Genomic DNA, 57,671 nt, shown 5'->3' on the forward strand with positions numbered 1-57,671 from the left:
GTCGCACTCCCCTGCCCATCGTGAATCCTCAATCGTGCATGGTGCATCCGCGAGCGGCCGGCAGAAGCCGGCCGCTCGCAACGCATCACTTCTTGCCGCCTTCCTTCTTCGCAGCGCCAGCGGCCGGCTTGGCCTCTTCCTTCTTGGCATCTGCAGCAGGAGCCGCACCGGCAGCAGGAGCCGCCGCAGCAGCTTCGGTCGCTGCAGGCGTCTCTGCCTCTTCCGCACGCGGGTGATGGATCGACACCACCGGTTCGTCGCGGCCGTGCGCGAGCGCCACGAACTGCACGCCCGCGGGCAGCGGCAGGTCCGACAGACGCTTCATGTCGTTGATGTGCATCTCGGACATGTCGACTTCGACGAACTCAGGCAGATCCTTCGGCAAGCAAAGCACTTCGACCTGGTTCAACAGGTGCGACACGATGCCGCCTTCGGTCTTCACGCCCGGCGAGCCGGCCGCGCCCTTGAAGTGCAGCGGAATGCTCATGCGGATCGCTTCGTTGTCGAAGACGCGCTGCAGATCCATGTGCAGGATCTGGTTCTTGGCGGGATGGCGCTGCACATCCTTCAGGATGGCCGCCTGCTTCTCGCCGCCGATGCTCAGCGAGAGGATCGTCGAGTAGAAGCGTTCGTTGACGAGCAGCGTCAGCAGGTTCTGGTGATCCAGAAGGATCTGACGCGGGGCCTGCGGGCCCCCGTAGAGAATCGCCGGGACCTTACCCGAACGACGCAGGCGGCGGCTCGCACCCTTCCCCTGCGCGTCGCGTGGATCGGCGACGAGATCAAATGAGGTTTTCATGAAAAAGACTCCAGCAGAAAGTGATGAGGTGATCAGGTGATCCCGTGATGACGCCGGAGCGCCTTGCGGGACTTACCCATCCACTTCATCGAAAAGCGACATCCGCTCCGCGACCAGAAAACGAACATCGCGCCAAAACGACGAGGCGATCGCGCGATTCGTGATGCTCTTGCGTCATCACCGGATCACCCGATCACCTCATCACCAATCAATCGATATACAACGAACTGACACTCTCCTCGTCCCGGATACGACGCATCGTTTCCGCGAGGAGGCCCGCAACCGACAGCTGGCGGATCTTCGAACACGCCCGCGCGGAATCACGCAGCGGGATCGTGTCGGTCACGACCAGTTCGTCCAGTTCGGACTTGCCGATGCGATCGATCGCCGGGCCCGAGAGCACGGCGTGGGTGATGTACGCCACCACGCGCTTCGCACCGGCGTCTTTCAACGCCTTCGCCGCATGGCACAGCGTGCCGGCGGTATCGACCAGGTCGTCGATGAGCACGCACGTCTTGCCGCGCACTTCACCGATGATGTTCATGACTTCCGACTCGTTCGCCCGCTGGCGGCGCTTGTCGATGATCGCGAGGTCCGCATCATCCAGCCGCTTCGCCAGCGCTCGTGCGCGCACCACACCGCCGACGTCAGGCGACACGACGATCAGATCGTCGTACTTCTGCTTCCAGGCATCGCCCAGCAACACCGGCGACGCGTACACGTTGTCGACCGGAATGTCGAAGAAGCCCTGGATCTGGTCCGCGTGCAGATCGATCGTCAGCAATCGATCCACACCCGCACCCGCAATCATGTTCGCGACCAGCTTCGCCGTGATCGCCGCGCGCATCGCGCGTGGGCGGCGATCCTGCCGGGCGTAGCCGAAATACGGCACCACAGCGGTGATTCGCGCTGCCGACGCACGACGACAGGCGTCGGCCATCACCAGCAGTTCCATCAGATGATCGTTCGCCGGCGGCGACGTCGGCTGCACGATGAACACATCGCGGCCGCGCACGTTCTCCAGCAACTCCACCGTCGTCTCGCCGTCGCTGAACCGGCTCACCGACGCGCGGCCGAGCGGCACCGTCAGATGACGGGCGATTTCGAGCGCAAGCTGCGGGTTGGCGTTGCCCGAGAACACCGCCATCGTTGAACGATCCATCCACGCTCCCCGAAACGAAAACTGGCTGGGGCGGAAGGATTCGAACCTCCGGATGGCGGGATCAAAACCCGCTGCCTTACCGCTTGGCGACGCCCCAATTCGTACTGCTCGACCGATCCGCGCTTCGCGCGAATCGCACAACTGTTCCTGATCCCCGCGGTCAGGCCGGTTCAGCCGCGAGTCGCGCCAGGAGCGGCGACTCGTTCAGGCTTTTTACGACATACCCTGACCAGCGCATCGGCAAGCGCTCCAGGGCCGCGCGCATGATGGGCGGGGACGAAATGGCAGCGAATACGCAGGCACCGGTTCCGGTCAACCGGGCTGAGCCAAATTCTCCAAGCCAATCAAGCGCTTCGGCGACTTCTGGATAACGCCCGCGCACGGTGGAGGTGCAGTCGTTGCGGCCACCCCCCGCGAGAAAGGCGCGTATTGTCGTGACGGGGGAATTACGTGTCAATTCAGCAGCCTGAAAGATTTCCGCCGTGCTCACCGCGGCTTGAGGTTTGAGAACCAGGTAGCTGTTTTCAGGTGGATCGATGGGCGTCAGCACCTCTCCCACCCCCTCCGCCCAGGCTGCGTGGCCGCGCACGAAGACCGGAACGTCCGCGCCCAGTTGCAGACCGAGTCTCGCGAGCGAATCGACATCGAGTCCCGTCCGCCATAACCGGTTCAGTGCCACCAATGTCGTCGCCGCGTCCGAACTGCCGCCGCCGAGACCGGCCTGCGCGGGAATGTTTTTAACGACTTCGATGGCAACGCCTGTGTCCGTGCTGGTGTGCGTCGCAAGCAGGCGCGCTGCCCGCACGACCAGATCCTTTTCGGCGGGCACGTCGTGCAATCCACCGAGACGATCGATGACGCCCGCGGGACGCTGGAAGAATCGCAGCTCATCCGCGAGATCGATGAACTGGAACGCCGTCTGCAACAGGTGATAACCGTCAGCGCGACGCCCGATGATGTGCAGGCAGAGATTGAGCTTCGCGGGCGCCGGCCACGGGGCGGGCGATCCCAGCGGTTCACCCGAGGAAATCATTGTCCGAGCTGCCAGCGGTCGACGACGATCCGCACACGAGTGTCGCCGCTGCTCGCGCGCATGCGGACCGGAACATGTGCGCCCGGCTCATCCGAGTACTGCTGATAGTCGATGCGCCAGCCGTCCTGCTCGAGGATCTTCGCGTCCTGCTCCGCCGCGCCTTGCCACAGATGGTCGCCGGGTGCGGCAATGCCGAGCATCCAGAAGCGCAGCCGCCCCGCGGGAACCTGCGCGCCCAGGCGTGTTTCGAGTTCGTCCCAGGCTGCCTGGGATTCAAGCTTCACGCCGTCACTCGTTTCGAGCGTGACATGCGGATCCTGCGCGTCGCCCTGAACCTGCAGTCGTACGCTGCCGATTCCTACCGGGCCGCGAATTTCGACATCCGCGCGATCGCCCCGCTGCTGCCACTGAAAGGAACCCGAGCCGCCGCCTGCCGCACTCGACACGCCGATGCGGCCGCGCGCCTGCCATTGTTCGAGCTGATTCAGATCCGACGGAATCGCAACGAGCGGACGCGATGGAGCGTGAGTGCAACCGGAGATGAGAATGACGGTCGCAACGACTGCGAGGACTGCGCGACTCAATACAAACAGGACCTGTGCGGGCAGGACCCGCAACTCCCGGCTTTCCGCCATCGACCCCGCCATATCAGTTCGGCAGGGACTTCAGGCGAGCCTGCAGATCCTCGTTCTCGGGATAACGCTGGCTCGCTTCCTTGAGCAACTCGAGCGCCTCGTCCTTGCGACCGAGCGCAAGCAGCACGTCGTAGAGATGCACATCGACTTCAGGATCGTTGATGCGGCGCTTCGCGTGCTGGAGATACGTCAGTGCTTCCTCGTTGCGCTTCACCCGATGCAGCGCCCAACCCATGCTGTCGAGCACGGCGCCGTTGTCCGGCGTTTGCGCGAGCGCCTGCTCGATGAGCTTCAGGCCTTCGCGCGACTTGCTCGTGCGATCGACCAGCGTGTAGCCGAGCGCGTTGGAAGCGAGAGGATCGCCGGGCCGGTCCGCGACCAGCTGTCTCAGCGCACTCACGGCCTCATCGACTTTGTCGGCATCCTCGAGCTGGAACACGCGTGCAAAGCGCAGCTCCGCCGAGTCGGGATACGTCTTCAGCGCGTTATCGAGAAGCGCAATGGCTCCCGTCGCATCGCCATTCGAGGACAACAGCGCGGCGCGGGCAGTGATGGCATCCAGCGTGTATTGCGGGCGCGTGCTCGCGAATTCTTCGAGATGCTTGAGACCGGCGTCGACGCCTTCCTTGCGGGCCTTCAACCGCGCGACCCTGGATTGAGCAGCCATCGCCAGATCGCCGCCGGTCACGCGGGTGTAGATCTGGATCGCTTCATCGGTTGCATCGCGCGTTTCGGCAATGGCGCCGAGATAGAACAGCGACTCGTACACGAAGCGTCCGTTCGACACGAGATTGCTGTAGCGCGTCGCCGCCACGTCACGATTGCCCAGCTGGAAATCGATATCAGCGAGAGCGCGCTCGGCGATCGCACCGGAGTCGCCCGCGGTCAGCGCCTCAAGGTCCTTGCGGCCTTCTTCGTCGCGGCCCGCCTGCAGCTTCATCAGTGCGTATTCGAGGCGATAGGAGTCCTGGCTGTCGTGATCGACGACGGTTTTCGCCGTGGCCAATGCCGCATCGTTCTCGCCGCGGGCCAGCTGAACCTGCGCGAGCAGTAGTCCGGCGGGTGCCCAGTAAGGCCCGAGCTCACGCGCCTTCTGCGCATGCTCCAGAGCAAGCGCAAAGTTGTCGGACTGCAGCGCTGCGCGACCAAGCGCGTAGTGAGCTTCGGTCAGGTCGGGATACTTCAGGACGAGCTTCTGGAGAACGGCGGTTGCCGCGGCAGCCGAACCCTCATCGCCCAGTTGCGGCAACAGCGCGAGAAATCCGGCGGGCGGATTGATGAACGCGGTATCGAGCAGGAAACCCAGGTGCTCAGCGGCCCGATCGATCTGATAGAGATGAAGAGCCGCGAACGCCGCGAAGCGTCGCGCTTCTTCGTTCGTCTGGTTCAGCTGCAGCCAGCGCTCGGCGCCGGCCAGCACCAGTGACCATTGATGATGTTCGTAAGCGATCTTCGTCGCCTGCTCGGCGAGCGTTTCGTCATTCGCTGCCTGGGCCGCCTTCACGTAGGCCTTCGACGCCTCCAGGTACTGCCCGCGCTGCAGAGCGACTTCAGCGCCGAGCACGAGCGCATTCGGGTCGTCCGGCAACGCATCGGTCGTCTTCTGGGCGGGCGTCCCGGCGCATCCCGCGAGGACGATTGCGGCCGCAATTGCCGCGATCGGGTGCCGCCAGCACGTGAAAAAAGCAGGTTTGGCAGTCGGATACATCGTGCTGGCACTATATCAGGGAACACCCTCAAAACTTGTCATTCCGGACAGGTTCGGCGGACAATCGCGGCCGTTTTGCGACACTTCACATGACATTCGTCGTCATCGGCATCAATCACCGCACGGCTCCCGTCGAAATCCGCGAGAAAGTTGTCTTCGCGGGTACGGAGCTGCCGGACGCACTGCGGGCACTCAACGGCATTCCCGGCGTACGCGAGTCGGTGATTGTCTCAACGTGCAATCGCACCGAACTCTATTGCTTCACCGACGACCCTCTGGGCAACGCGCCCGCGCAGCCCCTGGTTCAATGGCTGGGCGAATGGCATGACCTTGCCGCGCATCAGCTCGACCTGAATGATTCGCTGTACCAGCTGCAAGGCCAGTCGGCCGTGCAGCACGTCTTCAATGTCGCCAGCGGCCTCGATTCGCTGGTGCTGGGTGAGCCGCAGATTCTCGGACAGCTCAAGGACGCTTATCGCGCCGCACTCGATCACGGCGTCACCGGCCCGTTCCTCAACCGGCTGCTGCAAACCGCGTTCTCCGTCGCCAAGCGCGTCCGGACCGAGACGCGCATCGGTGCGAGCGCCGTTTCGGTCGCATCCGCCACGGTCGCGATGGCCCGGACTGTCTTCGAGAGCTTCGAACCGCATACGGCGCTGCTCGTCGGCGCGGGCGAAACCATCGCGCTCGCCGCACGCCACCTGCACACGAATGGACTGCGCCGGATGATCATCGCGAATCGCAGCCTCGACCGCGCCCAGGAACTGGCGAAGGAATTCGACGGCTTCGCCATCGGCCTCGATGCGCTCGCGACGCATCTGTCCGAAGCCGACATCGTGATCAGCTCGACGGCGAGCCCGACTCCCGTCATCACTCACGACGCCGTGCGGACCGCCTTGAGGGCACGCAAGCGCAAGCCGATATTCATGGCCGACATCGCCGTGCCGCGCGATATCGAACCGGAAGTCGCGAAGCTCGAAGACATCTATCTGTTCACGATCGACGACCTGCAGAACGTCGTGAACGAAAACATCGAATCGCGACGCGAAGCGGCGCGGGACGCCGCACAGTTGATCGCCGCGGAAATCGCTCTGTTCGAACAGCAACTCAAGACACTCGATGCGGTACCGACGATCCGGCGATTGCGCGACGACGCCGAGGCCCTCCGCGCCCAGACGACCGAGCAGGCGCGAAAGATGCTCGCCGCCGGACGCGATCCCCGGGAAGTCATGGACTTCCTCGCAGCGACACTCACGAACCGGCTGCTGCATGGCCCCAGTCAACGATTGCGCGAAGCCGCCGAACGCGGCGACGGCGATCTGATCCAGGCTGCGAAGGCGCTGTTCGCGCCGGAGCCGGAACGATCCAGGAGAGAAGCAGATCTCCACGGGGGGCACGGGGAACACGGGGCAGAGAAGGAGAAGTCATCTGCCAGCTGACGGATTCCGATGCCTTCCTCGCGGCCTCTTCTTGTCGATTGAAAACTCTTACCCCGTGCTCCCCGTGTCCCCCGTGGAGATTCTTACTCCGTTCTCATGAAAGACTCGATCAGAAACAAACTGGAAAAACTCGTCGATCGTCACGAGGAAGTGAGCGGCCTGCTCGCCGATCCGCAGATCATCTCGAACAACGACAAGTTCCGCGACCTGTCGATGGAGTACGCGAAGCTCGAGCCGGTCGTCAGCCGCTATCGCGACTATCAGAGCCTGCTCACCGAGCGCGCGCAGGCGCAGGAGATGGCGGACAGCAGCGATCCGGAAATGCGCGAGCTCGGCCAGGAAGAACTGAAGACGCTCGATACGCGCATCGAAAACGAAAGCGGCGAGCTGGCGAAACTGCTGCTGCCGAAGGACGCCCGCGACGAGAGCAACATCTACCTGGAAGTGCGCGCCGGAACCGGCGGCGATGAAGCTGCGATCTTCGCCGGCGATCTGTTCCGCATGTACTCGCGTTACGCGGACGGTCAGGGCTGGCGCGTCGAAGTGCTGTCGGAGAACGCCGGCGAGCACGGCGGTTACAAAGAGGTCATCAGTCGCATCGTCGGACGCGGTGCGTTCTCGCGGCTGAAGTTCGAAGCCGGCACGCATCGGGTGCAGCGCGTGCCTGCCACCGAGGCCCAGGGACGCATTCATACGTCCGCCGTGACGGTCGCGATCCTGCCGGAACTGGCGGAGATCGAAGCGATCGACCTCAACCCCGCCGATCTGCGGATCGACACGTACCGCTCCTCGGGCGCCGGCGGCCAGCACGTGAACAAAACCGACTCGGCGATCCGCATCACGCATCTGCCGACCGGCATCGTCGTCGAGTGCCAGGACGAGCGCTCGCAGCACAAGAACCGGTCCCGGGCCATGTCCTTGCTGAAGGCCAGGTTGATGGCGGCCGAGCAGGAGAAGCGCGACCAGGCCGAAGCCCAGTCGCGCAGATCCCAGGTCGGATCCGGCGATCGCTCGGAACGCATCCGGACGTACAACTTCCCGCAGGGCCGGGTGACCGATCACCGCATCAACCTGACGCTGTACAAGCTCGCCGACGTCATGAACGGCGACATCGAGCCCGTGATCGGGCCGCTCCAGCAGGAGTACCAGGCGGAACAGCTGGCCCGGATCGTCGAGTAATCCCTGCCGGGGCGTCGGCCCCGGGGAGGCGCGGTGCCGCGCTGCCACAACCGCCGCCCGGAGATGCTTTCACCTGGCCGACCGTGCAGAATCGATAACCAATGCCTCGCCAGCGAAGCGGGGCTGAAATCAGAATTGGGTTGCACGGGACAAACAGGGAGCACCAGATGAACGCGTCGACAGAACCGAACAATAATCCGTACGCGCCGCCGACTGCCGAAGTAAGCGACGCCGTAGACACGACCGCAGTTGAACACGCCGACCGGCTGACGCGACTGGGAGCCGCCATCATCGATGGCGTGATCAGCATCCTGGTCGTCGTGCCGATGGTCGTCAGCATCGGTACCGACTTCTGGTCCAACCCAGACGCGGGTTTCGACGATGTCTCCTTCGGCTCGGGCGTTTTCGTGACGCTGGCGCTGGCAATAGCGCTGATCGGCTACACGATCCATCTCGTTCACAAGAACGGCCAGACCGTCGGCAAGAAGCTGCTCACCATCAAGGTCGTCCGTTCGGACGGATCGCGCGCTTCGCTTGCACGCATTTTCTGGTTGCGCAACGTGGTGAACGCGCTGCCGGGCATGATTCCGGTCGTCGGCTACATCTACAACCTGGTCGATCATCTGTGGATCTTCGGCGAGAAGCGTCAGTGCGTGCATGACAAGATCGCCGACACGATCGTCGTCAAAGCCTAAGCCTCCCGCTCGTGGCCGGTGAGGTTCTGGACACCGGCGTCTCGACCGAGACGCCGGAGGGCATTCTGATCGAGTTGCGTCCGGCCGGTCTTACGCCGCGTCTCTATGCATTCCTGATCGATCAGTTCATCCGCCTCTGCATCCTCATGGCCATCGGTACCGTCGCCACCTTCATGGAAGGCGTCGGGATGGGCCTTTATCTCATCATCGCGTTCCTGCTCGAGTGGTTTTACCCGGTGCTGTTCGAGCTCAGCCGCTGGGGCACGACGCCAGGCAAGCGAGCGCTGAAGCTCAAGGTCGTCATGGACACCGGCCTGCCGATCACACCGGCGGCATCCTTCACCCGCAATCTGCTGCGCGTGGTCGACTTCCTGCCCCTGCTGTACGGATTCGCAGCCATCAGCATGCTCACGCGCAGCGACTTCAAGCGCCTGGGCGATATCGCGGCGGCGACGCTCGTCGTCTACCAGCCGCAGCCTTCTTCCAAAATCACCCTCGAAAGCATCGCCCCGCTCGCGCCCGCGATGGCGCTCAGCCCGAGAGACCAGGCCGCAATCATCGCGCTCGCAGCGAGAGCATCGCGACTCACGGCAGACCGGATGGATGAACTCGCTGCGATTGCCGCTCCCGTGAGTGGCGACGCGGGACGCTCGGGCCCCGAGGTCACACGGCGCGTGCTGGCAGTCGCACAGTGGCTGCTCGGGAGACGCTGACGTGACGCCGCTGCAATTCGAACAGCAGTACGAGAGCGACTGGCAGGAGCTCGAACGAGGACTGACGCAGCTGCGCACCGGCGACAGGAAGGAACTTGCAGCCGTCGCAGGCGGGCAGTTCGCCGCGCTCTACCGCCGCGTTTGCGAGCATCTGGCGCTGGCGCGAGCGCGGTCGTACCCGGCGTATCTCACGGAACGACTCGATCGGCTCACCGGCGATGCGCATCAGGTGATCTACCAGCGCAAGGAATTCGGACTCGTCCGGCTCAAGGACCTCGTAGCACGCGAGATCCCGCAGGCAGTTCGCGCACACGCGGTGTACGTGTGGATCGCGACGGCCGTATTCGTTCTGCCCACGATCGTGATCGGTCTGCTCGTCTATTTCCGACCGGAACTCATCCTCTCGGTCGTCGATCCGGCCACCGCCGCGCAATTCGAAGAGATGTATTCGGACGACGCCGACTCCATCGGCCGGCTTCGTACCGCTGATACCGACTGGATGATGTTCGGCTTCTACATCCGCCACAACATCGGCCTGGCTTTCCAATGCTTCGCGGGCGGGCTGCTGTTCGGCGTCGGCAGCCTCTTCTTCCTCGCGTTCAATGGCGCATTCTTCGGCGCACTCGCCGGCTTCCTCACGGAGCGCGGCCTGTCGTCGACGTTCTACTCGTTCGTCGTGACGCACGCAGCCTTCGAGCTGACTGCCATCGTTCTCGCAGGCGCCGCCGGCCTGCGGATCGGTCATTCGTTGCTGGCACCTGGGCGGGCAACACGAATGCAGTCGCTGGTCGCGGCCGCGCGCGAAGCGATCGTCATCGTGTACGGCGCCACCGGCATGCTCCTGATCGCCGCGGCGGTCGAGGCGTTCTGGTCGTCCGCCCAGTGGATACCGCACGTCGTCAAATACAGCGTCGCGGCCGTGTGCTGGATCGCCGTCATCGGTTACCTCTCGCTGCAGGGCCGTCGTGCGCGTTGACGCATTCGTAATCCGCTTGCGACGCCGCACGAACATGGAAGCGGCGGACCTGGGCGTGCGGCTCTGCCAGTATTCGGCTCGCAGCGTCTTCTCGTGCTACCTGATCGTGCTGTTGCCGGTGACGATCTTCTCCCTGGCCCTGATCGAGATCGTCGATTGGCTGCCTGCCCTCGTCTTGTGGTGGGCGAAGCCTTGGCTGGATCGCACGATCCTTTTCGTCCTGTCGCGCGCCGCCTTCGGACAGAAGACGAGCATCCGCGATCTCTGGGAAGCGCAACGACAGGTCTGGTGGGGACAGATCATCCGCACGTGGACGACGCGGCGGCTGTCGCCGTGGCGTTCATATACGCAGCCCGCATATCAGCTCGAAGGACAGCGTGGCAGCAAGCTGCGTAAGCGCATCGCACAGCTTCGGCGCGGGCACACGAGTTCGCCGCTGCTGATGACGAGCGCGTTCAGCTTGGCCGAGCTCGCGCTGACGTTCGCGCTGCTGTCGCTGATCTACTGGTTCGCGCCGCAGGGATATGAGCCGGATCTCACCGGCCTGCTGGACGGCACCGGCTCGACGCACCTGCAGTTCGCATATGCGCTGGCCTACGCGTTCGTGATCGCGTTCCTCGAACCCTTCTACGTCGCCAGCGGTTTCGCGATGTATCTCAACCGGCGCGTCGAACTGGAAGCGTGGGATATCGAACAGGAGTTCCGGCGTGCGTTCGCGCAGTGACCCGTCGCGCAAGCGAGTCGCGCTGTCGCTGCTGGCGTCGGCAGCACTGTTCCTGGTCACGAATCCGGCAATCGCCGCGGAAGGCGATCCGCCCACCGAAGAGGCTGTGACCACCGCCGTCGAGAAGCTGAAGGCCGATCCGAACCTCGCGAGCGAACGGACGACGCGAATCCTGCGCTGGGTGGACAGCGACGATCCCAAGCCCAAGGAAGAACCCAGCTCGTGGCTCGAGTGGCTCGCGGACCTGATGCGATGGATCGCCGACAGCAGCCGCATCATCGTCTGGTTGATCGTCGCGACACTCGCGGCCCTGCTCGTGCTCTTCATCGTTCGCTTCCTGCGCCAGATGGGACCGAACGCAGCCGCACGTCGCTTCGAGGCGCCGACGCACGTGCACGATCTGGACATCCGACCCGAGAGCCTGCCCGACGACATCGGTGCCGAAGCGCTCGCCCTATGGCAACGCGGTGAGCATCGAGCGGCACTTTCCCTGCTCTATCGCGGCCTGCTCTCGCGTCTTGCCCACGGTCACGGATTGGAGATCCGCCACTCGACGACCGAGAACGACTGCATCGATCTCGCGACGCGGCATCTCACTGCGGATAGCGGCGCGTATGTCTCGCGACTGGTGCGCATGTGGCAGCTCGCCGTCTATGGCGGCCACGAGCCCGCGACGGACGATGTGCAGAGTGTGTGCTCGCACTTCGCACAGGCCCTGGCACCTCCTGTAACTCAGGAGACTCAGGCGCGATGAACCGCAACTGGATCATCAGCGCGATCGTACTGGCGGGCGTCGCACTCCTGGCGACCTGGATCGCCCACAACACGTACTGGGACACCATCCGGATTCCGACGAGCCTGAAGGGCGAAGCCGCGAGCAACCCGTTTTACTCGCGACAGCGGCTCGCTGAAGCGCTCGGCGCTACGACGGAACATCGCCACGCACTCGGCACGTTGCCCGAGGGAGGAATCGTCGTTCTCTCGCACTGGCACTGGAGTGTGATCGACAATCGGCGAAGACAGCTCGAGGAATGGGTTGAAGCAGGTGGGCGCCTGATTCTCGATCACACCCTGGTCGGCGGAGAGAAGGAGCTCCAGCGCTGGTCCGGCATCGCCCGGAAGATGGCCACCGAGCAGGAGCAGGAACAGGACGAACCAGAGAAGAACGAAACCCAGGAAGAGTCTCCCGACGAAGAGAGCGAGCCCTCCGATCCTCTGCCCGAGCTGCTGTGGGCGAACGATGGCGTTTGTGGCGTCCTGCTTGCCCAACCCATCAGCCTGCGCGACGAGTACCACGTGTGCGGTATCGCCAACGACGCATGGCTCACTGCCGATCGGAAGACTGCCTGGGAGCTGCGGGACAAAGAACATCTGCAGGCTGCCCGCGTGAACGTCGGCAAAGGCAGCGTCACCGTTCTCAATGCAACTCCGTTCGGAAACCGCGAACTGCTGGAGATCGACCACGCACTCCTGTTTGCGGATGTCACCCAGCTGACGGCCGGCGATGAGATCGTCTTCCTGTCCGAGGAGAAGCGCGCCTCGCTGCTCGCGTTGATGTGGCGATACGGTGCTCCCGTCGTCACGCTCTCGCTCGTGCTGCTCGCGCTGGCATTGTGGCGTGGCGCCGTGCGCCTCGGCCCTCTCGCGGCGGCGCCGGCTGCGGCACGCCGCTCCATCGGCGAGCAAATTCGCGGCACGGGTCAGTTCGCCCTACGCTTCGGTGGCGGCGTAGAACTGCATGCTGCCTGCGTGCGCGCCCTGCATGAGACGGCGCAGCGACGCATTCCCGGTTATTCGCAGCTCGACGCCGCCGAGCGCGTGGCGCGAATCGCGCAGATCGCGGACGTGGACGCCGATACCTTGTCCGCAACAGTGAACCATACGGGCTCGCGCCGCCGCGCTGAGCTGCGAAATGCCGTCATGGTGATCGAATACACCCGACGACGCCTGTCGAACGCCACCCGCGCCAGAGAGACCTCCTGATGCAAGCTGAAACCAATACCCTCACGCGAGCCGCCGAAGTACTGAACCGACTGCGCGAAGCCATCGGCACCGCGCTGGTCGGTCAATCCGCGGTCGTCGACCAGATCATCATCACACTCGTCGCGTCCGGGCACGCGCTGATTGAAGGTGTGCCGGGGCTAGGCAAGACGTTGCTCGTTCGAGCGCTCTCGCAAGCGCTGTCGCTCAATCACGCGCGTGTGCAGTTCACGCCGGACATGATGCCCTCCGATATCACGGGGCACGCCATCCTCGACCCGAACACACGCGAGCTGCGCGTCGTGCGCGGACCGGTATTCACTCAAGTGCTGCTCGCGGACGAGATCAATCGCGCACCAGCGAAAACACAGAGTGCGCTGCTCGAAGTCATGCAGGAATACCAGGTGACGCTCGAAGGCCAGACGCTGCCGCTGCCCCAGCCGTTCTTCGTGCTGGCCACGCAGAATCCCGTCGAGACCGAGGGCACCTATCCGCTGCCCGAGGCCCAGCTCGATCGCTTCCTCTTCAAGATCGAGATCAACTATCCCAGCGCGGAAGATGAGGCCCGCGTCGTGGTCAGGGCGACGAGCAATCAGGCGGGCGACCGGCTGCCGCTCGACGACGTCAAACCCGTGCTGAACGAACGCTCGGTTCTGACTCTGCAGCAGATCGCTGCCCGCCAGCGGGTCGACGACAGCGTCGTGGACTACGCCGTACGTATCGTGAGGGCGACGCGCGAATGGCCGGGGCTCGCCATCGGCGCGGGTAGTCGCGGCGCGATTTCGCTCGTCCGCGCGGCACGCGTCACTGCGATGCTGGACGGACGCGACTTCGTCACTCCCGACGACATCCGCAAGTTCGCTCTGCCGGCGCTGCGCCATCGCATCGCGCTGGCACCCGACGCGCTCCTCGAAGGACGCAAGGCGGATGAGCTTCTGACCGCACTCCTCAACAGCGTGCCCGCGCCTCGCGTCTGACGATGAGGATGCGGCTTGCTCCAAGCGGCGTGATGCTGGCGACACTGGGCGCCGGCGCTGCAATCGCGCTGGTGGCCCTGATCGGCGGTTTCTCTGCAGCCGGAGTCGCTGTATTCGCCGCGCTGTGGTTCGGATCACTCGCGACACTCGGCCTCGCTGACTACGCGTTGTCGAAGCGCGCGTGGGACGCGGCTGCTGTGACCATGACGCGTCATCTGCCTGCGGCGTTCGCGTTGGGCGTGCAAAAGCGCGTGCAGTTGCATTTCACTGTGAGCGGCCAGTATCCCTGGCAAGTGCGCCTCCACGATCATGCGGATGCGACAGTTACCACCGACGGCCTTCCCGCAGCGGTGGAACTCATTCCCGAGAAGCTGACGGTCGTCGAATACGCAGCCGGCCCCACACGTCGCGGCACCGCTGCATTCGCACCGGCGGACATCGCGATCCGGTCGCGGCTCAGGCTGTGGGAAATTCTCGAAAGGATCGGCGAGACGGAGCACCGCCGGGTGTATCCGGACTTCGCGCAGGTTGCCCGCTACGCGTGGCTGGCGGGCGACCGGCGACTCGCGGAGATCGGTATCAAGACCTACCTCCAGCGCGGAGAAGGCACCGACTTCAAGCAGCTCTCCGAATACCGGATCGGCGATCCCGTGCGTCACATCGACTGGAAGGCGACCCTGCGCTCGGAAAAGCTGGTCGTGCGCCAGTTCCAGAACGAGAGAGACCAGTGCGTCATCCTCCTGATCGACTGCGGTCGCCGCATGCGGGCGGACGACAAGCAACAGGGAATCGGCGCGGGACACTTCGATCAGGTTCTGAATGCCACCATGCTGCTCACCTACGTCGCGCTGCGCCAGGGCGACGCCGTCGGAGCGATGACCTTCGGCACTCCACCAGGCGAGGAGCGCTGGTTCGCCCCCCGCAAGGGAGCCGCAACATTGAACGCTTTGATGGGCGAGCTCTACGCAGTCCAGCCGACACCCACGCACTCGGACTACCTGCTTGCCGCGCAGGATCTGTTGCGACGACTGCGAAAGCGGGCGCTCGTGATCTTCATCACGAACTTCCGCGACGAAGATACGGGTGAGCTGGAGCAGGCACTGCGTCTGCTGCGATCCCGGCATCTCGTGCTCACCGCGAGCCTGCGCGAACGTGCGGTGGGTGAACTGATCGCACAGCCCATCAGTACGGTGGAATCAGCACTGGATGTCGCGAGCGCGCATCTCTACGAACAGGGGCGCCGTACCGCGTTCAACCAGATTGCCGCTCGCGATGCGTTGATGGTCGACGCCGAGCCACAGCGACTCGGCGTCGAGCTGGTGAATCGCTATCAGGCCGTCAAGAAGGCCGGAATGATCTGAAGGCGCTTACTGCAACGCATCGCCCAGATCGGCGATCAGGTCTTCGACATCTTCGATGCCCACCGACAGCCGCACCAGCGAGTCGTCGATCCCCAGTTCCTTGCGCTTGTCGGCAGGAATGGACGCGTGCGTCATGAGCGTGGGATGGTCGACGAGGCTTTCCACGCCGCCCAGGCTCTCGGCGATCGTGAAAATACTCAGGCGTTCGAGGAATGTCTTCGTCTCCGCGAGTCCGCCTTTGACGAAGAACGTCACGATGCCGCTCGACCCGTTCTTCATCTGGCGCTTGGCGAGCTCATGCTGCGGATGGCTCGGCAGGCCGGGATAGAGCACGCGGCTGACCTTCGGATGCTTCTCGAGCCACTGCGCAATCTGGATCGAGCTCTCGCTCGTCTGGCGCATGCGCAGCGGCAGCGTCTTCAGGCCGCGCAGAGCGAGGAAGCTGTCGAACGGGCCGCTGATACCGCCAACGGCGTTCTGCAGGAAGCCGATCTTGTCCGCGAGCTCGCTGCTCGCCGCCACGGCAATACCGCCAACCATGTCCGAGTGACCGTTGAGATACTTCGTCGCCGAATGCACGACGATGTCCGCGCCGAGCTCGATCGGCCGCTGGATCCACGGACTTGCGAACGTGTTGTCGACGACGGTGAGGATGCCGCGCTTGCGGGCAAACTCCGCGACCTGCGCGATGTCGACCAGCCGCAGCGTCGGGTTGGTCGGCGTTTCGATCCAGATCAGCTTCGTCTCGGGACGCACCGCCGCGGCGAGCGCTTCGGGTTTCGAAAGATCCGCGAAGGTGATGTCCAGGTTGGCCGTGCGACGACGCACGCGCTCGAACAAACGGAACGTGCCGCCGTACAGGTCGTCCATCGCGACGATGTGACTGCCTGCATCGAGCAGTTCGATGACAGTACTGGTCGCCGCCATCCCCGACGCGAAGGCGAAGCCGCGCACACCACTCTCGAGATCGGCGATGCAACGCTCCCACGCATTGCGCGTCGGATTGCTGGTACGCGAATAGTCGTACCCCTTGTGCACGCCCGGGCTGGACTGTGCGTAGGTCGACGTCGTGTAGATCGGCGGCATCACCGCGCCCGTGGAGGGATCGGGTGACTGGCCGGCGTGAATGGCGCGTGTGGCGAAACCGAGGCGGCGGGTGGATGAGGACATATGTAACGAATGGATGATTGATGATGGTCAGTGGGCGGAATTGTCACTCAGGGCGGCGATCCGGGTGAGACTCTTGCGTTATCACCTGATCACTCCGCCGCGACTTCAGCATTTCACCTGCCGGCGCAGGTAGTTCAGCACGTCCGATCGCGTAACCAGGCCGAGGAACTTGTCCCCGTCCATGACGGCCGCGGACGAGCGCACCTCGAGCATCGCGACCAGGTTGTTCATGGACGTGCTCTTGTCGACGCGCAGGAACGCTTTGGTCATCGCGTTGCGCACCGGCTCGTTGAAACATTCCGGGCGACCGAACGCGAACCGCAGGATGTCGTCTTCGGTGACGATGCCGATCAGCTTGTCGTCGTCCATCACCGGCAGCTGCGAGAAACCTGCATTGCGCAGACGATTGTGTGCAGTCGTCAACGCATCGTCCGGACCCACCGTGATCGTCGCGCGCTGGCCATGAGGCCGTCCGATCAGGTCGCGCAGATCGCCGAAGGTCTCGCGCTGCGTGAACCCCTGGTCTTCCATCCAGAAATCGTTGAAGAGCTTGGAGAGATAGCGGGCGCCCGTATCGCAGGCGAGCGTGACGACGCGCTTCGGTGTCTTCTGTTCGCGGCAATAGCGCAACGCAGCGGCCAGGAGTGTTCCGGTCGACGAACCCGCGAGCACGCCCTCCTTCTGCAGCAGCTCGCGTGCAGTGGAGAAGGATTCGCCATCGGGAATCCGGTACGCGCGCTTCGTCAGCGAGAAATCGCAGATCGCGGGAATGAAATCCTCGCCGATGCCCTCGACGAGCCACGACCCCTTCTGCGTCATCTTGCCGGTATCGATGTACTCCTTGAGGATCGAGCCCTGCGGGTCGGCGAGCACGAGTTCGACATGCGGCGCGTGCTTCTTGAAGTAGGCCGCAAGGCCCGCGATGGTGCCGCTCGAGCCGACGCCCACGACGATGGCGTCGACATTCTGCTTCATCTGCTCCCAGATTTCCGGCGCGGTGGTTTCTTCGTGCGCCTTGGGATTGTCGGGATTGGCGAACTGGTTGATGAAATAGGCGCCCATCTTCTTCGCGATGGCCGCGCCGAGATCCTGGTAGTACTCGGGATGGCCCTTGCCGACATCGGACCGCGTCAGTACGACTTCCGCGCCCATCGCGCGCAGGTTGAAGATCTTTTCCTGGCTCATCTTGTCCGGCAGCACCAGGATCATTCGATAGCCTTTCTGTGCCGCGACGAGCGCGAGCCCCAGGCCGGTGTTGCCGGCCGTCGCCTCGACGATCGTGTCGCCCGGCTTGAGCTGGCCGCGCTTTTCTGCTTCCTGGATCATGGAGAGCCCGATGCGATCCTTGATCGATCCGCCCGGATTCATCATCTCGAGCTTCAGGAACAGCTCGCAGGGACCGGTGTCGAGGCGGTTGATCCTGATCATCGGCGTACGGCCGATCATTTCGAGCGCATTGGAATAGACGTGCATTGAGAAAGACTCCGGGAGGGGCTGCTGGCGACTGGCTGCTGGCCAGATCGGATGGCCAGGGCGGACGCGGATCGCGCGGATCGGATAATCTGTGCGTCGATTGTACGTGACTTGATGCGCCCAATGCCCGCCGCCGATTCCTCGCAAACCATTTCCGATGCGCTGCATACCGCAACCACGATGCTGTCGCGCACTTCCCCTTCCGCCCGACTCGACGCCGAGCTGCTGCTCGAGCACGTAACGGGGCTTTCGCGCACGGCTTTTCGCAGCGCACCTGAGCGACAGCTCCCGCCGAAGGCCGGGTGGTCGTACCAACAGCTCATCAAGCGCCGGCTGCAGGGCGAGCCTGTTGCATACATTCGCGGACAGCAGGAATTCTGGTCGCTGCTGCTCGAAGTCACACCCGCGGTCCTCATTCCGCGACCGGAGACCGAACTCGTCGTCGAGCGCGCGCTCGCACATTCCGCGAAGGACGCTGCCATCGACGTCGCCGATCTGGGCACTGGGAGCGGCGCCATCGCAGTCGCGATCGCGCACGAACGACCGGCCGCGCGTCTCGTTGCCGTCGATGCGTCGAAGCCCGCGCTCGAGATTGCAATGCGCAACCTCGCACGACTGCAGGTCGCCAACGTTACGTTGCTGCACGGAAGCTGGTTCGCGCCGCTCGAAGGTCGTCGCTTCGACCTCGTCGTGTCGAATCCCCCTTACATCGCGAGCGAAGATCCGGATCTCGCGCCGGACGTCCGCCGCAACGAACCGGGGATGGCATTGATCAGCGGACGCACCGGGCTCGAAGCCATCGAACACATCGTTGGCACGGCGCCCGATCACCTCGCACCCGGCGGCTGGCTCATCCTCGAACACGGCTGGAAACAAGCGCCCGCGGTCAGCGACTTGCTTGTGCGCGCAGGCTTCAGTCACGTAACCTCACACACCGATCTGGCCGGCCACCAACGGGTAACAGAGGGAAGCTGGATGGCGGATAGCGGATAGCGGATGGGTGAAGACGCTCCGCTGTTTCCATTCCGACCCATCCGCTATCCGCTATCCAACTTCTTCAGGTACTCCCATGCTCGAATTCAAAACCTCCAAAGGCACCTTCACTGTCCAGCTGTTCGACAAGCAGGCGCCGATCAGCGCTGAAAACTTCCGCAAGTACGCCGAGGACGGCTACTTCGACGGCACGGTTTTCCATCGCGTGATTCCGGGGTTCATGGTGCAGGGCGGTGGAATGACCGCTGACCTCAAGCCCAAGGCCGGTCAGCGGCCGGCGATCAAGAACGAAGCGACCAACGGTCTCAAGAACAAGCGCGGCACGCTGTCGATGGCGCGCACGAGCGACATCAACAGCGCCACCTCGCAGTTCTTCATCAACGTCGTCGACAACGATTTCCTGGATCACAAGGGTGCCGCGAATTTCGGCTACGCCGTCTTCGGCCGCGTCGATTCCGGCATGGAAGTGGTCGATGCCATCGTCGGCGTGAAAACCGGCAGCAAGGGCGGCCACCAGGATGTGCCCGTCGAGCCGATCACGATCGAGTCGGTGACGGTGGTTCCTGACAAGGAGGCTTGAGGGCACGAGGAGCCATAAGAAGTTGGATGGCGGATAATGGATGGCGGATAGGCCGGAAACAGCGAAGCGTCTTCACCCATCCGCCATCCGCTATCCGCTATCCGCTATCCAACTTCTCAATGCGCCGTATATCCCGCATCGCCGGCTGGCTGCTGCTCAGCTGGATCGTTCTGACGGTGTCGGCGGTGCTCCTGATGCGATGGATCGATCCGCTCACGTCGGCATTCATGGTTCGTGAGCGCATCGTCGCTTCGACCTCGAAGCCGCAATACGCGGTGAGGCAGCGATGGGTCGACGCGAAGGACATTTCGCCGCAGATGAAGCTGGCGGTGATCGCGTCCGAGGACCAGACATTCCCGGACCACTACGGCTTCGACTTCAAATCGATCGACAAAGCACTCGACGAACGCGAGAGCGGCCGGCGTGTGCGGGGCGCGAGCACGATCTCGCAGCAGGTCGCGAAAAATCTGTTTCTCTGGTCCGGCAAGAGCTGGATCCGCAAAGGACTCGAGGCCTACTTCACGGTGCTGATCGAGACGCTCTGGCCCAAGGAGCGGATTCTCGAGGTGTACCTGAACATCGCCGAATTCGGTAAAGGCGTGTTCGGCGTGGGTGTCGCGAGCGAGACCTACTTCAAGAAGCCCGCGGTTCGATTGAACACGTACGATGCGGCACTGCTGGCAGCCGTCCTGCCGAATCCCAAACGATTGCGTGCGAACGCACCGTCGCGCTACGTGCGCTCACGCCAGGAATGGATCGTCGGTCAGATGCGCGGCCTCGGCGGCACGGCATTGCTGAAGCGGCTGGACTGAATCAGGGCCCCGCTTCGACCGCAACGGAAGCCGCGATCTTCGGCGCTGCCGGTTTGTTCAGCGCGCTCGACAGTCTCGAAGCCGCATCCATGAACCTGTGGCCGTCGGGTGTGATGGAAGCCATCTCGATCGCGGGCAGAACGAAACGCCCCAGATTCAGTTTGCGAACGGACGCCACGATCCGCTGCTGCTCGTGCGCGTTCGCGGAATCGAAAGCGACGATGTCCCGATGCAGCTGGCGCGATATCGACGGCATGACGATTTCCGCCCGTCCGATCATCACGCGCACGATCGTGTCGGGTCGCGGCTCGATATCGAGCGGCAGCATGCGATCGGTCCACGCAGCCGGCAGCACGTAGAGCACTCGCGTGCCCTCCTCCTCGAACCACTGATCCTTCCAGGTCTCGACCATCGCGAGCGCTTCCTTCGGGAAGAGTCCCTGGGAAATGAGCGTCGCGACCATCTCCTTCATGACACGCCCCTGCACATTGATTGCAGCGTCGAAGGGCTCGACATCGAGCTGCACGAGGCGCTCAGCGCCCGGGGTGAGCGATCCCAGCTCGTGAAAGCGCATCATGTCTTTGCGAATCGTCAGTACGAACGCCGCGGGAACCGGCTCCTCGCTCGCCAACGCAAGTGATGAATCGTCCGCCGAGACCTTCACTTTGAGCGGCGCGGATTGATATCCGATTCCGCGATAGAACAGATCACGCTCGTACTCGGCTTTGCTCCGGGCATGCGGCGACTGTGTGCGCAGAAGATTGGCGTCCGTCGCACGGGCTGCGTAGTAGTGACGCGCATGCGCGTCCTCGCGATCGCGAATCAACTCGTCGGCGCTGATTGCGTTCGACGCAGGCCCAAGAATCCGCACACCCTTCCATTCGATGATCGAGCGCCGGTCAAAGCGGGTATAGCCATCGACAGCCACGGAGTAAGGACCAATGCTGTCCGCCTGCGGATACCACTCGGTGATTCGGCCCGTCGGAAAGGACACGCGCACGTCGACATCGAGTTCCCTGTCGGAATAGAAGTAGATGACTGGCGTCTCCATGCGCAGGACACCGACGGTCTGATCCTTCCGCGTCTGATCGACGAGCACAACGTTGGCGAAGCCGCCGTTGCGCGTCGCGCTGCTGTAGACGAAGTCAGGAAGGTCCGCCGCGATGAGCGGCTTCCAATGCTGCTGCACGCCATCGGCACCCTGGACCGAAGTGAACGTGCCCCACTCGTGGACGATGAGACTCTCTGCGCAGTGCGCCTGCGAAACCGCGCTCAGCAGCGCACATGCCAGGAATTGCCGGATGTCCATGAGCCAACCCTCTCGAGTCGCCTGAACCCCTCATCGACGGGCCGCGTTGCGCGGCCCGTCGGAAAACGCATCAACCTTACTGTTCGACCGCGAGACCGATCGGGCACGTCACGCCCGTACCGCCGATACCGCAGTAGCCCTTCGGATTCTTCGCCAGGTATTGCTGGTGATAATCCTCGGCGTAGTAGAACGTCGGCGCGTCCTCGATCTCAGTCGTGATCGCCGCAGCGTGACCCGCTTTGCGCAGCGCCTCGCCGTAGCGCTCACGGCTCGCTTCCGCCGCAGCTCGCTGTTCAGCATCGTAAGGATAGATGCCGGACCGGTACTGGGTGCCGACGTCGCCGCCCTGCCGCATGCCCTGGGTCGGATCGTGCGATTCCCAGAACACCTTCAGCAGCTCGTCGTACTCGATGTCCTTCGGGTCGTAGATGACGAGCACGACTTCGTTGTGCCCGGTGTAGCCGCTGCAAACTTCCTCGTACGTGGGATTCGGCGTCGATCCGGCGGCATAACCGACGGCCGTGCTGTAAACGCCGGGCAACTGCCAGAACTTGCGCTCGGCGCCCCAGAAGCAGCCGAGCCCGAACATCGCCTTTTTCAGTCCCTGCGGAAACGGCGCGACGATGCGGTTGCCGTTGACGTAATGCTGATGGGGAACGGACATCGAAGCGTCCCGGCCCGGCAGGATGTCGGCCGAATCGGGCATGACAGCTTTCTTGCGGAACGAATACATGGGTGACCTCGACAGGGGACGATGGCGGTCAGTGAGGGAAGACTACGGAGATTGACTTGATGGGGGCAATGGGGCGGGTTTCACCCCCGGCTGTCACCCCCGCGAAGGCGGGGGGTCCAGCTTGGCGACCGGATGGATCCCCGCTTTCGCGGGGATGACGGACTTGCACTTGATCGCTCCGCCCGGAGTGCTATAGATGCGGTCGACCACGGGAAAAACCAGCGCTCCCGGCGCGACGAAGTCGTCAGGTAGTCATGCGGATCCGGCGTCTGCGATGGGGATGGATGGCGGCAGCGATGGCCTGCGGCATCGCCCCGTGGACGTTGGTTTTTGCCGAGACGGCATCGCCAGGCGCCGCCACGGTGCTCGGCGCCAATCCTCAACTCTCCGAAGGCGCACAGGCGATGCTGTCGGGCGACTGGCAACGCGGCATCGAGCTCACCGTGCTCGGACTGAGTGCCGCGGTTTCACCGGCTGACCGGGCTGCGGCTCTCGCGAATCTCTGCGCCGCTCATGCGGCACTCAAGCAGTACGACAAAGCATTGGTCTTCTGCGATCAGTCCCTGGCGATCGACGAGGACAACTGGGAAGCGTGGCAGAACCGCGCGGCCTGCCACCTGGGGCTGAACAAGATTGAAGAATCGCTGCGGGACCTGCAGCGCGGCCTCGCCCTCAATCCGGACTCCGACGCGCTACAGAAGACCCTGACGATCGCGCGTGACCGGGAGAAATTGCAGCAGGAAAGGTTGAGGCACCTGGTGGAGTCGTAGCGCAAGCTAGTGCGCGACCGCCTCCGCCCGCCGCGGCGTATTGTCATCCGCCACCCACTGCGAGCCTCCCCCACCCACATTCCCCATGAACACCGGGGCCTCCGCGGCATTCCGGCATTCGCGTGGGGTGACGCCATGGAATCGACGCAGGGCACGGAACAGCGTCGAGCGTGAATCGAAACCGACTTCCTTCACGACTTCGTCGACTTGCCGCTGACTGCTCCGCAGCAGGCGCGCCGCGACGGATGTGCGCTTGCGCTGCAGGTATTCATGGGGCGTGACTTCGTGAATCTGCTTGAACAGCCGCAGGAAATGATGCCGCGAAAGGAAGGCCGCGCGCGCCATGTCGGTGAGCATCAGCGGGCGTGAGAAATTCGAATGAATGAAATCGGTCGCGAGCGACACGCGACGCAGGATCTCGCGACGCGTTGCGGCGCGACGCACTGGAATCTGGCGGGCGCGCGCGAGCAAGTGGCGGTGATGGATCAGCAGCCGCTCGAGCAGGAACGCGAGCTGCTCCTCGTACCAGAGCGCATCATCGAGGCCCATTTCACAATGACGCCGGATGAAGAGCAGCACTGGCGTGACGCTGCGATCGTGAGTGTGCAGATGCGGCGCGAACGGCAGCACGGAGCCCGTCACCAGCTCGCCGTCTTCGAGCATGCGGTCCTCGGGCGTCGTCAGCGAGCCGAGTACGTCCTCTGGCATGCCGGGGCGGAAAAGGATCGATAGTGAGTGGACATTGCGCGGCGACCGGATCCTGACCGACACCGGTCCCGCCGGCGCCAGCATCCAGGTGTCGTCGTCGACCATGATGCGACGACCGTCGACGCTCACTTCCTCGCTGCCGTTCCATGCGCACAGCAGGGCGAGGCGGCGGCCATCCAGCGTGTAGTCGATTGATTGCGTGTTCAGATCGAGGATGACGCTGTCATCGGTGCCCAGCCGTGCCGGCGACGCCCCGTTCTGTAGTTCGTGCGTTCTGCGAACGATCATCCGTTGTGTGCTCCCCATGTCTGCCAGATGCGCTTGCCCCGCAGGGTGTAGATGACGACGTCACGCGTCGGTATACAAGCGACTTACGACTATGAGATACGCAGATGCGACGAAAGGTTTCGACGCAGGCCCGCGCAGATGCCGACAACACACAAAAAAGCCACAGATGAGACAAATCGCAATGGCGACGCGGAGATGCGCGCGAACATTCCGTGGCGCTAGAGACAAAGATCGTTACATGAAGGTGTACGACCGTTCATTCTTCTGTGACAGTCGTATCGTCCACGGAGGGACTTCGTGTACAGGTCAGCGTGCGACGAACGACTGACTCTTTGTGCTGGGACTACGCAGCAACGGCAGGAAGTGGCCCTGGTCGCCGCGGTGGAGGCAGCGAGCGGCGAGCTATGAGCGGCGAGCCAGAATCGGAAGGAAAGCGAGACTGGCGTGGACGTCCGCGCTACTTCTCGATCTTTTCGTACTCGAGCGTTGGTTGATCGCCCGGTCGGAAATAAACGTAGCGGCCACTCATCTCCTTGAGCGCCTGGTCGCGTTCTTCGCGCGTGGCGTACCAATGTTCCTTGTCCCAGTCGTTGCCGACGAGATTGCGAAACGGGTCGGTCGAGCGCAGCTTCACCCGGATGCCGAAGGGACAACGGTTGGGCACCGGTTCGGCGAGGTTGTGTTCGTGACAAATCGGCATGGGCGACCCGGTGGTGAATGGACGGACGCATCATAGCCGCGTCCCGCATCCCTCGACCACTTCCGGCGTTCTCTGGCTCAGAGCTCACAGCTCACAGCTCATCCCCCCCTTCAAAACGACCTCCCCAAGAACAAATAAAACTGCTTGTCCCCTCCCTCATCGAACCCGGTCGCCAGATAGACCGGCCCGAGCGGCGTATCGACACCGAAAAAGAGGCTTGCATCCTTGCGCAGATCGCCGGTGCTGACGTCATCCCGTCGCAGCCACGTGTTGCCTGCCTCCAGAGAGAAACCTGCGTAGGCGGGAAGATCCAGCACACCTGAACCGCCGCGGCCGATCTTGCGGTAGTAGATGAGTCGAGCGATGCCGAAGTGCGGGCCGGACAGGTAGCCTGGCGGCAGGCCGGACAGATTGAAGAAGCCGCCGAGGGAGAAGAAATCCTCGGGCCGGGTCAGATCGTCGACCGTGGTGCCGATGTCGGTCGAGAAGACGAACGTGTGCCGATCGATCGACCGCGCGATCAGCCAGGTCGTGACGAACGCGTCGAATTCCTGGTCCGCGCCGAAGTTCGTGCGCTCGCCGCGCCACTCGAACTCGAACAACTGGCCTTTGCGCGGGAAGTAGAGACTGTCGAGCTTGTCGTACGAGAAGCGCGCGAACACGCCACCGCGACTGAAATCATCCGGCGGCAGCGTTGGATCGCCGATGAGTACGTGAGAACGCCCTTCGCCCCGACGCACGCCGAGACGAACCTCGCCCCAGTTCGACAGCTCGCGACCAACGTCTAGACCTCCCTGCAATGTGCGCACGCGATATTCGGCGATGCGGTTCTCATCCTGCAGCGTAAACACGCTGCGCTCCTCGAAGCCGACTTGCGGCGCGACGAAGTAGCGGCTCGCCAGCGACAACGGCTGATAGAACTCGGTGAACACGCGCGGGTTCTCGCCGATCTGCAGGTCCGTCAGCCATTCGGCGCCGAGGGAATTGAGCTCGGTCATGATGAAGCGCATCGCGGCGTTGTAGCGACTGTTGCCCTCGAAGTCGTCTTCGAGATTCAGGCCGAAGCGCGCGTAGTTCGGGCCCCAGCTCTTCCGGCGCAGGCTCATTTCGAGCCCGGTCTGTCCGTCGTCTTCGACGAGCGTGTAGTCGATCGTCTCGAAGAGATCGAGCGCGTACAACGACGACAGCTGCTGACGCAGCGTCTCGGGATCGAGCGGCTTGCCGATCACGTCCTCCATCGTCGCATCGACGAGTCGCGCGTGATCCTGCGACTGCGCATCGGCGCGAACGAACTGGATCGTCGGCGTCTGCGTCGATCGCGGATTTCTCCCGGCGAGATATTGACGGTAGTCATCCTCGGAAAGCGCGAGCGCGGACAAACGCGTTCGCGCATCGTTGGCGGACTTCTGCCCTGCTTCCAGAGCGTGCGGCACACGGGAGAAGTCGGTCGACAGGAAACGACCCAGCGGCGGATCGATGATCACATCCGTCGCCGCCAGCTTCTTGCGCTGCTCGAGCGTGCGATTGCGGATCATGATCGCGAACGCCTGGTTGGTGACTTCGAGCGGCGATGCAAGCTGGTCACGGGCGTACAGCGGGAAGCTGACGTCCACGACAATCAGCACATCCACATCCATCGCACGTGCGACGTCGATAGGCAGATTCTCGACGAGACCGCCGTCCACGAGCAGGCGACCGTCCCGCTGCGCCGGTGAGAATACGCCTGGCGCGGAAATGCTCGCACGCATTGCCGTTACCAGATCGCCGGACTGCATGAGCACGGCTTCGCCCGTTTCGAGATCGGTGGCCACCGCGCGGAACGGGATCGGCAGTCGATCGAAGTCCTGAATCGTCGCCACCGGCAGCGCCGCGTTGCGCAGGACCTGCTCGAGCTTCTGCCCCTGCACGAGTCCCTGGGGCAGGACGAATCCGTCATCCCGCACACCGAGCGCATAGCGCACGAGGAAATTGCGATCGTCCTGCTTGCGACGGAAGCCCAGCTCCGCTCGCGGCGGACGATCCTGAAACGCGTCCTGCCAGTTGACCGAGCTGATCAGTTCCTCGATCTCCCGCGCCGACATCCCCGACGCATAGAGACCACCGACAACCGCACCCATGCTGGTGCCGGCCACGGCATCGATCGGCACTCGCATTTCGTCCAGCACCTTGAGCACGCCGACGTGGGCTGCGCCGCGTGCCCCTCCGCCGCTGAGCACCAGCCCGACACGAGGCCGTGAAGCGTCCGCCGAAATGGCGGCGGTACTCCATAAGGAAGAGAACAGCAGGATCAGTGCGCCGATCGGCAGGGTATGCAGTCGGTTCATGGTTGTCGTATTCACAGCGCGACAGCGGACGAGGGGATGGTAGCCGATCAGACACTGCAGGTCTGGCCAGCCGGCTAGCTGGCTGGCTCGCGCTGTCCCGCTTGCCCCATCGCGCTATGCCGCTGGCAGTGGCCTCCATTACGCTTTGCTCCCATGCCGCGCCGTCCTCCTTTTGCACTGACCTGCCTGATCGTCGGGCTTGCCGTGCCCAGCCTCGCCGCACCGCCGACGCGGCACGGCAGCGAGGATCTGTCTCAATGGAGCGCTTATGGCGGCGATGCCGGCGGGAATCGCTATGCCGATGCCCGGCAGATCAACCGCGACAACGTCGACCAGCTGGAAGTTGCCTGGACTTACCGGACGGGCGAGCTCGGCGCAGGCTTCAAGCGCGCAGGCAAGCTCACGTTCGAAACCACGCCGATTCTCGTGAACGGGTCGCTGTATCTCAGCACCCCGACCAACATCGTCATCGCGCTGGATCCGGAAGCGGGTCGTGAACGCTGGCGTTTCGATCCGAAGACTCCGCGCGACTTGCCCTATTCCGAAGCGACTTCACGCGGCGTTTCATCATGGATCGATGAGGCATCGCCGCCCGATGCGCCGTGCGCTCATCGCATCTTCATCGGCACGCTGGACGCAAGACTGATCGGTCTCGATGGCCGCACCGGCCAGCTGTGTGCGAGCTTCGGCGACGGCGGAACCGTCGATCTGACTCGCGGCATCCGCATCACCGAGCGAGGTAACTACCTCGTCAGCTCGCCACCCGCGATTTACGGCGACCTGGTCATCACCGGTTCCGCTGTCGGCGACAACGGTGCCGTCGAGCTCGAACGCGGGATCGTGCGCGCATTCGATGCTCGAACAGGACTCCAGCGATGGGCGTGGGACCCCATTCCCTCGGACACTGATGCAGATCTGGCCGCTCGCGGGTGGACGGCAGCAGCGGCAAAGCGGACGGGCGCGGCGAACGCATGGTCGGTACTTTCGATCGATGAAGGCCGCGGCCTCGTGTTCGTGCCGACCGGATCGCCGAGCCCGGATTTCTTTGGCGGCGAACGGTTGGGCGACAACCGCTACGCGAACTCGCTCGTCGCGCTGCGTGCGAGCGATGGCAAGGTGGTATGGCATCAGCAGCTCGTGCATCACGACGTCTGGGACTACGACGTCGCCTCGCAGCCGCTGCTCATCGACATGGAACGGGAAGGCAAATCGATTGCTGCCGTCGTTCAGGCGACGAAGACGGGCATGCTCTTCGTATTCGATCGGGAAACGGGCGAGCCCGTCTTTCCGATCATCGAACGCTCCGTGCCGGCGAGCGATGTCGCGGGCGAATCGACCGCACCGACGCAACCCTTCCCGGCAACACCGGCACTCGTGTCGCACGCCGCGGTGACACCCAACGATGCGTGGGGCCTCACGTTCTACGATCGCGGCCGCTGTCGCGATCTGATCGAACAGTATCGATCCGAGGGCATTTTCACTCCGCCGAGCGTGAAGGGTTCGATCATGTCGCCGGGCTACGCAGGCGGCGTGAACTGGGGCAGCCTTGCGTTCGACGCACAGCGACAACTCGTCATCGCCGCGGTGAACAACGTGCCGATGGTCGTCACTCTCATTCCTCGCGATGACTTCGATGCGAAACGGTCTGGCGACTGGCCCCACTCGGAGTTCGCCCGACAGCAAGGCACTCCTTACGGCATGCGGCGCGAGCCGTTGCTGTCACCGCTGGGCCTGCCGTGCACGCCGCCGCCATGGGGAACACTCGCGGCCGTGGATCTGAAACGCAACACGATCCGCTGGCAAACCATGCTGGGATCGACGCGGGGCAAGACGCCGTGGTTCGTTCCGCCCGCGACATTGGGCATGCCCAACATGGGCGGACCGATCGCAACGGCGGGCGGCCTCATCTTCATCGCCGCCACGACCGACGACTATCTGCGTGCGTTCGACATCGAAACCGGTCGCGAACTCTGGAAATCCCGCCTCCCCGCGGGAGGCCAGGCAACCCCGATGAGTTATGAGCTGAACGGCCGCCAGTACGTCGTCATCGCCGCGGGTGGGCACGGCGGCCTCGGCACGACGCGCGGCGATTACGTGGTGGCGTTCGCGCTCCCGAAAGCGTAAAGAAAAGTCCACACCTGAGCGGGAGAGGTCGTGGGGTGGACGGATCATCTATGATGCTGTCGCCGCCTCTGCTGCAGCAGCACCGCGCGGCGTCGCCCCGCATCAGTCGAGAGAGTTCTGTGAAGTCCGCCATTCGCCTCGGTGTTTTCAGTGTCCTCTGTGCCAGCGTCCCTGCCGCGACGATCGCCGCGGAGCAGGTCGATGAAGTCGTCGTCACCGCCACGCGTCGCGCCGAACAGCTCCGCGACTACGCAGGCAGCATTTCACTCGTCGGCGACGATGCAGTGGCAATGGTCGGATCGACGCATCACAGCGAGATCATCAACCGTGCCGCGGGCGCGATGATCCAGCGCAACAGCGGCGAGGAAAGCCTGACCGCGATTCGTTCGCCGGTGCTTTCGGGCCCAGGCTCCTGCGGCGTCTTCCTCTTTCTCGAGAACAGCATTCCGATCCGTCCCGTCGGCTTCTGCAACGTCAACGAGCTCTTCGAAGTGAACACGGAAGAAGCGCGCTCCATCGAAGTGCTGCGCGGCCCTGCCGGCGTCGTGTACGGCTCGGGTGCGATGCACGGAGCGGTGAACGTGCTTCAGGCTTCACCCAACCAGCTGCCGCGCGCAGGGCTCGGCATCGAAAGCGGTCCCGACGAGTTCTATCGCGGCAAGTTCGCTTTCAGCACCGTCGGACAGAGCACGGACTTCGGTGTCGTCGGTCTCGCCTCTCATGACGGCGGCTGGCGCGATGATTCGGGACTCGAAGAGCAGAAGCTCAATGCCCAACTCGTCCATCGCTCGGACAAGTCGACGATGGGACTCAGCCTGGCGGCGACGAACCTCAACCAGGAAACGGCCGGTTTCATCCAGGGCGAGAATGCGTACAAGGATCCGGCGATCGCGAAATCGAATCCGAATCCCGAGGCCTATCGCGATGCCTACGCGGTGCGGCTCACCGGCCAGTATCAACGCCCCTTGAGCGAACGGGTCCAGCTCGACGTGCGTCCTTACGTCCGTCACTCGCGCATGGACTTCCTCCAGCACTTCCTGATCGGCAAGCCCACCGAGGAGAATGGCCAGGATTCCGTGGGTGTACTGACTGCACTGCAGATCGACGCATTCACCAACACAAGTCTGCTGACCGGAATTGACATCGAGTTCGCCGACGGCTTCCTGAAGGAAACGCAGGACGGGCCGGCAACCGACGGTACCCCCGCGGCCAATGCAATCCGGCCGGCCGGCAAGCATTACGACTACGACGTGCGCAGTTCCGTGGCGGCGCTGTACGGCCAGCTCGACCAGCCGTTCGCCCAGCGCTGGAAGTTCAGCGCAGGCGTGCGGCTCGAGTACGTCGGCTACGACTACGACAATCACATGATCAACGGCAACACGCGCGACGACGGCACGACCTGCCCTGGCGCGGGTTGCCTGTACAGCCGGCCGGCTGATCGCAGCGACGATTTTACGAACGCGAGCGGGAAGCTCGGGCTCACTTACTCGCTTGGCGAATTCCACACGTTGTATGCCGCGGGAACACGCGGCTATCGAGCTCCCGACACGAGTGAGCTGTATCGGCTCCAGCGCCAGCAGTCGATCGCGGATCTCGATTCCGAAGAGCTGGACAGCGCCGAGATCGGTGCACGCGGCCAGTTCTCGGCATTGCGCTACTCGATCGCCGGCTTCTGGATGAACAAGGACAACGTCATCTTCCGCGACGCCAATGCGTTCAACGTCAGCGACGGCCGCACCAAGCATCGCGGTGTCGAGTACGAGTTGAACTGGGCCGTGATCGATTCACTGAGCCTCGGCGTCGCCGGCACTTACGCGAAGCACACGTACGACTTCAATCGCACGGTCGAGCAAGGTGAAACGATCGTCGCCGGACGCGATGTCGATACCGCGCCGCGTCGCGTCAACACGGCCCGCATCGACTGGCGCCCGATCGACTCGATCGGTACGGAACTGGAGTGGGTCGGCGTCGGCCGTTACTTCGTCGATGCGGCGAACGCGCATGAATACGAAGGCCACGACCTGCTGAACCTGCGTGTCTCCTGGCGCGCGACCGACAACTGGACCGCCCTCGTCCGCGTCAACAATCTCACCGACCGCGCGTATGCGGATCGCGCCGACTTCGCTTTCGGCAACTATCGATACTTCCCGGGCCGCGACCGGACGGTGTTCGTCGAAGTGAATTACCGGGCGCAGTAGCTCCGTAAGGACTCAGAACACCACCACACTCCGGATCGACTCCCCGCGATGCATCAGATCGAATGAATCATTGATCTTTTCCAGCGGCAGCTGGTGCGTGATCAGGTCGTCGATATTGATCTTGCCGTCCATGTACCAGTCGACGATCTTCGGTACATCGGTGCGGCCGCGGGCGCCACCGAACGCGGTGCCCTTCCAGACGCGACCCGTCACCAGCTGGAACGGTCGCGTCTTGATCTCCTGTCCCGCGCCCGCGACGCCGATGATGACGGAAACGCCCCAGCCGCGATGGCAGCATTCCAGTGCCTGGCGCATCAGGTCCACGTGACCGACGCACTCGAAGCTGTAGTCCGCCCCGCCGTCGGTGAGTTCGACCAGATGCGGCACGAGATCGCCTTCGACTTCCTTCGGATTCACGAAGTGCGTCATGCCGAACTTTCGCGCCAGCGCTTCGCGACGCGGATTCAGATCGACACCGATGATCTTGTTGGCGCCGACCATCCGTGCGCCCTGAATGACGTTCAGGCCGATGCCACCGAGACCGAAGACGACGACGTTCGCCCCCGCTTCGACCTTCGCCGTATTGATCACGGCACCGATGCCCGTGGTCACGCCGCAGCCGATGTAGCAGATCTTCTCGAACGGCGCGTCCTCACGGACTTTCGCGACCGCGATTTCCGGCAGCACCGTGTAATTCGAGAAGGTCGAACAGCCCATGTAGTGGTGGATCTTCTCCTTGCCGATCGAGAATCGGCTGGAGCCGTCCGGCATCACGCCCTTGCCCTGGGTCGCACGAATCGCCGTGCATAGATTGGTCTTGCGCGACAGGCACGATTTGCATTGCCTGCATTCCGGCGTATAGAGCGGAATGACATGGTCGCCCTTGCGCACGGACGTCACTCCCGGGCCGACGTCCACGACGACGCCCGCGCCTTCGTGACCGAAAATCACCGGGAACAAGCCTTCGGGGTCCGCGCCCGAACGTGTGAATTCATCGGTGTGGCAGATTCCGGTCGCCCGGATTTCGACCAGGACCTCTCCCGCGCGCGGACCATCGAGATCGACCGTAGTGACTTCGAGCGGTTTGCCCGCTGCATACGCAACCGCGGCTTTCGTTTTCATGACCTGACCTCGTTGATCCGATGAGAAGCGACGATCAAGCGTACGCCGTCGAAGAACTGTTGACCAACGCTAGCGAGAAGGCTCAGGAAGAAGACTGAAGAAGAAGATCTCCACGGGGCACACGGGGGCCACGGGGGCCAGATCCGAAAAGACATACATCTGTTCTGTGCTCTTCCCCGTGGATCCCCGTGTACCCCGTGGAAACTCCGTCTCTTCTCCGATCTCCCCAATTCAGGGAAAGCCGCAATTCGTCCGCCGCTTGCATACAAGCCCCCCGTGCGCGGCGAAGCGAGGACTGCGCGCGGCACTTCGGCTGGCACTCCGTCCGCGAATGTAGAGAATAGCCACGCTCTTTCGGCCGAACAGAACGAGGTCCCATGCGCACCCTGTCACTCGCTGTGCTGCTTGTCGCCGCTCCTCTCGCATTCGCGGCACCGCCCGATGCTCCGTCCCGCAAGTTCGAAGGCAAGGACCTGTTCGGGCTGCAGGTCGCAACCGATCCGCAGATCCGTCCCGACGGCCGCGTGATTGCTTACACGCGCGTCGCGTATGACGTCATGAACGATCGTGCCCGCCGCTCGATCTGGCTGATCGATGTCGAGACCGGCACACAGACTCCCCTGATCACCGGCAACGCTTCGAACTCCTCGCCGCGCTGGTCGCTGGATGGCAAGCGGCTCGCGTACGTGTCGACGGCCGAAGAAGGCCGGCCACAGCTCTTCGTGCGCTGGATGGAAACGGGACAGTCCGCGCGTCTCGCGGAACTCACCGACGCACCGGGCGACCTCGCGTGGTCGAACGACGGCAAGTCCATTGCGTTCACGATGTTCGCCCCGGACGACAAGTCGAAGCTCGGTGAAGCACCGCCGAAGCCCGAAGGCGCGCAGTGGGCGGCCCCTCTCGAAGTCATTACCGACATCACCTACCGTGCCGACGGTGCCGGTTATCTCAAGCCTGGCTACACGCATGTGTATGTCGTCGCCGCGGACGGCAGCGCCCCGCGGCAGCTCACGTTCGGCGCATTCAACGAAGCCGGACCGCTGACCTGGTCGCATGACGACAAGTACATCTACGCAACCGGCAACCGCGACGAGAACTGGCGCCGCGAACCGGTGAACACCGAGATCTACCGCATCGCTCTCGCGGACACCTCGCTGACCGAGATCACGAAGCGCGTCGGACCGGATGCGCAGCCGGTGATGTCGCCGGACGGCACGAAGCTCGCGTACGTCGGCTTCGATGACAAGCTGATGGCCTATACGAACGTCCGCGTGTACGTCGCCAATCCGGACGGCACCGACAGCCGTTCGCTGACGGATTCCCTGGATCGATCGGTGGGCGCCGTTTCGTGGTCCGCCGACAGCCGCAGCCTGGTCATTCAGTACGACGATCACGGCGTGATGAAGCTCGAGCGGCTGCAACTCAACGGCAAACGCGAGCCGATCGCGGAAGGCTTGAGCGGCGCAGGGCTCGATCGGCCCTACACCGGTGGCGAGTTCACGGTCGCCGACAACGGCACCGTCGCGTTCACTACGGGCAGCGGCGTTCGTCCGTCTGATGTCTCCGTCGCACGTCGCGGCAAGGTCACGCAGCTCACGCGCCTGAACGATTCGTTCCTCGGCGCCAAGACGATGGGCGAAGTGAAGGCGCTGCCCGTGAAGTCGAGCTTCGACCAGCGCCCGATCGGCGCCTGGGTCGTGTTGCCGCCGGACTTCGACAGCTCGAAGAAGTACCCGCTGATCCTGGAAATCCATGGCGGTCCTTATGCCGCCTATGGCCCGACGTTCTCGACGGACTATCAGCTCTATGCGAGCGCCGGTTACGTCGTGCTCTACACCAACCCGCGCGGATCGACTTCGTACGGCGCTGAATTCGCGAACCTCATTCAGCACGCCTATCCGAGCAACGACTACGACGATCTGATCAGCGCGGTCGATGCCGCAATCGCCGCTGGCTACGTCGACGAGAACAATCTGTTCGTGACGGGCGGTTCGGGTGGCGGCGTGCTCACGGCCTGGATCGTCGGCAAGACGAATCGCTTCGCAGCCGCAGCGACCCAGAAGCCGGTCATCAACTGGGCCAGCACTGTTCTTACGACTGACATCGCGACCTACATGCCGAAGTACTGGTTCAACAAGCTGCCCTGGGAAGATCCCGACAGCTACTGGAAGCGCTCGCCGCTCTCGCTCGTGGGCTCTGTGACGACACCGACGCTCGTCGTCGTGGGCGACCAGGACTTCCGCACTCCCGTCAGCGATTCGGAACAGTATTACCAGGCGCTGCAACTGAAGGGCGTACCGACCGCCCTCGTGAAGGTGCCCGGTGCTTCGCACGGCGGACTGACGGCTCGTCCGTCGCAGTCGGCGGCGAAAGCCAGTGCGATCCTGGCGTGGTTCGAGAAGTACAGGAAGAAGTAGTCGTCACCGATCGGGTGATCGGGCAAGCCGTTGCGGCGGCCTGCCCGATCACACCCCTAAGTCCCATAGCCGCCCTTCCCGCGGTTCCCGAACAATGTCGTCCCGCTCATTCACATCGAGGGACGACGATGAAGAAGAATTCCGCCCTGTCCGCCCTGCTTGGCAGCACCCTGATCGCGATGACCGCGATGGCGGCACCCGGCATCGATGAAGTCGGCGATCCGGACTCGTTCGGCAACAACGTCATCTATCTCGGCATCGCCCAGACTCCCGGCATTTCGCTGCTCGACGACTGCACGCCCGATCCGACGTATCCGCCGGATCCCGAGAGCCGCTGCATCACGCTGAAGCCGCAGCCGCTCACGACGACGTTCGACGAAGGCAAGCTCGACTACATCAAGCTGCCGGGCGGCTCGACGAAAACGCTGATCTGCTTCGCCGTCACGCCCTCGATGAATTTCCAGTTCAACAACCTCACGGGCACGGACCAGCCATCCGCGCGCTTCGTCGCGCGCCCGGTGATCACGATCGAGAGCGATGTGCTGAACGATCCAGCCCTCACCGATCCGTCCACGGGCCTGCCGTTGAGCGGCCGGATCGTCCTGCCGCTGAGCACGTACTCGGAGTCACGCAGTCTCGAGAAAGGCGAGCGTGCACAGAAGCAGATGTTCCTGAGCCGCAGCTGCATCGGCGGCCTCGTGAGCCGTCGCTCGCTGATCGACAACTATGGCTTATCCGACTCGCAGGCGGACACGTTCTTCGGCAAGGAGATCACGCTGATCTTCGGCGCGTCGGGGTCGGCGCAGCTCGTCGACTACGCAACCTATTTTTATGGGATCAGGTTGTACGGGGACCGGTGAGAACTGATGGGGTCCGGTGATCAGGGAATGATCACCGGACCACGAACTTCCTACCTGACCGATCCGCGTCGAAACAGATTCACGATTGCGAGCAGAACCACCGCGCCCGCCAGCGACACCAGGAACGTCGCGATACTGACACCTTCATTGATGGTGCCGATCCCGAGCATCGGAGAAATGATGAAGCCCGCCAGCAGCGCGCCGACTATGCCGACGATGACGTTCAGCAGAATGCCCTGCTGTGCGTCGGTGCGCATGATGATGCTGGCCAGCCAGCCGACGACGCCTCCGACGATCAACCAGATGAGGATGCCCATGAGCCGCTTCTCCTGTTCTTGACAGAATCGATCACAGAATCGTGACCGCGGCAGCTTGGTTCCCTGTTTGTTGTACCGTCAATGCGTAAAGCGTGAAACGAGCCGGGCAATGACCGCACGGCGAGGATCTTCCGGCAAATAGCGAACCGTCACCTGGGAGCCGACGGCGGGCAGTGACGCCACATCACCCGACAGGACGCGCCGGTCGGTGTGGCAGCAGCGAAAAATCTCTGGCGATCCTTCCGGCTGAAACTCGAAATACACACGGGGGAAACTTCCTGCGACCGGCGGTCGCCACACACCGGTGATGCGCCCCTGCGCGATGTGCCCTTCCTTGACGATCTGCTGGGCTGCCAGCAGTCCGCGCAACGCAATCTTGCCGGACAGGACCATGGCAAGCACAACGCCGCCGCAGAAGGCAATGAGGGAAGGAAGTTCGATGACCATGGGACCCGAGACTGCCCGCGAGACCCGGGCGCAGCAGTGCAACAGATCACGAAACCCCGCCATTCAGGGGAAGTCGGGGCCGATAAGCGGACCTGGTTATCAGGATGCAGGCGCGGGGCAGCGCGGCAAAACGGGCTCGCGCGGCTTCAGTTTCCCGAGCGCGGCTTCCGGCACGAGGATTTCGACGCGTCGATTGAGCCGGTGGGCCTCCTCGGTCGCCGAGAAATCCAGCGGTCGCCGCTTACCGAGGCTCACGACCTGAATTCGACGCCGCGGGATACCGGCCTCGATCAGGACCTCACGTACTGCTTCGGCACGCCGCAAAGCGAGCGCTGAGTTGTAGCTGCACGTCCCCGTCTGATCGGCATGCCCAACGACGACGATGCGATCCGCGTTCGCGCGCCGCAGTTCGCGAGCCAGGTTCGCAGCGGCTCCCGCCACCGAGCCCCGGAATCGCGACTCGCCGTGACAGAAATGCAGCGACTGCGGAACCTGTTGGAGCGACGGATCCGAGTACGTCGCAATCTGCGGGCTGCGCCCGGGCACACTGCCGTCCCATGCCACTTCGACAGGCTCGGAAGCAGCAGTCGGCGCACCACCCGTGTCTTCATGGAAATCCAGAAGCTGGCGGCGAAGCGCCACGACGCCGCTGTCGGAGCAACTATCCGCCAACAGCGTCCTCGCTCCCGCGAGATCCGGCGGCGCCCTTTCGCCGGTGCGCGGATCGATGGGGCGACGCAGCAAGCGGGACGCGCGTGTCAGTTGCACCGCTTCGCCCAGCGCCGTTTCACGAAACTCCGTGGCAAGCCGATCAACGATCGCATCGGCATCTGCTTCCCGGGTCCGGCCGCCCAGCAGCAGGGCGCGACCGAGATCATCGCGCAGAGCGCCCTTCTCATCCGTCAGCAGTTGCAGCGCTTCGCGATCACGGTTGCTCTGCGGCGTCTCGATACGAATCGGCATCGGCTCCGTCACCACATCCTCGACGTCATCGCCGAGATGCAGCCGGACACGGACTTCGTACGCACCAGCCGTTGGAAACGTCCACGCTTCCGCGTCGAAGAAGATCGGTACCGTCTGTTCCGTGCGCTCACCGGGCGCCAGCATCGCTTCGTCATCGTCGATCGGCTCGTACCACGCGATGGGTTGAACCACCGACCACGGCGCACCGGGCGCCCCTCGTACTTCGATGCGAACGATCCCGTATCCCGGCGACAACCGCCCCGCCAGCGGCAGCGTCCTTTCGCCGCGATTCGTCGCCGTGATGCGAATCGCAACCGGATAGCCCAGTGGATACGCAGCGGGAAGCGCCTGCACGGCAAGCGCCACGTCGGGCGGCTTGCTCTCACCGTCGTCTGTTGCGGCTTCGGCCGCGGAGATACCGACGAGCGACTTCAACCGCCGCATCGCGAAGCGCCAGCGAGAGCTTTGCGGCTCGGCCACGATCGTCGCGCGCAAGTCACGACACGTCGACGGTGAGCCGAACAGGAACGGCGCGCTTTCGCGCCCCGGCAACACGTCACCAGGACGCGCGCTTTGAAAGAAGCGAATGGTCTGCGGACTCAGCGCCATGAGGGGTCGCTCGCGCAGACTCCAGTTCAGTTCGCGGGTGTTGTCGGAGATACAGCGCGTCGGCGCTTCGATGGTGAGACGCTCGTCGGGCATCTGCGCCGCTTCGCCATGGCTGCGGTTCAATGCGTGCAGAAGCTCGTGAATGAACGTCCGCAGTTGCAGCAGTGGAATCGAGTCAGCCTGTCGTTCCTGGAAGCGCGCCGCGATTTCACCCGGCGCGATCGCGAAGCCTTCGCGATCCGTCGCATCGAACATCAGACCGAACAGATCCTCGCCTGTGTCCGATACGATCGCCGGTGTGAGCATCGCATAGAGCTGGGCATCCGCTTCGGCCTGTGGCGCGCTGCCGCGCCATGCCTGCGCGAACGCATAGAGATCCGCTCGATCGAGCTTTCCGCTCTTCGCCGCGAACGGCAGCACGCGTTCGTTCGCGCGGATCCGCACCTCGATGCCGCCTGAACCGAGCACGGACGCAACGGATACGGCGTCGTCTTCGACGGGAACTTCGAGCGCTATGGGATCGACGCGATCGAAGCGATCGAGCTCGATGTCCAGGGAGAATCGTTGCCGGGCACAGGCGGGGTCGGCGCAGTCCGTTCCGCCGGCGAGCAAAGCCCAGAGGAATGCTCCGGTCACCAGCGCTGCCAGCACGCCGACGATGGGAGCGAGGCGTCGCAGCAGCTTCATCATGCCGTCAGAGGGTCGTCAACGACGCGTGTCGAACGCCATGCGCAGTGCAAGCAGCCCCAGCACCGTGCCCATGAACCAGCGCTGGATGCGACTCCACAACGGGCGAGTCGCAAGGAAGCTCGCGAAGCTTCCGGCAGTGAAGATGATCGCGGTGTTCACCGTGACGCTGATACAGATCTGCGTCAGCCCGAGCTGCAGGCTCTGCAGTAGCACACTGCCGCGCTCCGGGTCGACGAACTGCGGGAACAGCGACAGATACAGCATCGCGATCTTCGGATTGAGCAGGCTCGTCAGCAATCCCATTCCGAACAGGCGATGAGGCGGATCGATGTCGAGCGCACGCGGCTGAAACGGCGACGCGCCGCCGGGGCGCAAAGCGTTCCACGCCAGATATCCCAGATACGCCGCACCTGCGAGACGCAGCGCGTCGTACGCATAAGGAACCGCGGCGAACAGAGCAGTAATGCCGAACGCCGCGAGCAAAACGTAGACGGCGAATCCGGCCGCGATGCCCCCGAGCGAAATCATCCCCGCCTGCCGGCCCTGGCAGATCGATCTCGACACCAGGTACGCCATGTTGGGGCCCGGCGTGATCACCATGGCGAAGGCGACCGCCGCGAAGGCGAGGAACGTCGTGACGGAAATCATCCCTCCCACGCCTCCAATATTTCCCCCTTGTCGAATCCGTGAACGACCGTCCCCCGTATATCGATCACAGGGACGCCGTTGCCGCCGAGGGCTTCGTAGCGTTCACGGCCCTCGTCGGACTTCTCGATGTCATATTCCTTGTAAGGAATGCCCTTGTCCTCGAAGAGCTCGCGGGTCTTGGCGCAGTAGCCGCACCAGGAGGTGGAATAGAGGATCACTTCGCCGCTGCCGGTGACTGCGGGGGTGCCGTCGAAGAACCGGTCGATCCGATCCCAGTTGAGCCACAACCCGAGGGCCAGCAACCCGATGATTATGTTTCTCATGTTGCGGATTGTATGTGTGCGCCGCGGCGACGACACGAGACATTGCGCAAACTCGCATGGATTCCGCAATGGCGGGCGGCGCTATACTGACCGGGCCATCCCACATGGCATCCGGGAGTTCGCAAGGTAATGCGTTCCTCGACCGCGAATCGCCGCGCATTGGCCTCCCTTTGGCTGTGTGCCTGCATACCTGCGGCCGCGACGGCGGGCGACTTCGGCGGCTCCATCGGCGTCACCAGCGATTATTTCTATCGCGGCGTTTCGCAAAGCCAGGGCAATCCGGCGCTGCAGGCCGACCTCCACTATCGGTCGGGCGGGTGGTCCGCCGGTGTCTGGAGCTCCCGGGCGGATATGGATCGTGACGAGGGCCCTGCGAGCGAAATCGATCTCTATATCCGACGCGACTGGACGCTCGGCAATAACTGGGATGTCGGCGTTGCACTGACTCACTACACGTACCCGGACGATCCGCGGACGTACAGCTACGACTATGACGAAGTGATCGCGACCGCCGGGTATCGGTCCCGTCTTTTCGGAACCATCGCGTTCTCGCCGAACTACACGGGTCACGCCCAGGGGCGCTGGGCCTTCAATGAAAGTGCAACGTCATACGAGCTGACGGCAGTCCAGCCGCTGGCCGGGAAGCTGTCCGCCTCGGCGGGTCTCGGCTACTACGATTTGCCCGCGAGCCTCGACGCCAACTACTGGTTCTGGAACGTGGGAGTGGCCTGCTCTTTCGGTCGCGCCCTTCTCTCGGTGGCCTATATCGACACCGATCGGCCCCGCGAGAGTGGCTATGGGTACGAAACGGTCCCGGACGGCCAGTGGACCGGGTCGCTGGCCTGGCGGTTCTGACCGATTGAACCTGGCATGAGAAACGGCGTACTCACCGACCGACATCATCATGCCAACGAACCCGCCGACATTTCCCGTGCTGCACCCCACCGACCCCCAGGGACGCCCCGAATCGCGGTCGGGATCGTCGAATGAACGCGAACTGCGACTGCTGAAGCGAGTATCGCAGCAGGACCGCGACGCGTTTCGCGAGCTCTACTTCATCTATCACCGCCGGCTCAGCCGGTTCATTTCGCGGCTGACGACGCGCCGCGATCTCGCCGACGAGATCATCAACGACACGCTCTGGACCGTGTGGAGGAAGGCCGGCGACTTCCGCGGCGCCTCGCAGGTCTCGACATGGATTCTCGGCATCGGCTATCGGCAGGCACTGACGGCCCTGCGGCGGGCGGGTGCGCATTCGACACTCGACGAAGCCGCGGGGCGCGAATTTGCGGTCGCTGATGATCTCTACGCGGTCGACGAAACTCGCGACTGGCTCGATCGCGCCCTCGCGAGCCTGCCGATCGAACAACGCACGGTGATCGAGTTCACTTACTACCTGGGTCACTCCTGCGAAGAGATCGCCGTCATCATGGGTTGCCCGGTGAACACGGTGAAGACCCGCATGTTCTACGCCCGCCGCAAACTCAAGGCGGCGCTTTCCCAACTTGCCAACGGAGCCTGACGTGCGGGACCAGTTCGAATCGCAGCATCGTGCACTGCACCGCGAGATCTGGAACCTGCTCCCGTGGCACGTGAACGGCACGCTGAACGAGCGACAGGCAAGTCGCGTCGAGAAGCATCTCGCTGAATGCGCCGAGTGCAGGTCGGAATACACCTCGCAGCAGGCGCTGCAACAGCATCTTCGCGAAGACGACAGCGTAGTGCAGACGCCGCACGCGTCGCTTCGCAAGCTGATGGCGCGAATCGAGCAGGACGATCAGGCGCCGGCCGATCGGGAGCCAGGTCAGTCCAGGCGCACCCGCTGGCTGGTGGCGGCAGTGGTCGTCCAGGCGGTCGGATTGATCACGCTTTCGGGCGTGATGACGTGGAAGCTCCAGTCGGTTCGTTCCGAGCCCCGTTACGCCACTGTCTCATCCGCCGCCGTCCCGACTTCGAACGCAGTCGCCGCGCGAGTCGTGTTCTCGCCCTCGATGGCCACGGGTGATCTGGTCAGCTTGCTGCGAAGCATGGAAGCGCAGATCGTCGCCGGCCCGAGCGAAGCCGGTGTCTACACGCTGGCGTTCCCGGAAACGATGAGCGAACAGGATGTTGCCAATGCCGTTGCAGGATTGCGCGCTCGGGCCGATGTACGCTTCGCTGAAGTCGCCGTTGCGGATCCGTGATGCGTTCGCTCCTTATTCTGCTCGCAGCTCTCACGTGTGCCGCTTGCGCCAGCACCTCAGCGGTCGATGACCCGCTGCCCGTCGCCGCCCGCACTCATCCGGATGACTATGTCATCGTGACCGTTCGCAACGAAGGCGAACGAAGTTCCCCCCGCGCCGGATCGACTCCACGCGGCTACGACGGATCAGCGCAGTACTCGGTCGGCGCACAAGCGCGCAGCGCCATTGCTTCGATCGAGCGCCAGTACGGGTTGCATGAAGTTTCCGGATGGCCGATCGCGGAACTGAGCGTTCACTGTGTCGTTTTCCGGATTCCCGCCGGAGAAAGCGCAGCGCGGCTGCTTGCGAAACTCCGGAGCGACGAACGCGTCGAGTCCGCTCAGCCGCTGAACGTATTCGCAACGCGAGCCGCGGCCTACAACGATCCGTACGGCGAACTGCAGGCGAATCTCGCGACGATGAACGTCGCCGCAGCGCATCGCTGGTCGCGGGGTGCGGGTGTTCATGTCGCCGTCATCGACACCGGCGTCGACAGCGATCATCCCGATCTCGTCGGCCGCATCGCCGACCGCCGCAACTTCGTCGACGAGGACGATGAAGCTTTCCGGCGCGATCGTCACGGCACCGCGGTCGCTGGCGTCATTGCAGCGGATTCCGGCAATCGCATCGGCATCGTCGGCATCGCGCCGGAGGCCCGGCTTCACATATACAAGTCGTGCTGGGAGCGCGAAGGATCTGGCGGTTCCGCCGCGTGCAATACGTTCACGCTCGCAAAAGGACTCGCCGCGGCGATCGATGCACGCGTCCAGGTCGTGAACCTCAGTCTCGTCGGACCCGCGGATCCTCTCCTCACCCGGCTGGTCATGCGCGGTCAGGAACGAGGTCTGGTGTTCGTTGGCGCGGCACCCCCTGACTCGGGCCAGCAGGCATCGGCGGATGCATTCCCGGCCGACGTTGCAGGTGTGCTGAAAGTCGCAGCGAGCACGCAAGGCTTGTCGAAGCCTGGAGCGCTGCTCGCTCCAGGGACGGATGTGCTCACGCTGGCGCCCAAGGGACGGTACGACTTCATATCCGGCAATTCGCTTGCAACCGCAGGCGTCACGGGCACGGTTGCGCTGTTGATGGCGCGGGATCGGCGCCTGCGATCCGATCGGCTTCAGCAATTGCTGAGCGTGTCACCACCAACGTCCTCAGGAGTCGATGCGTGCGCCGCGCTCGCTTCGCTGCTTCACGAAGCGCCCTGCGCAATTGCGACTCCGCCAACTCCCGTAGCGGCAGAACCTGTTCAGTCGACCGGCTCTTCCACCCGGTGACCCGCCGCTCGCAGGATCGACAACACGCCGTCTTCCTTCATCAGCATGTGCACTGGCAACGCTGCGAACGTGCGGCGATTGCGGATCATTGCGCGCTCGATGACAGCCGCCAGGCGCGTGGTCTCCTGCCCGATCAGACGATCGACATCCTTGTCGCTCAGAAACGGCCAGCTGCGCGCGAGCGTTTCCGAATACGACTGATCGCTGCGTGCGAGCTGCCGCAGCATCTTCATGTCACCGTCGGCCCACGCTTCGGCGCGGCGCCGCGATTCCGTCATGTCCACATCCAGACGGTCCATCGTCTGCACGAGACAGCGTACGCCGGCCTCTCGTGCCGTGCGCTTTGAAACTTTCGTCACCGGAGACTCGACTTCGTACGATTGCGGCCTGATGGGCACATCATGCAATCGCGCGAGTCCGTAGATCGTGCGCCAGACCTCGTCGCTCGACGTCATGCCGTTGTGTTCGAAAGCGCTCATCTGCAACAGGTACGCCGCGGACGCCGGCAATAACTCGTCGGTCGGGATTCGAGGATCGATGTACCGGTCGCGCATCTTCGTCCAGCGGACGTAGACCTTGCGCGGCAGATCCTCTTCGAGCGTCGTCGACGTGCGCTGCCACTCCTGCGAACCCATCCGCAGTGAAACTGTGTAGGCGCCCAGCACCTCATCGGCGCCGGCGATGGCTGCTTCCACCTCAGCCGAACGCCACCGCAGCTTCTGCGGCAAGGGCGATTGCGTCCCAAGAATCCACACGGTGTGCTCGCCGCTCGTCACCTGCCAGAGCCGCGGCCCCGGACGCTCCGCCGTTACTAGTACTTCCGCCGTAGGCGGCGGCTCGACGTTCACTGGCGAAGGCTCTGCGCACGCCACTCGAGCAGCAAAGCCTCCGGCCAGCAAGGCCGCGGAGCAAAGCAGGGAGAGATTCTTTCCGTGTTTTCGCATCGGGCAACTATAGCGTGTCGTACGGGCTGATGACTCCGGGCAGCGCCGTGACCTGACCAAAGTCAGCAGACGCTGTGAGCCGCCGGGCGAAAACTCCCTGCCATACAAGACGGGGAAACGAACTCATGCGCTGGCTCTTCCTGAAACGCATCCGGCCCTTCGTGCTGCTCGCCGCTGTTGCGAGCCTGATATTGAACCTGGCGCTGCTGGTACCCGCGCTCTACATGATGCAGGTGTTCGATCGCGTATTCGCGAGCAGAAGCGTCGAAACGCTCGTCATGATCAGCGCTTTCGTCGCGCTCGCCCTGCTCCTGGGTTACTTCGCCGACACGGTGCGAACCCGCTCGCTGGCCTGGGCTGGCCGTTCGCTCGATCGTCAGCTCTCGCCCGCGGCACTCTCGAGCGCCTTGCGCACTGCGGCTTCATCGACGAACGGTCACTCGGGCGAAGCGCTGCGCGACATCTCGTTGCTGCGCAACTTTCTTGGCGGCACCGGCATCGTCGCGCTCTTCGATGCACCGTGGCTGCCCATCTATCTGCTCGTCATCGGGCTGATGCATCCAGTCCTTGGCGTGCTCGCCGCGTGCGGTGCGCTGGCGCTGGTCATCCTCGGATTCATCACGGAGAAGCTGACGCGCGAGCGGACGGCGCAATCGCTGGAGCAATCCCGTGCGATCCAGCGTCATACGCAGTCACTTACACGAAGCGCCGAGTCGATCGCCGGCATGGGAATGGCGCGCGCCGCCATCGCTGGCTGGCAGCGTCGTCACGAGGCAATGCTCGAGACGCAGGCGCAGCTCAGCCGTTCGACGTCCCTGCTGGGCGCCGTTGCCCGCATGTCGCGCCAGGCGTTGCAGGTTCTGCTTCTCGGCGTCGGGGCGTGGCTCGTCATCGGCACGGAAGCATCCGCCGGCATCATGATCGCAGCGACTGTGCTGCTCGGACGCGCACTACAACCGGTTGAGCAACTCATCTCCGGCTGGAGAGGCTTTCTCGAAGCCCGGGGCGCATGGACCCGGCTCACTGAGCCGCAAGCATCCGCTGATCGCGATCCGTCGAACGTGAAGCTGCCCGCTCCCAGTGGCCGACTCGATCTCGAACGTGTGGTCTACACGCTGGCATCGAATCGCCCCGCACTCATCAAAGGCGTCGGCCTCTCGCTCATGCCCGGTGAAAGTCTCGGCATCATCGGCCCCAGTGCTTCGGGCAAGACGACGCTGATCCGACTGATGCTCGGCCTGCGCCAGCCGCAATCCGGCGTAGTCCGTCTCGATGGCGCGGATATCGCGCAGTGGGATCGCGACGCGCTCGGCGAGTACATCGGCTATCTGCCGCAGGATGTTGGCCTGTTCGCCGGCTCCGTCGCCGAGAACATCGCACGTCTCGGTGAAGTGAATTCCGACAAGGTCATCGAAGCCGCAAAGCTCGCTCACGCTCACGAAATGATCCTGCGTCTGCCCAATGGGTACGACACGCAGATCGGCGAGCTCGGCGCAGTGCTTTCGGGCGGGCAGAGGCAACGCATCGCGCTGGCGCGTGCGCTCTACGGCCGCCCGAGGCTGGTCGTGCTCGATGAGCCCAACGCGAATCTCGATGCCGAAGGCGAAGCGGCGCTGCTCGCGGCGTTCGCGGACCTCAAGGCGCGCGGCATCACGCTCGTCATGGTCAGCCACCGCCCGGCACTCATGTCGCAGCTCGACAAGCTCGCACTCCTCAACGAGGGGGCCCTCGAGGCGTACGGCCTGACAGGCACCGTGCTGCCTCGCCTGCTCTCGCTGACGCCGCGCGTTCGCGTCGTCACCCCTGCTACTCCCGCAACGGAAGCCACCGCATGAAGACGTCGAAGGCCACTTCGTTCGAGCAGTTGCTCGACACGCCCGCAGCGGACTCCGGGGACCGCGGCGAACTTCGCGGGCTCACTCGTCGGGCGCTCGTTTCCGTCGCGACGATCGGCACCGTTGTCGGCATCTGGTGCTTCACCGCCCCGTTGTCGGGCGCCGTGATCGCACCGGCTCAGCTCAAGGTCGAGCTGAACCGCAAGACCGTGCAGCACCAGGAAGGCGGCATCGTTCGCGAAATCCTGGTGCGCGACGGTCAGAGTGTCCGGGCCGGCGATCCGCTGGTCGTCGTCGGTTCCGTTCGCAACGACGCCGAACTCAGCCTGCTGAAGGACCAGTTGCTCGCCGAACAGATCCGCGCCGCTAGAGCTTCCACCGAGGCGTCGCTGCAGCCGCGCTTCGATCTGCCGACGCAACTCGTTCCGGCGAGCCGCGACAGCGAACACTTCCTGCGTGAGAGCGCTCTCTTCGCTGCACGCCAGCGCACGCTGAACGAACAATTGTTGTCCCTGCAGGAACAGGCCAACGAAGCGCGCAGCCAGGCCGACGGACTGAAGCTTCAGATCGATTCGGCCGAATCCGCCGCGTCGCTGGCGCATGAAGAGTTGCAGATCAACGAGAAGCTCGTGAGCGGCGGCTATGTGCAGAAAGCACGCGTTCTGCAGCTTCAGAGAACAGAAGCCGACTATCGCAGCCGCGTCGGCGAGAGCCGCAGCGAGCTCGCGCTCGCCCGCCAGCGCATGGGCGAGCTTCAGGCGCGGATGGCGCAGGCTCGAAATCAGTACCAGCAGGTTGCCACCGACGAGCTGCGCGAAGCATCGGCCCGCATCCGCGAGATCGAGGAGCGTCTGCGTCCATCACGCGACCAGGTGGAGCGACAGATGGTTCGCGCCCCGGTGGACGGCGAAGTCATGGCATTGCGAGTCGCTGCGGTAGGAGAAGTCATCGGACCGCGCGAAGCAATCCTCGACATTCTCCCGACGAACGAGAAACTCGTCGTCGAAGCACGCGTGCGACCGCAGGACATCAATCACGTGTTCACGGACTCAGCCGCGGAAGTTCGTATCGCCGCTTTCGATGCGAACACCGCGCCGCCGCTGCCTGCCCGCGTTTCCTTCGTATCACCGGATCGCGTGAGCCACCCGGAGACCGGCGAGTCCTGGTTCGTCGCGACCATCGAAGTCGACGCGACCCCGCTGCGCGAGCATCCCGAGTTTCGCCTGCGCGCCGGCATGCCCGCCGAAGTTTTCGTGACGACGCCGGAACGGACCCTGTTTGCCTATCTCGCGAAGCCGTTCACGACCTTCGCGAATCGCGCCATGCGCGAACCGTGACTTTCCACGACCCTCGTTTCATCACCAGGAGCAATCGATGTCCACGTCTCGTATCGAAGATAGTGTCGCCACGGAGGCGGCCGACGCGCTGATCGCGTTCGATCAGCAAACCCTCATCTCAACCTTCGAGCGCCCCGCGCCGAAGCAGTCCATCACGCTGGCGGCCGCACCGACCGTCGAATCGAGCACTGCGGTCGGCGCCGCGTCGACCGACGGAGAGTTCACGATCCAGGCCGTCGTCGGCACGTTCAGTGCCGGCCAGCTCACCGTGTTCGGCGACTCGTTGAACAACAACGTCGAGCTCAGCCGCAACGCTGCGGGCGCGATCCTCGTCAACGGCGGTGCGGTCGCCGTCACCGGCGGCACGCCGACTGTCGCAAACACCACATTGATGCAGGTGTTCGGCCAGGCGGGCAACGACACGATCACACTGAATGAAGCGAACGGCGCATTGCCGCGCGCGAATCTGTTCGGTGGCGCAGGCAACGACGTGCTCACCGGCGGCTCAGGCGCCGACATGCTTTTCGGCCAGGCCGACAACGACACGCTGCTCGGCAAGGGTGGCAATGACTTCCTGTTCGGAGGCGCAGGCGATGACGTGCTGACCGGCGGCGACGCGGACGACCAGGTTTTCGGTGAAGCCGGCAACGATCGCTTCATCTGGAATCCCGGCGACGACACCGATCTGTATGAAGGCGGCCAGGGCATCGACACCACCGTCGTGAACGGCGGCAACGGCACTGAGCAGTTCACTGTCACGGCGAACGGCACCCGTGTCCGTTTCGACCGCCTCAACCCCGCACCCTTCTCGCTCGATCTCGGCACGATGGAGAATCTCGAGCTCAACATGGGCGGCGGCGACGACTCGTTCTCCGCAACCGGCAACCTGGCGGCGCTGATCAGCGTCAAGGTCGATGGCGGCACGGGCAACGACACGATCCTCGGCAGCAACGGCAACGACCTGCTCATCGGCGGCGAAGGCAATGACTTCATCGACGGCCAGCAGGGCAACGACACTGCTTTGCTCGGCGCCGGCGACGACGTGTTCCAGTGGGATCCGGGTGACGGCAGCGACGTGGTCGAGGGCGGCTCGGGCACGGACCGCATGCTGTTCAACGGCAGCGCTGGCAACGAGATCTTCACGGCATCCGCGAACGGCGGCCGCGTACTCTTCACGCGCAGCCTCGGCAACATCGTCATGGATCTGAACGATGTCGAAACCCTCGATCTGAATGCCCTCGGCGGCACGGACACGGTGACGGTCAACGACCTGAGCGGTACCGACGTGACGCGAGTCAATGTGAACCTGTCCGGCACGATCGGCGGCACCACGGGCGACGCTGCGGCGGATGTCGTGATTGCCAACGGCACCAACGGCAATCAGTCCATCGATGTCGTGGGCGCCGGCACTGCGGTGTCGGTCCTCGGACTTCCGGCGCAGATCAACATCACCAACAGCGAAGGCGCCAACGATTCGCTGGTCGTCAATGCGCTCGGCGGCGACGACACGATCACGGCAACTACGTTGCCCGCGGGTGTCTCGCGACTGACGCTCGACGGCGGCGCGGGCAATGACCGCATCTTCGGCAGCCAGGGCGCGGATGTGATCTTCGGCGGCACCGGCGACGATTTCGTCTTCGGCGACAACGGCAACGACACTGCCTTCCTCGGCGCTGGCGACGACGTGTTCCAGTGGGATCCGGGTGATGGCAACGACACCATCGAAGGCCAGGACGGTCTGGACGAGATGCTTTTCAATGGTTCCAATGCCAGCGAGAACATCAACATCATTGCGAACGGGGGACGTGCTCTGTTCCTGCGCGATGTGGCGAACGTCACGATGGACATGGACGACGTCGAACAGATCACGTTCAACGCGCTTGGCGGCGCTGACAACATCGTCGTCGGCGACCTCACCGGCACCGACATCGATTCCATCGCGATCAACCTGGCGGGCCCAGTCGACGCCAACGCGGGCGATGGCGCCGTGGACACGGTGACCGTCAACGGCTCCAACGGCGATAGCGCCATTGCCGTCCTGAGTGCTGGCGATTCGGTCGCCGTCACGCAGGGACCTGACGTCGTATGGATCGACCACGCCGAAAGCACCGATCGCCTGACGATCAACGGCCTGGGCGGCAACGACACGATCGATGCGAGCGATCTGCGGGCCGGTCACATGGAGCTGACGATCAACGGCGGTCTCGGCAACGATCTGATGATCGGCAGCGCCGGGAACGACTTCTTCAACGGCGGCGACGGCAACGACGTGGCACTCATGGGCGCGGGCGATGACACGTTCGTCTGGAACCCGGGCGACGACAACGACACGCTCGAGGGCCAGGCCGGCTTCGACACGATGCTGTTCAACGGCGCGAACGTAGCCGAGAACGTCACGATCTCCGCGAACGGCGGCCGTGCCCTGTTCTTCCGCAACGTCGCCAACGTCCTGATGGATCTGAACGACGTCGAGAGCATCGACTTCAACGCGCTCGGCGGCGCCGACACCATCGTCGTCAACGACATGAGCGGCACGGATGTCCAGGACGTCAACATCAACCTCGCCGGCAACGGCGGCGTGGGCGACGCGGCGGCCGATACCGTGGTCATCAACGCAACGAACGGCGACGACGTGATCTTCCTGTCGAGGGAAGCCGACGGCTCCGTCGTGGTGAACGGCCTCGCGACGCGCATCATCATCAGCGGCTTCGAAGCAGCGAACGATCGCATCGTCATCAACGGCCTGGCCGGCGACGACGTCATCGAAGCATCGGGCCTCACGCTCGGCAGCATCCTGCTGACCGCCGACGGCGGCGACGGCAACGATGTGCTGATCGGCGGCGAAGGCAACGACACGCTGCTCGGCGGCGCTGGCGATGATGTCCTGATCGGCGGTCTGGGACTGGATGTCCTGGATGGAGGGCTGGGCGACAACATCGTGATTCAGTAAGAGTCGCTCAGGGGGACGGCCTTGCGGCCGTCCTCCTGCGCGCTGGCCAACTGGCCAACTGGCTAACTGGCCAGAGTCGGAGGAGTGTCATTCCCGCGAAAGCGGGAATCCACGGCTCGGCACCAAAGTAAGTTCACGGCCCGTCACTCCCGCGAAAGCGGGAGTCCATCCGGGTCCGGAAGAAAGATGGATTCCCGCCTGCGCGGGGATGACGGACGGTCGCCAGCCAACTGGCTCCCCTCTTCGTCCTTCCCTATCCCTCCCATTTAAACGTCCAATTGCCCGCCAAATGAGAATGGCTATCATCTGATTCAGAGGATCGCCATCATGCTCAAGACAGTCACTTTCACCACGATGCACATCAGCATCGCTTTCACGGTCGTCTATCTCATGACGGGAAGCGTCATGGTCGGTGGTGCGGTCGCGCTGATCGAGCCGCTGTGCAATTCGGTCGGGTACTTCTTTCATGAACGCGTGTGGGAACGCATTCGCGCGAGCCGGGCGACTGGGGTGCCGGCTTCGGTCTGACTCGGAGGGATTCCCGTGTTCGCGGGAATGACGATTCTGAGCCCCTGGCTAGCGGGCTAACGGCTGGCTGGCTAAAACTTCATCGCCTTCGGCCGGGCCGCCAGCCTGTCGAGCCATGCCTCGAGCTTCGGGCGCTCGCTGCGTGTCCCCCACAGCCTCGCCCACAGAAACATCGATCCATTCATGATGTCGGCGAGCGTGAATTGCTCGCCGAAGAGATATGGTCCGTCGCCGAGCTCGCGTTCGATCACATCCTTCACAGTCTCGAAATCGGTCCACCCGCGCGCTGACGTCGTCGGCTGCTTCGTGAGTGCATCGCCCATCGACGGCTCGAGCTGCGACGTCGAATAGACCATGAGGGAGAGATAGCGACCGCGGTCCGGACTGCCGACCGGGGGAGCGACTTTCGCTTGAGGAAATTTGTCGCCGACGTACAGGCCGATGGCGGCGTTCTCGAAAATCTTCGTCGAGCCGTCGACGAGTGCAGGAAGTTTCCCTGCAGGATTGATGGCGAGGTACCCGGGCGACTTCTGTTCTTTCTTCTCGAGGTCGATCGGCACCAGCTCGTAGGAAGCGCCGCACTCATCCAGCATCCACTTGGCGATGACGGCCCGGCTCTTGGGATTGAAATAGAGTTTCATCGTCCTGCCCGATTCGAGGAGTAAAAAGCGACCGTCCCTGGCGCGGGCAGGTTCAGCTCGTTCGGATCGCGATCAGCAGAGCGGGCAGAGAGGCTCGGCACGCGCCATGCAATTCGGACCCCCATCGAGGTCGAGACGCTCTGCGAGGGTTGCGAGAACTTCGCCGTCGCTCAGCGACCAGCCCGCGAGGCCGAGCACCACGATCAATGCGGCCAACTTACGCATACGCACTCCCCAATTCCTTCCCTTCCACACGTCGTCGGCCGGTTATATCGCACGGCCCTCGAAGAGTTGCAACTCCCTGATAAATCGGACACATGCGGACACTTTTGGGTGCGGCGCAACCGGCGAAAACGGGACGAATTCTGTCCGGAAGGACACTGGCGGAGCGACGAGCAATGAGCCGGAGAGCGGCGCGTCACCACCAGCCCTCTGGCTCACAGCTCGTCGCTCGCCGCTCATCGCCTCTTGAGGGCAGCTTCCGGGCCTCACCCCGTCATATCATCGGACAGGCACGTATTGGGGATACGGACTCGTGCACGACCGCGGCGAACGCATCGCAGGCTGGGTACGCAAGTGGAACAGCGGACTGACCCGCTTCCTCGAGCGTCGCGTGCCTGCGCGCATCGATGCCCAGGATCTCGCGCAGGAGGTCTACCTGCGGCTGCTGCGCGTCGAGGGCTTCGATTCCATCGCCGAGCCCCAGGCCTACCTGTACCGCGTTGCCACGAACGTGGCGTCTGAATGGCGCCTGCGTGCGTGCAACAGCAAGCCACACGGTGCCGATGAACTCGAATCGCTGCTCGCGGAGGCATCACCCGAAGCGGAGCTCGATGAAATGCAGTTCAGCGCCCAGCTCGATGCGGCGCTGCGCAGATTGTCGCCGATGGTACGGGGTGTCCTGTTCCTGAAGCTCCGCGACGGACTCACGCACCAGGAGATCGCGGAGCAGATGGGGATTACGCCTCGCGTGGTTCGGCGCTGCGTTTCGCGCGGCTACGTCGAGCTGCGCGAGTACCTCACAACGGATCGGACCACGCTATGAAACGTTTGCGCCCTGACTCACCCGCTCATCGCGCTGCCGAAGAAGCAGCGCAGTGGCTGGTGCTGCTCGAGGACGATGCAAGCGAGGACAACCGGACCCGGTTTCTCGAGTGGCTGCGCAGCTCGACGCTCAATGTCGAAGAATTTCTGCGCCTGAGCGCGCTCGAGCGCAGGCTTCGTCGCCATCAGGCCTGGCCCCTCGATTCCGTCGCTGATCTCGTTGCTGCCGCAGCCACGGGTTCTGACGTCGCATTGCTACCGGGCGCACAACGCCGCAAACCTCAACGGCGCATCTATCTGGCTGCTGCAGCGGTGGCTGTAGCAGTCATCGGCGGATCCCTGCTGGCATTCCAGTCCTGGCGCGCGAACGAAGCGAATACCTACGCGACGACGACCGGCGAACAGCGCTCGGTGACGCTCGCGGACGGCTCGATCGTCGAGCTCAACAGCCAGTCGCGCCTGCAGACGCATTACAGCGATGACGAGCGGCAGGTCGTCCTGACTCACGGCGAAGCGATCTTCCGCGTCGCAAAGAATCCGCAGCGGCCGTTTCGCGTCCGCGTCGGCGGCACGGACATCGTCGCCGTCGGTACGGCTTTCAACGTCAACGTTCGCGACACAAAAACTGTCGTCACCGTCCTCGAGGGTCGGGTGCGGGTGTCGGATCATCCGGCCGCCGATCGTGGAGCAACGATCGCTGCGGCGAATCCCGTCGAGCTCGGCCAGGGCGAACAAGCGGTGATCGCCCGCGACCGAGCAACACCTACTGTCGTAGCGGTCGATCCGGTCAAGGCGATCGCATGGACCGATCGCCGGCTGATTTTCGACAACACGCCGCTCGACACTGTCGCTGCCGAGTTTGCGCGGTATCACACCCGCACGATCCGCCTCACGACGAGTTCACTGAAGGACCGCCGCATCACCGGCGTGTTCGACGCCAACGATCCCGCGTCGCTGATCGAGTTCCTTCGCACCGATCAGGCGATCAATGTCGAAGCGGATGAGAAGGGATGGAAGCTGTCGTCGTCGGATCTGCTGATCGGGACGGCGGCGGTGGAGAAGAAATGAAATACTCTGTCATTCCCGCGAAAGCGGGAATGACGAGTGACCACGCTCCTACTGTGCCGGATACCGTTCCAGCAGCGCCCGCAGCACTCCATTCGTCCAACCGAACCCATCCTGCAGCGGATACTCCCCGCCGCCCGCTGCGCCACCGCCCGTAACCACATCGTATTTCTCGACGAGCTTGCCGGTCGCCTTGTAGACCGCGAGGTTCTGCTTTACCCACCGGGTGGCGATCTCATTGGCGAGCGGCTCGTTGTGATACCGACGGAGGCCTTCGATCACCATCCATTGCAAAGGCGCCCAGCCGTTCGGTGCATCCCATTGCTGGCCTGTTGCATGAGTCGTCGTGAGGACCCCGTGAGCGGCGAGCAACTGGCCCTTCACCGCGGTCGCGACTCCCCTCGCCTGCTCGTCCGTCGCGATGCCGAAGAACAACGGCGCGACAGCCGCTGCGGTGACTTGCGCGCCTGCGCGATTCTCTCGCCACGAGTAGTCGGTGAACGCAGCGACCTGGGAATTCCAGAGATACTTGTGAATGGCCGCCTGGCGATCCCCCGCACGCGCACGGAATTCCTCCGCCCTCGCGGGTGAGTCTGCGTGGGCCCGAGCGAGCACTTGCTCCAGCGAATACAACAGGCCGTTCAGATCGACGGGCACCAGGTCGACAGTCCGGATCGTCGCCAGCGTCTTGCCGTCCGCGAACCAGCGCGAGCTGAAATCCCAGCCGCTTTCGGCCGCGGCGCGCAGATTCCGATACACCTCTTCAGCCGGCCGCCGCGACGCTTGCGCCGTCGCCACGTCCTCGGCATACGATTCCTCGCGGGGCGTCGCACGATCGTCCCAGTACCGATTGAGTATCGACCCATCCGGCATGCGCACGACTCGCCGGTGCGCGGGCATCCCCGCATTCAGCCGCTCGCTGCCATCCATCCAGAACTCATACTCGAGCAGCAGCGCGTTTCGATAGCGCGCGTACGCGGCATCGCCTTCATGCGCCGCGAGCAACTCGACCATCGCCGCGAAGAACGGCGGCTGCGAACGGCTGAGATAATAGCTGCGGTTACCGTTGGGAATGTGACCGTAGCGCTCGATGAGCAGCGCAAAGTTGTCGCACATCGACCGCACGAGATCGTGTCGCCCGCTCGCCTGAAGCCCGAGCATCGTGAAGTACGAGTCCCAGTAGTACATCTCGTTGAAACGCCCGCCCGGCACTACGTACCGCTGCGGCAGCGGCAATCGACTCGAGTACTCGATCTCCACGGCAGGATCGCGCGTCAGCACCGACCAGAGATGATCGATGTGCTGCGTGACGTTCTCGCCCGGATCGCTCCGATATTCCGCACCGGCGGCAACGGGCAGGTCGAACTCGCGTTTGACGAAGGCATGCAGATCGAAGCCCGGCGTGCTGCGTTCCTTCCTGTACGCCGCCACGATCTCGGCAGGCTCGCGCTTCGCGACTGCATCCACAAAGGTTTTGCTGTCAGGGAAGACGCGCTGCGTCTGCACGGCTTCGAACAGCTCGCCGTAGAGCTGGGAGGGAGTCGCAGGAACCTTGGGTTGAGGCGCCGTTGCACACGCTGCGAGCAGCGCGAGCACGCAGGAGACGATGAAGAGCGGAGGACGTGGGCGTGCCAGGGATTTGTCCGTGCGGCTGGGGATGAGTTTCATGCGGAAGATGCTACAGGTTCGTCATTCCCGCGAAAGCGGGAATCCATCTCTTCGGGAAGATGGATCCCGCCTACGCGGGGATGACGAAGGATGGATTCCCGCGTGCGCGGGATGACGGCAACTCAGAACTTGAACGTCACCGACCCCATGAACGATCGCCCGAACAACGGCCTCGCCATGTACACCGCTCCGATGCCACCGGCACCGACATCCGTGCGCGGATTGCCCTCGGTGAGTCCGACTTCGTCAGTCAGATTGTCTCCGGACAACTGCACGCTGAATGCCTCGGTGATGTCGAACATCACGCCGGCATCGACCTTCGAGTACGACGGCAGCTCGATCGTGTTCTCGTCGTTCGAGAAGCGCTTGCCGACGTAGGTGTAGGTCAGGTACAGCCGGCCGCGTGAATCCATGAAGTACCAGGTCGGCGTGAGCCGGCCCATGACTTCCGGAATGCGGCGGATCGTGTTGCCGGTGTTGTCGAACGGCGTGCCGTTGGCATTCGTGCCGGTGAAGTTCTCGTATTCTGGTTGCTGCCACGTGGCTGTGAAGCGGATGTTCAGCGACTCGACGGGCAGCCACTCGCCCTCCAGCTCGATGCCGCGCGTCTTGGTTTGTGCCCGCCGCACGACCGTCGATCCGTCCGCCAGGATGTCCTGGAAGGGCACATTGTCGAACTCCGTCTGGAACAGCGTCGCGAACATTGCGATCGTGTCGAACGAGACCTTGTACCCGAGCTCCACGTTGCTGACGTTGTCCTTCTCCAGCACACCATTTCGCACATCATCGAAGTGCGGCAGCTTCGCCGATTCGGTGTAGTGGCCGAAAAACGCCTGGCTGTCCGTGAACTCGTAGTTAAAACCGATCGACCACCCTAGGTTGTCGAAACTCTCGTCCACGCTGTTGGCGGGCGCCAGCAAAGCGAGCGATGTTCCTGCGTCGTAGGTCGTCGCCGGATTGCCGTCGAGATCCACCGCGGTCGGCACGCTGATCGTTCCTTCGATGTCCTCATCGTCGTAGCGAACACCCAGATCGATGCGGAATGCATCGGTGACCTGCCACTCATCCGAGGCATACAGCGACCATTCCGTCGCTTCGTAGTCCGCGGCGAGATTGAAGAAGGAATACTGGGTGAAGCCCTCCGGATCGGTAACACCCGGCAGCAACAGACGCGACGGCCGGCTGCTCACATCCATGAGCATCAGATTGCCGAGGCTCCAGCGATCCTCCATGGAGTAGTCGGCGTAATAGAGACCGAGCGTGAGGTTGTTCGACCCGAGGTCCAGGTTGAAGCGGATGTCGTCCTGAAACGCCTCGTACTCCTTGTTCACGACCCAGTGGCCGTGGTTCTGCACGAATTGATTTGCTGCGTAAGCGCCGCCGCCGTCCACATACGTGAAGTTCGGCGCAACCCCACGGCCCGCTGCGAAGTCGGCGCCGAGCACCGGCGGATCGCCCGGGAAAATGCCGTCGAAGCGCACGCTGCCGTCGGTGTAGCGCGCGAGATTGGTGAAGTTGACCGTGTCATTGATGTCCCACTGGAACCGGAAGCCGCCCGTTGCGAGATCGGGGTGAATGCCATCCTCGAGACTCGAGCCTTGCAGTCCCAGCTCGGCAGCGGAATCGGGCAAGCCAGCGCGCGCGAGATTCGCACTGTGCAAAGAGTAGGTACCGGCATCCTGGCCGTTGATCGCATCGGGATCCGACGCGCTGCCCTGCAACGGAATCGGGACCGCGAACAACGATCGATCGTTGATGTACTTGACGAAGAACTCGAGTTCGCCGCCGTCGAACTGGCGCAGCAGCTTCGCGCGGATCTGGCCGCCTTCGTCAGCGGTATATCCGGGATCGCGAATGCCATCTGAAGTTCGATAGTACCCACCGAACGCGAGACCCCACTGATCGCTGATCGGACCGCTCCACGCAAAATCGCCGCGATACATCGAATAGTCGCTGATGCCGAACTTCACCACGCCCTCGGACTCGTTGCCGGGCTTCTTCGTGACGAAGTTGACCGCGCCGCCGATCGCGCCCGCGGTAAAGATCGGCGCCGTGCCGCCGCGCAACGCCTCGACACGCGAGATCGTTTCATCGACGCGCACGAACTGGTCGGGGTTGTAGAACGACAGCTCGAACACGGGATAGATCGGAATCCCGTCCTCCATCAGAGCGACGTAGCGATAGCCGCCGTCCTGGATGATGCC

General features: G+C 63.6%; 51 protein-coding genes, 1 tRNA gene and 1 pseudogene (1 of these 53 running past the window's edge). 28 read left to right on the forward strand and 25 right to left on the reverse strand.

Features of this window, described 5'->3' with window-relative positions:
* Nucleotides 1-85 precede the first annotated feature (85 nt).
* The 6 genes from HNQ60_RS23610 to HNQ60_RS23635 form a co-directional block, all read right to left on the reverse strand.
* Complete coding sequence (locus HNQ60_RS23610) at nucleotides 86-799, reverse strand: 50S ribosomal protein L25/general stress protein Ctc (RefSeq protein ID WP_184335240.1); 714 nt, start codon at nucleotides 797-799, stop codon at nucleotides 86-88.
* A gap of 208 nt (nucleotides 800-1,007) precedes the next feature.
* A complete protein-coding gene (locus HNQ60_RS23615; RefSeq protein ID WP_184335241.1) occupies nucleotides 1,008-1,961 on the reverse strand; it encodes a ribose-phosphate diphosphokinase in 954 nt (317 codons plus the stop codon).
* Between the two features lie 22 nt (nucleotides 1,962-1,983).
* Nucleotides 1,984-2,058 (reverse strand) — tRNA-Gln (locus HNQ60_RS23620).
* A gap of 63 nt (nucleotides 2,059-2,121) precedes the next feature.
* Nucleotides 2,122-2,994, reverse strand: coding sequence for a 4-(cytidine 5'-diphospho)-2-C-methyl-D-erythritol kinase (gene ispE / locus HNQ60_RS23625; RefSeq protein ID WP_184335242.1), 873 nt, complete (start codon nucleotides 2,992-2,994; stop codon nucleotides 2,122-2,124).
* A complete protein-coding gene (lolB, locus tag HNQ60_RS23630) occupies nucleotides 2,991-3,629 on the reverse strand; it encodes a lipoprotein insertase outer membrane protein LolB (RefSeq protein WP_184335243.1) in 639 nt (212 codons plus the stop codon). The genes ispE and lolB overlap by 4 nt, the downstream gene beginning before the upstream one ends.
* A gap of 13 nt (nucleotides 3,630-3,642) precedes the next feature.
* On the reverse strand, nucleotides 3,643-5,337 hold the full coding sequence (locus HNQ60_RS23635; protein WP_184335244.1) for a tetratricopeptide repeat protein: 1,695 nt from the start codon (nucleotides 5,335-5,337) through the stop codon (nucleotides 3,643-3,645).
* Nucleotides 5,338-5,426: 89 nt separating this feature from the next.
* On the opposite strand from HNQ60_RS23635, the gene hemA reads away from it, so the two are divergent.
* The 10 genes from hemA (at nucleotide 5,427) to HNQ60_RS23685 (ending at nucleotide 15,381) form a co-directional block, all read left to right on the forward strand.
* Nucleotides 5,427-6,776, forward strand: coding sequence for a glutamyl-tRNA reductase (hemA, locus tag HNQ60_RS23640; RefSeq protein ID WP_184335245.1), 1,350 nt, complete (start codon nucleotides 5,427-5,429; stop codon nucleotides 6,774-6,776).
* 96 nt (nucleotides 6,777-6,872) lie between these two features.
* Nucleotides 6,873-7,955 carry a peptide chain release factor 1 gene (prfA, locus tag HNQ60_RS23645; protein ID WP_184335246.1) on the forward strand — a complete coding sequence of 361 codons (1,083 nt, stop codon included), beginning with the start codon at nucleotides 6,873-6,875 and terminating at the stop codon, nucleotides 7,953-7,955.
* 167 nt (nucleotides 7,956-8,122) lie between these two features.
* Nucleotides 8,123-8,650, forward strand: coding sequence for an RDD family protein (locus HNQ60_RS23650; RefSeq protein WP_184335247.1), 528 nt, complete (start codon nucleotides 8,123-8,125; stop codon nucleotides 8,648-8,650).
* 11 nt (nucleotides 8,651-8,661) lie between these two features.
* Complete coding sequence (locus tag HNQ60_RS23655; protein WP_184335248.1) at nucleotides 8,662-9,363, forward strand: RDD family protein; 702 nt, start codon at nucleotides 8,662-8,664, stop codon at nucleotides 9,361-9,363.
* A 1-nt stretch (nucleotide 9,364) separates the two neighbouring features.
* Complete coding sequence (locus HNQ60_RS23660) at nucleotides 9,365-10,339, forward strand: stage II sporulation protein M (protein ID WP_184335249.1); 975 nt, start codon at nucleotides 9,365-9,367, stop codon at nucleotides 10,337-10,339.
* Entirely contained in the window at nucleotides 10,329-11,063 is a 735-nt protein-coding gene (locus HNQ60_RS23665) for a hypothetical protein (protein ID WP_184335250.1), read from the forward strand. Before HNQ60_RS23660 ends, HNQ60_RS23665 begins: the two co-directional genes overlap by 11 nt.
* Entirely contained in the window at nucleotides 11,047-11,817 is a 771-nt protein-coding gene (locus HNQ60_RS28175) for a DUF4129 domain-containing protein (RefSeq protein WP_184335251.1), read from the forward strand. Before HNQ60_RS23665 ends, HNQ60_RS28175 begins: the two co-directional genes overlap by 17 nt.
* Complete coding sequence (locus tag HNQ60_RS23675; RefSeq protein WP_184335252.1) at nucleotides 11,814-13,046, forward strand: DUF4350 domain-containing protein; 1,233 nt, start codon at nucleotides 11,814-11,816, stop codon at nucleotides 13,044-13,046. Before HNQ60_RS28175 ends, HNQ60_RS23675 begins: the two co-directional genes overlap by 4 nt.
* Nucleotides 13,046-14,020 carry an AAA family ATPase gene (locus tag HNQ60_RS23680; RefSeq protein WP_184335253.1) on the forward strand — a complete coding sequence of 325 codons (975 nt, stop codon included), beginning with the start codon at nucleotides 13,046-13,048 and terminating at the stop codon, nucleotides 14,018-14,020. The genes HNQ60_RS23675 and HNQ60_RS23680 overlap by 1 nt, the downstream gene beginning before the upstream one ends.
* Before the next feature lie 8 nt (nucleotides 14,021-14,028).
* Entirely contained in the window at nucleotides 14,029-15,381 is a 1,353-nt protein-coding gene (locus HNQ60_RS23685) for a DUF58 domain-containing protein (protein ID WP_184335254.1), read from the forward strand.
* A gap of 6 nt (nucleotides 15,382-15,387) precedes the next feature.
* On the opposite strand, the gene HNQ60_RS23690 is transcribed toward HNQ60_RS23685, so the two are convergent.
* The 3 genes and pseudogenes from HNQ60_RS23690 to HNQ60_RS23695 all read right to left on the reverse strand — a co-directional run.
* A complete protein-coding gene (locus HNQ60_RS23690; RefSeq protein ID WP_184335255.1) occupies nucleotides 15,388-16,551 on the reverse strand; it encodes a trans-sulfuration enzyme family protein in 1,164 nt (387 codons plus the stop codon).
* A gap of 105 nt (nucleotides 16,552-16,656) precedes the next feature.
* Nucleotides 16,657-16,821: a CBS domain-containing protein gene (locus tag HNQ60_RS28400; RefSeq protein WP_407676465.1), complete on the reverse strand. Its 165-nt coding sequence runs from the start codon at nucleotides 16,819-16,821 to the stop codon at nucleotides 16,657-16,659.
* Between the two features lie 50 nt (nucleotides 16,822-16,871).
* A pseudogene (locus tag HNQ60_RS23695) lies at nucleotides 16,872-18,024 on the reverse strand (pyridoxal-phosphate dependent enzyme); the annotation flags it as partial.
* 123 nt (nucleotides 18,025-18,147) lie between these two features.
* Between HNQ60_RS23695 and prmC the strand changes: the two are divergent.
* The 3 genes from prmC to mtgA all read left to right on the forward strand — a co-directional run bounded on the left by prmC (nucleotide 18,148) and on the right by mtgA (nucleotide 20,409).
* A complete protein-coding gene (gene prmC, locus HNQ60_RS23700) occupies nucleotides 18,148-19,017 on the forward strand; it encodes a peptide chain release factor N(5)-glutamine methyltransferase (protein ID WP_184335257.1) in 870 nt (289 codons plus the stop codon).
* A gap of 76 nt (nucleotides 19,018-19,093) precedes the next feature.
* On the forward strand, nucleotides 19,094-19,597 hold the full coding sequence (locus HNQ60_RS23705; RefSeq protein WP_184335258.1) for a peptidylprolyl isomerase: 504 nt from the start codon (nucleotides 19,094-19,096) through the stop codon (nucleotides 19,595-19,597).
* A 119-nt stretch (nucleotides 19,598-19,716) separates the two neighbouring features.
* Nucleotides 19,717-20,409 (forward strand): monofunctional biosynthetic peptidoglycan transglycosylase, encoded by a 693-nt coding sequence (gene mtgA, locus HNQ60_RS23710; protein WP_184335259.1) that lies wholly within the window; start codon nucleotides 19,717-19,719, stop codon nucleotides 20,407-20,409.
* A 1-nt stretch (nucleotide 20,410) separates the two neighbouring features.
* On the opposite strand, the gene HNQ60_RS23715 is transcribed toward mtgA, so the two are convergent.
* Nucleotides 20,411-21,718 (reverse strand): hypothetical protein, encoded by a 1,308-nt coding sequence (locus HNQ60_RS23715; protein WP_184335260.1) that lies wholly within the window; start codon nucleotides 21,716-21,718, stop codon nucleotides 20,411-20,413.
* 76 nt (nucleotides 21,719-21,794) lie between these two features.
* Entirely contained in the window at nucleotides 21,795-22,451 is a 657-nt protein-coding gene (gene msrA, locus HNQ60_RS23720; protein ID WP_184335261.1) for a peptide-methionine (S)-S-oxide reductase MsrA, read from the reverse strand.
* Between the two features lie 254 nt (nucleotides 22,452-22,705).
* Here msrA and HNQ60_RS23725 point away from each other — a divergent pair, with 254 nt between their 5' ends.
* The gene (locus HNQ60_RS23725; protein WP_184335262.1) at nucleotides 22,706-23,221 is read left to right on the forward strand and encodes a tetratricopeptide repeat protein; all 516 of its coding nucleotides are present in this window, start codon (nucleotides 22,706-22,708) and stop codon (nucleotides 23,219-23,221) included.
* A 6-nt stretch (nucleotides 23,222-23,227) separates the two neighbouring features.
* On the opposite strand, the gene HNQ60_RS23730 is transcribed toward HNQ60_RS23725, so the two are convergent.
* The 3 genes from HNQ60_RS23730 to HNQ60_RS23740 form a co-directional block, all read right to left on the reverse strand.
* On the reverse strand, nucleotides 23,228-24,217 hold the full coding sequence (locus HNQ60_RS23730) for a helix-turn-helix domain-containing protein (protein ID WP_184335263.1): 990 nt from the start codon (nucleotides 24,215-24,217) through the stop codon (nucleotides 23,228-23,230).
* A gap of 457 nt (nucleotides 24,218-24,674) precedes the next feature.
* Complete coding sequence (locus HNQ60_RS23735) at nucleotides 24,675-24,917, reverse strand: hypothetical protein (protein WP_184335264.1); 243 nt, start codon at nucleotides 24,915-24,917, stop codon at nucleotides 24,675-24,677.
* A 110-nt stretch (nucleotides 24,918-25,027) separates the two neighbouring features.
* Nucleotides 25,028-27,241 (reverse strand): patatin-like phospholipase family protein, encoded by a 2,214-nt coding sequence (locus HNQ60_RS23740; RefSeq protein WP_184335265.1) that lies wholly within the window; start codon nucleotides 27,239-27,241, stop codon nucleotides 25,028-25,030.
* 153 nt (nucleotides 27,242-27,394) lie between these two features.
* Here HNQ60_RS23740 and HNQ60_RS23745 point away from each other — a divergent pair, with 153 nt between their 5' ends.
* A complete protein-coding gene (locus tag HNQ60_RS23745; RefSeq protein WP_184335266.1) occupies nucleotides 27,395-29,365 on the forward strand; it encodes a pyrroloquinoline quinone-dependent dehydrogenase in 1,971 nt (656 codons plus the stop codon).
* Between the two features lie 119 nt (nucleotides 29,366-29,484).
* Nucleotides 29,485-31,563, forward strand: coding sequence for a TonB-dependent receptor (locus tag HNQ60_RS23750; protein WP_184335267.1), 2,079 nt, complete (start codon nucleotides 29,485-29,487; stop codon nucleotides 31,561-31,563).
* A gap of 12 nt (nucleotides 31,564-31,575) precedes the next feature.
* Here HNQ60_RS23750 and HNQ60_RS23755 read toward each other — a convergent pair whose 3' ends face one another.
* Nucleotides 31,576-32,685 (reverse strand): S-(hydroxymethyl)glutathione dehydrogenase/class III alcohol dehydrogenase, encoded by a 1,110-nt coding sequence (locus HNQ60_RS23755; protein WP_184335268.1) that lies wholly within the window; start codon nucleotides 32,683-32,685, stop codon nucleotides 31,576-31,578.
* Between the two features lie 377 nt (nucleotides 32,686-33,062).
* On the opposite strand from HNQ60_RS23755, the gene HNQ60_RS23760 reads away from it, so the two are divergent.
* Both HNQ60_RS23760 and HNQ60_RS23765 read left to right on the forward strand, forming a co-directional pair.
* Entirely contained in the window at nucleotides 33,063-35,102 is a 2,040-nt protein-coding gene (locus HNQ60_RS23760) for an alpha/beta hydrolase family protein (protein WP_184335269.1), read from the forward strand.
* A 128-nt stretch (nucleotides 35,103-35,230) separates the two neighbouring features.
* Entirely contained in the window at nucleotides 35,231-35,962 is a 732-nt protein-coding gene (locus HNQ60_RS23765; protein WP_184335270.1) for a hypothetical protein, read from the forward strand.
* A gap of 50 nt (nucleotides 35,963-36,012) precedes the next feature.
* On the opposite strand, the gene HNQ60_RS23770 is transcribed toward HNQ60_RS23765, so the two are convergent.
* The 5 genes from HNQ60_RS23770 to HNQ60_RS23790 all read right to left on the reverse strand — a co-directional run bounded on the left by HNQ60_RS23770 (nucleotide 36,013) and on the right by HNQ60_RS23790 (nucleotide 39,959).
* The gene (locus HNQ60_RS23770) at nucleotides 36,013-36,279 is read right to left on the reverse strand and encodes a GlsB/YeaQ/YmgE family stress response membrane protein (RefSeq protein ID WP_184335271.1); all 267 of its coding nucleotides are present in this window, start codon (nucleotides 36,277-36,279) and stop codon (nucleotides 36,013-36,015) included.
* 78 nt (nucleotides 36,280-36,357) lie between these two features.
* Nucleotides 36,358-36,726, reverse strand: coding sequence for a DUF3592 domain-containing protein (locus HNQ60_RS23775; protein WP_184335272.1), 369 nt, complete (start codon nucleotides 36,724-36,726; stop codon nucleotides 36,358-36,360).
* A gap of 99 nt (nucleotides 36,727-36,825) precedes the next feature.
* Entirely contained in the window at nucleotides 36,826-38,988 is a 2,163-nt protein-coding gene (locus HNQ60_RS23780; RefSeq protein WP_184335273.1) for an OmpA family protein, read from the reverse strand.
* Between the two features lie 15 nt (nucleotides 38,989-39,003).
* Nucleotides 39,004-39,636: a LysE family translocator gene (locus tag HNQ60_RS23785; protein WP_184335274.1), complete on the reverse strand. Its 633-nt coding sequence runs from the start codon at nucleotides 39,634-39,636 to the stop codon at nucleotides 39,004-39,006.
* On the reverse strand, nucleotides 39,633-39,959 hold the full coding sequence (locus tag HNQ60_RS23790; protein WP_184335275.1) for a glutaredoxin family protein: 327 nt from the start codon (nucleotides 39,957-39,959) through the stop codon (nucleotides 39,633-39,635). Before HNQ60_RS23790 ends, HNQ60_RS23785 begins: the two co-directional genes overlap by 4 nt.
* A gap of 129 nt (nucleotides 39,960-40,088) precedes the next feature.
* Between HNQ60_RS23790 and HNQ60_RS23795 the strand changes: the two genes are divergently transcribed.
* From HNQ60_RS23795 to HNQ60_RS23810, 4 genes are read left to right on the forward strand one after another with little or no spacing between them, the layout of a single operon-like run.
* Nucleotides 40,089-40,814, forward strand: coding sequence for a TorF family putative porin (locus HNQ60_RS23795; RefSeq protein ID WP_184335276.1), 726 nt, complete (start codon nucleotides 40,089-40,091; stop codon nucleotides 40,812-40,814).
* A gap of 49 nt (nucleotides 40,815-40,863) precedes the next feature.
* A complete protein-coding gene (locus HNQ60_RS23800) occupies nucleotides 40,864-41,481 on the forward strand; it encodes a sigma-70 family RNA polymerase sigma factor (protein WP_184335277.1) in 618 nt (205 codons plus the stop codon).
* 1 nt (nucleotide 41,482) lies between these two features.
* Nucleotides 41,483-42,142 (forward strand): zf-HC2 domain-containing protein, encoded by a 660-nt coding sequence (locus HNQ60_RS23805; RefSeq protein ID WP_184335278.1) that lies wholly within the window; start codon nucleotides 41,483-41,485, stop codon nucleotides 42,140-42,142.
* Nucleotides 42,142-43,455 (forward strand): S8 family peptidase, encoded by a 1,314-nt coding sequence (locus HNQ60_RS23810; RefSeq protein WP_184335279.1) that lies wholly within the window; start codon nucleotides 42,142-42,144, stop codon nucleotides 43,453-43,455. The genes HNQ60_RS23805 and HNQ60_RS23810 overlap by 1 nt, the downstream gene beginning before the upstream one ends.
* Here HNQ60_RS23810 and HNQ60_RS23815 read toward each other — a convergent pair.
* Entirely contained in the window at nucleotides 43,428-44,303 is an 876-nt protein-coding gene (locus HNQ60_RS23815; RefSeq protein ID WP_184335280.1) for a TraB/GumN family protein, read from the reverse strand. The genes HNQ60_RS23810 and HNQ60_RS23815 overlap by 28 nt on opposite strands.
* 221 nt (nucleotides 44,304-44,524) lie before the next feature.
* Here HNQ60_RS23815 and HNQ60_RS23820 point away from each other — a divergent pair, with 221 nt between their 5' ends.
* The 4 genes from HNQ60_RS23820 to HNQ60_RS23835 all read left to right on the forward strand — a co-directional run bounded on the left by HNQ60_RS23820 (nucleotide 44,525) and on the right by HNQ60_RS23835 (nucleotide 51,049).
* Nucleotides 44,525-46,234, forward strand: coding sequence for a type I secretion system permease/ATPase (locus HNQ60_RS23820; RefSeq protein WP_184335281.1), 1,710 nt, complete (start codon nucleotides 44,525-44,527; stop codon nucleotides 46,232-46,234).
* Entirely contained in the window at nucleotides 46,231-47,571 is a 1,341-nt protein-coding gene (locus HNQ60_RS23825; RefSeq protein WP_184335282.1) for an HlyD family type I secretion periplasmic adaptor subunit, read from the forward strand. Before HNQ60_RS23820 ends, HNQ60_RS23825 begins: the two co-directional genes overlap by 4 nt.
* Nucleotides 47,572-47,608: 37 nt before the next feature.
* Nucleotides 47,609-50,521, forward strand: a complete 2,913-nt coding sequence (locus tag HNQ60_RS23830) for a beta strand repeat-containing protein (RefSeq protein ID WP_184335283.1) — start codon at nucleotides 47,609-47,611, stop codon at nucleotides 50,519-50,521.
* Nucleotides 50,522-50,848: 327 nt separating this feature from the next.
* Nucleotides 50,849-51,049, forward strand: a complete 201-nt coding sequence (locus HNQ60_RS23835) for a DUF2061 domain-containing protein (protein ID WP_184335284.1) — start codon at nucleotides 50,849-50,851, stop codon at nucleotides 51,047-51,049.
* Nucleotides 51,050-51,120: 71 nt separating this feature from the next.
* On the opposite strand, the gene HNQ60_RS23840 is transcribed toward HNQ60_RS23835, so the two are convergent.
* On the reverse strand, nucleotides 51,121-51,690 hold the full coding sequence (locus HNQ60_RS23840) for a glutathione S-transferase family protein (protein ID WP_184335285.1): 570 nt from the start codon (nucleotides 51,688-51,690) through the stop codon (nucleotides 51,121-51,123).
* Between the two features lie 72 nt (nucleotides 51,691-51,762).
* The gene (locus HNQ60_RS23845) at nucleotides 51,763-51,915 is read right to left on the reverse strand and encodes a hypothetical protein (RefSeq protein ID WP_184335286.1); all 153 of its coding nucleotides are present in this window, start codon (nucleotides 51,913-51,915) and stop codon (nucleotides 51,763-51,765) included.
* 310 nt (nucleotides 51,916-52,225) lie between these two features.
* Between HNQ60_RS23845 and HNQ60_RS23850 the strand changes: the two genes are divergently transcribed.
* Together HNQ60_RS23850 and HNQ60_RS23855 are read left to right on the forward strand one after the other, a co-directional pair.
* A complete protein-coding gene (locus HNQ60_RS23850; protein WP_184335287.1) occupies nucleotides 52,226-52,735 on the forward strand; it encodes an RNA polymerase sigma factor in 510 nt (169 codons plus the stop codon).
* Nucleotides 52,732-53,802: a FecR family protein gene (locus HNQ60_RS23855; protein WP_184335288.1), complete on the forward strand. Its 1,071-nt coding sequence runs from the start codon at nucleotides 52,732-52,734 to the stop codon at nucleotides 53,800-53,802. The genes HNQ60_RS23850 and HNQ60_RS23855 overlap by 4 nt, the downstream gene beginning before the upstream one ends.
* Nucleotides 53,803-53,850: 48 nt before the next feature.
* Here HNQ60_RS23855 and treF read toward each other — a convergent pair whose 3' ends face one another.
* Complete coding sequence (gene treF / locus HNQ60_RS23860; RefSeq protein ID WP_184335289.1) at nucleotides 53,851-55,467, reverse strand: alpha,alpha-trehalase TreF; 1,617 nt, start codon at nucleotides 55,465-55,467, stop codon at nucleotides 53,851-53,853.
* A gap of 122 nt (nucleotides 55,468-55,589) precedes the next feature.
* Nucleotides 55,590-57,671: the 3' portion of a TonB-dependent receptor domain-containing protein gene (locus tag HNQ60_RS23865; protein WP_184335290.1), read on the reverse strand. The gene runs 645 nt beyond the window's last position; only the last 2,082 of its 2,727 coding nucleotides appear in the window; its start codon lies off the right edge, out of view; the stop codon is at nucleotides 55,590-55,592.

Origin of the sequence: Povalibacter uvarum (genome assembly GCF_014202975.1) — a bacterium.
GTDB lineage: Bacteria > Pseudomonadota > Gammaproteobacteria > Steroidobacterales > Steroidobacteraceae > Steroidobacter > Steroidobacter uvarum.

Coding starts and splice junctions, on each gene's coding strand:
- treF (WP_184335289.1), bottom strand. CDS start 55,467: ATGAAACTCATCCCCAGCCGCACGGACAAATCCCTGGCACGCCCACGT.
- mtgA (WP_184335259.1), top strand. CDS start 19,717: ATGCGCCGTATATCCCGCATCGCCGGCTGGCTGCTGCTCAGCTGGATC.
- msrA (WP_184335261.1), bottom strand. CDS start 22,451: ATGTATTCGTTCCGCAAGAAAGCTGTCATGCCCGATTCGGCCGACATC.
- HNQ60_RS23855 (WP_184335288.1), top strand. CDS start 52,732: ATGAAACGTTTGCGCCCTGACTCACCCGCTCATCGCGCTGCCGAAGAA.
- HNQ60_RS23735 (WP_184335264.1), bottom strand. CDS start 24,917: ATGCCGATTTGTCACGAACACAACCTCGCCGAACCGGTGCCCAACCGT.
- HNQ60_RS23730 (WP_184335263.1), bottom strand. CDS start 24,217: ATGATCGTTCGCAGAACGCACGAACTACAGAACGGGGCGTCGCCGGCA.
- HNQ60_RS23705 (WP_184335258.1), top strand. CDS start 19,094: ATGCTCGAATTCAAAACCTCCAAAGGCACCTTCACTGTCCAGCTGTTC.
- HNQ60_RS23615 (WP_184335241.1), bottom strand. CDS start 1,961: ATGGATCGTTCAACGATGGCGGTGTTCTCGGGCAACGCCAACCCGCAG.
- prmC (WP_184335257.1), top strand. CDS start 18,148: ATGCCCGCCGCCGATTCCTCGCAAACCATTTCCGATGCGCTGCATACC.
- HNQ60_RS23740 (WP_184335265.1), bottom strand. CDS start 27,241: ATGAACCGACTGCATACCCTGCCGATCGGCGCACTGATCCTGCTGTTC.
- HNQ60_RS23820 (WP_184335281.1), top strand. CDS start 44,525: ATGCGCTGGCTCTTCCTGAAACGCATCCGGCCCTTCGTGCTGCTCGCC.
- ispE (WP_184335242.1), bottom strand. CDS start 2,994: ATGATTTCCTCGGGTGAACCGCTGGGATCGCCCGCCCCGTGGCCGGCG.
- HNQ60_RS23800 (WP_184335277.1), top strand. CDS start 40,864: ATGCCAACGAACCCGCCGACATTTCCCGTGCTGCACCCCACCGACCCC.
- HNQ60_RS23610 (WP_184335240.1), bottom strand. CDS start 799: ATGAAAACCTCATTTGATCTCGTCGCCGATCCACGCGACGCGCAGGGG.
- HNQ60_RS23745 (WP_184335266.1), top strand. CDS start 27,395: ATGCCGCGCCGTCCTCCTTTTGCACTGACCTGCCTGATCGTCGGGCTT.
- HNQ60_RS23785 (WP_184335274.1), bottom strand. CDS start 39,636: ATGATTTCCGTCACGACGTTCCTCGCCTTCGCGGCGGTCGCCTTCGCC.
- HNQ60_RS23845 (WP_184335286.1), bottom strand. CDS start 51,915: ATGCGTAAGTTGGCCGCATTGATCGTGGTGCTCGGCCTCGCGGGCTGG.
- lolB (WP_184335243.1), bottom strand. CDS start 3,629: ATGGCGGAAAGCCGGGAGTTGCGGGTCCTGCCCGCACAGGTCCTGTTT.
- HNQ60_RS23825 (WP_184335282.1), top strand. CDS start 46,231: ATGAAGACGTCGAAGGCCACTTCGTTCGAGCAGTTGCTCGACACGCCC.
- HNQ60_RS23840 (WP_184335285.1), bottom strand. CDS start 51,690: ATGAAACTCTATTTCAATCCCAAGAGCCGGGCCGTCATCGCCAAGTGG.
- HNQ60_RS23775 (WP_184335272.1), bottom strand. CDS start 36,726: ATGGTCATCGAACTTCCTTCCCTCATTGCCTTCTGCGGCGGCGTTGTG.
- HNQ60_RS23755 (WP_184335268.1), bottom strand. CDS start 32,685: ATGAAAACGAAAGCCGCGGTTGCGTATGCAGCGGGCAAACCGCTCGAA.
- HNQ60_RS23650 (WP_184335247.1), top strand. CDS start 8,123: ATGAACGCGTCGACAGAACCGAACAATAATCCGTACGCGCCGCCGACT.
- HNQ60_RS23760 (WP_184335269.1), top strand. CDS start 33,063: ATGCGCACCCTGTCACTCGCTGTGCTGCTTGTCGCCGCTCCTCTCGCA.
- HNQ60_RS23795 (WP_184335276.1), top strand. CDS start 40,089: ATGCGTTCCTCGACCGCGAATCGCCGCGCATTGGCCTCCCTTTGGCTG.
- HNQ60_RS23690 (WP_184335255.1), bottom strand. CDS start 16,551: ATGTCCTCATCCACCCGCCGCCTCGGTTTCGCCACACGCGCCATTCAC.
- HNQ60_RS23790 (WP_184335275.1), bottom strand. CDS start 39,959: ATGAGAAACATAATCATCGGGTTGCTGGCCCTCGGGTTGTGGCTCAAC.
- HNQ60_RS23810 (WP_184335279.1), top strand. CDS start 42,142: ATGCGTTCGCTCCTTATTCTGCTCGCAGCTCTCACGTGTGCCGCTTGC.
- HNQ60_RS23715 (WP_184335260.1), bottom strand. CDS start 21,718: ATGGACATCCGGCAATTCCTGGCATGTGCGCTGCTGAGCGCGGTTTCG.
- HNQ60_RS28400 (WP_407676465.1), bottom strand. CDS start 16,821: ATGACCAAAGCGTTCCTGCGCGTCGACAAGAGCACGTCCATGAACAAC.
- HNQ60_RS23780 (WP_184335273.1), bottom strand. CDS start 38,988: ATGATGAAGCTGCTGCGACGCCTCGCTCCCATCGTCGGCGTGCTGGCA.
- HNQ60_RS23770 (WP_184335271.1), bottom strand. CDS start 36,279: ATGGGCATCCTCATCTGGTTGATCGTCGGAGGCGTCGTCGGCTGGCTG.
- HNQ60_RS23675 (WP_184335252.1), top strand. CDS start 11,814: ATGAACCGCAACTGGATCATCAGCGCGATCGTACTGGCGGGCGTCGCA.
- HNQ60_RS23725 (WP_184335262.1), top strand. CDS start 22,706: ATGCGGATCCGGCGTCTGCGATGGGGATGGATGGCGGCAGCGATGGCC.
- HNQ60_RS23830 (WP_184335283.1), top strand. CDS start 47,609: ATGTCCACGTCTCGTATCGAAGATAGTGTCGCCACGGAGGCGGCCGAC.
- HNQ60_RS23835 (WP_184335284.1), top strand. CDS start 50,849: ATGCTCAAGACAGTCACTTTCACCACGATGCACATCAGCATCGCTTTC.
- HNQ60_RS23635 (WP_184335244.1), bottom strand. CDS start 5,337: ATGTATCCGACTGCCAAACCTGCTTTTTTCACGTGCTGGCGGCACCCG.
- HNQ60_RS23685 (WP_184335254.1), top strand. CDS start 14,029: ATGCGGCTTGCTCCAAGCGGCGTGATGCTGGCGACACTGGGCGCCGGC.
- prfA (WP_184335246.1), top strand. CDS start 6,873: ATGAAAGACTCGATCAGAAACAAACTGGAAAAACTCGTCGATCGTCAC.
- HNQ60_RS23765 (WP_184335270.1), top strand. CDS start 35,231: ATGAAGAAGAATTCCGCCCTGTCCGCCCTGCTTGGCAGCACCCTGATC.
- HNQ60_RS23680 (WP_184335253.1), top strand. CDS start 13,046: ATGCAAGCTGAAACCAATACCCTCACGCGAGCCGCCGAAGTACTGAAC.
- hemA (WP_184335245.1), top strand. CDS start 5,427: ATGACATTCGTCGTCATCGGCATCAATCACCGCACGGCTCCCGTCGAA.